54 protein-coding genes and 5 pseudogenes are annotated in these 56,399 nt (G+C 63.2%); 26 read left to right on the forward strand and 33 right to left on the reverse strand.

From position 1 onward, the window contains the following. Positions 1-314 precede the first annotated feature (314 nt). From PQQ53_RS31260 to PQQ53_RS31275, 4 genes are all read right to left on the reverse strand, one after another. On the reverse strand, positions 315-866 hold the full coding sequence (locus PQQ53_RS31260; RefSeq protein ID WP_408328429.1) for a hypothetical protein: 552 nt from the start codon (positions 864-866) through the stop codon (positions 315-317). A 658-nt stretch (positions 867-1,524) separates the two neighbouring features. Continuing rightward, positions 1,525-1,977, reverse strand: a complete 453-nt coding sequence (locus PQQ53_RS31265; RefSeq protein ID WP_408148722.1) for a MarR family winged helix-turn-helix transcriptional regulator — start codon at positions 1,975-1,977, stop codon at positions 1,525-1,527. Further along, complete coding sequence (locus tag PQQ53_RS31270) at positions 1,974-2,402, reverse strand: ester cyclase (protein ID WP_408148720.1); 429 nt, start codon at positions 2,400-2,402, stop codon at positions 1,974-1,976. Before PQQ53_RS31270 ends, PQQ53_RS31265 begins: the two co-directional genes overlap by 4 nt. Positions 2,403-2,563: 161 nt before the next feature. Continuing rightward, entirely contained in the window at positions 2,564-3,496 is a 933-nt protein-coding gene (locus PQQ53_RS31275) for a LysR family transcriptional regulator (RefSeq protein ID WP_408148718.1), read from the reverse strand. A gap of 155 nt (positions 3,497-3,651) precedes the next feature. Between PQQ53_RS31275 and PQQ53_RS31280 the strand changes: the two genes are divergently transcribed. From PQQ53_RS31280 to PQQ53_RS31300, 5 genes are all read left to right on the forward strand, one after another. Then, positions 3,652-4,254, forward strand: coding sequence for an NADPH-dependent F420 reductase (locus tag PQQ53_RS31280; protein ID WP_408328431.1), 603 nt, complete (start codon positions 3,652-3,654; stop codon positions 4,252-4,254). Between the two features lie 3 nt (positions 4,255-4,257). Continuing rightward, complete coding sequence (locus tag PQQ53_RS31285) at positions 4,258-4,761, forward strand: SRPBCC domain-containing protein (RefSeq protein ID WP_408328434.1); 504 nt, start codon at positions 4,258-4,260, stop codon at positions 4,759-4,761. 155 nt (positions 4,762-4,916) lie between these two features. Then, the gene (locus PQQ53_RS31290) at positions 4,917-5,711 is read left to right on the forward strand and encodes an SDR family NAD(P)-dependent oxidoreductase (RefSeq protein ID WP_408148712.1); all 795 of its coding nucleotides are present in this window, start codon (positions 4,917-4,919) and stop codon (positions 5,709-5,711) included. Between the two features lie 96 nt (positions 5,712-5,807). After that, positions 5,808-6,326 carry an SRPBCC domain-containing protein gene (locus PQQ53_RS31295; RefSeq protein ID WP_408148710.1) on the forward strand — a complete coding sequence of 173 codons (519 nt, stop codon included), beginning with the start codon at positions 5,808-5,810 and terminating at the stop codon, positions 6,324-6,326. A gap of 451 nt (positions 6,327-6,777) precedes the next feature. Further along, the gene (locus tag PQQ53_RS31300; protein WP_408148708.1) at positions 6,778-7,041 is read left to right on the forward strand and encodes a P-loop nucleotide/nucleoside kinase family protein; all 264 of its coding nucleotides are present in this window, start codon (positions 6,778-6,780) and stop codon (positions 7,039-7,041) included. 154 nt (positions 7,042-7,195) lie between these two features. Here the strand turns inward: PQQ53_RS31300 and PQQ53_RS31305 are convergent, their stop codons facing one another. After that, the gene (locus PQQ53_RS31305) at positions 7,196-7,771 is read right to left on the reverse strand and encodes a TetR/AcrR family transcriptional regulator (RefSeq protein WP_408148736.1); all 576 of its coding nucleotides are present in this window, start codon (positions 7,769-7,771) and stop codon (positions 7,196-7,198) included. Between the two features lie 192 nt (positions 7,772-7,963). On the opposite strand from PQQ53_RS31305, the gene PQQ53_RS31310 reads away from it, so the two are divergent. After that, positions 7,964-8,623: a glutathione S-transferase gene (locus PQQ53_RS31310; protein ID WP_408148734.1), complete on the forward strand. Its 660-nt coding sequence runs from the start codon at positions 7,964-7,966 to the stop codon at positions 8,621-8,623. A gap of 332 nt (positions 8,624-8,955) precedes the next feature. Here PQQ53_RS31310 and PQQ53_RS31315 read toward each other — a convergent pair whose 3' ends face one another. After that, positions 8,956-9,267, reverse strand: a complete 312-nt coding sequence (locus PQQ53_RS31315; RefSeq protein WP_408328437.1) for a type 2 periplasmic-binding domain-containing protein — start codon at positions 9,265-9,267, stop codon at positions 8,956-8,958. A gap of 116 nt (positions 9,268-9,383) precedes the next feature. On the opposite strand from PQQ53_RS31315, the pseudogene PQQ53_RS31320 reads away from it, so the two are divergent. From PQQ53_RS31320 to PQQ53_RS31330, 3 pseudogenes are all read left to right on the forward strand, one after another. Further along, positions 9,384-10,220 (forward strand): annotated as a pseudogene (locus PQQ53_RS31320) (IS3 family transposase); the annotation flags it as partial. 293 nt (positions 10,221-10,513) lie between these two features. Then, positions 10,514-11,600 (forward strand): annotated as a pseudogene (locus PQQ53_RS31325) (IS110 family RNA-guided transposase). Positions 11,601-11,616: 16 nt separating this feature from the next. Continuing rightward, positions 11,617-11,913 (forward strand): annotated as a pseudogene (locus PQQ53_RS31330) (transposase); the annotation flags it as partial. A 388-nt stretch (positions 11,914-12,301) separates the two neighbouring features. On the opposite strand, the gene PQQ53_RS31335 reads toward PQQ53_RS31330, so the two are convergent. Further along, positions 12,302-12,754 (reverse strand): GNAT family N-acetyltransferase, encoded by a 453-nt coding sequence (locus tag PQQ53_RS31335; protein WP_408328440.1) that lies wholly within the window; start codon positions 12,752-12,754, stop codon positions 12,302-12,304. Between the two features lie 59 nt (positions 12,755-12,813). Between PQQ53_RS31335 and PQQ53_RS31340 the strand changes: the two are divergent. Next, positions 12,814-13,911 (forward strand): annotated as a pseudogene (locus tag PQQ53_RS31340) (lyase family protein); the annotation flags it as partial. Between the two features lie 33 nt (positions 13,912-13,944). Here PQQ53_RS31340 and PQQ53_RS31345 read toward each other — a convergent pair. Beyond that, positions 13,945-14,256 (reverse strand): DUF4148 domain-containing protein, encoded by a 312-nt coding sequence (locus tag PQQ53_RS31345; RefSeq protein ID WP_408148704.1) that lies wholly within the window; start codon positions 14,254-14,256, stop codon positions 13,945-13,947. Between the two features lie 101 nt (positions 14,257-14,357). Beyond that, positions 14,358-15,356, reverse strand: coding sequence for a LysR substrate-binding domain-containing protein (locus tag PQQ53_RS31350; RefSeq protein WP_408148702.1), 999 nt, complete (start codon positions 15,354-15,356; stop codon positions 14,358-14,360). 139 nt (positions 15,357-15,495) lie between these two features. On the opposite strand from PQQ53_RS31350, the gene PQQ53_RS31355 reads away from it, so the two are divergent. Then, positions 15,496-16,710, forward strand: coding sequence for an MFS transporter (locus PQQ53_RS31355; RefSeq protein WP_408328442.1), 1,215 nt, complete (start codon positions 15,496-15,498; stop codon positions 16,708-16,710). A 47-nt stretch (positions 16,711-16,757) separates the two neighbouring features. Further along, positions 16,758-17,654 (forward strand): oxidoreductase, encoded by an 897-nt coding sequence (locus PQQ53_RS31360; RefSeq protein ID WP_408148698.1) that lies wholly within the window; start codon positions 16,758-16,760, stop codon positions 17,652-17,654. A 72-nt stretch (positions 17,655-17,726) separates the two neighbouring features. Here the strand turns inward: PQQ53_RS31360 and flgM are convergent. The 11 genes and pseudogenes from flgM to PQQ53_RS31415 form a co-directional block, all read right to left on the reverse strand. Next, positions 17,727-18,034: pseudogene (gene flgM, locus PQQ53_RS31365) on the reverse strand (flagellar biosynthesis anti-sigma factor FlgM). A 1,320-nt stretch (positions 18,035-19,354) separates the two neighbouring features. Then, the gene (locus tag PQQ53_RS31370) at positions 19,355-20,287 is read right to left on the reverse strand and encodes a LysR substrate-binding domain-containing protein (protein ID WP_408328445.1); all 933 of its coding nucleotides are present in this window, start codon (positions 20,285-20,287) and stop codon (positions 19,355-19,357) included. 85 nt (positions 20,288-20,372) lie between these two features. Next, positions 20,373-21,365 carry an alpha/beta hydrolase gene (locus PQQ53_RS31375; protein ID WP_408328447.1) on the reverse strand — a complete coding sequence of 331 codons (993 nt, stop codon included), beginning with the start codon at positions 21,363-21,365 and terminating at the stop codon, positions 20,373-20,375. Positions 21,366-21,401: 36 nt separating this feature from the next. Next, positions 21,402-22,211: a type III secretion system export apparatus subunit SctT gene (gene sctT / locus PQQ53_RS31380; protein WP_408148693.1), complete on the reverse strand. Its 810-nt coding sequence runs from the start codon at positions 22,209-22,211 to the stop codon at positions 21,402-21,404. Then, entirely contained in the window at positions 22,208-22,738 is a 531-nt protein-coding gene (locus tag PQQ53_RS31385; RefSeq protein ID WP_408148691.1) for a hypothetical protein, read from the reverse strand. Before PQQ53_RS31385 ends, sctT begins: the two co-directional genes overlap by 4 nt. Positions 22,739-22,786: 48 nt before the next feature. Next, positions 22,787-24,148 (reverse strand): type III secretion system ATPase SctN, encoded by a 1,362-nt coding sequence (gene sctN / locus PQQ53_RS31390; protein ID WP_408328451.1) that lies wholly within the window; start codon positions 24,146-24,148, stop codon positions 22,787-22,789. Beyond that, positions 24,145-25,038: a type III secretion system stator protein SctL gene (gene sctL, locus PQQ53_RS31395; protein WP_408328454.1), complete on the reverse strand. Its 894-nt coding sequence runs from the start codon at positions 25,036-25,038 to the stop codon at positions 24,145-24,147. The genes sctN and sctL overlap by 4 nt, the downstream gene beginning before the upstream one ends. Further along, entirely contained in the window at positions 25,035-25,739 is a 705-nt protein-coding gene (locus PQQ53_RS31400; RefSeq protein ID WP_408328457.1) for a type III secretion protein HrpB4, read from the reverse strand. The genes sctL and PQQ53_RS31400 overlap by 4 nt, the downstream gene beginning before the upstream one ends. A 34-nt stretch (positions 25,740-25,773) precedes the next feature. Next, positions 25,774-26,622, reverse strand: coding sequence for a type III secretion system inner membrane ring lipoprotein SctJ (gene sctJ, locus PQQ53_RS31405; RefSeq protein WP_408148683.1), 849 nt, complete (start codon positions 26,620-26,622; stop codon positions 25,774-25,776). 2 nt (positions 26,623-26,624) lie between these two features. Continuing rightward, positions 26,625-27,041: a hypothetical protein gene (locus PQQ53_RS31410; RefSeq protein WP_408328460.1), complete on the reverse strand. Its 417-nt coding sequence runs from the start codon at positions 27,039-27,041 to the stop codon at positions 26,625-26,627. Positions 27,042-27,065: 24 nt separating this feature from the next. Beyond that, positions 27,066-27,647: an HrpB1 family type III secretion system apparatus protein gene (locus tag PQQ53_RS31415; RefSeq protein ID WP_408148679.1), complete on the reverse strand. Its 582-nt coding sequence runs from the start codon at positions 27,645-27,647 to the stop codon at positions 27,066-27,068. Between the two features lie 336 nt (positions 27,648-27,983). Here PQQ53_RS31415 and sctU point away from each other — a divergent pair, with 336 nt between their 5' ends. The 11 genes from sctU (at position 27,984) to PQQ53_RS31470 (ending at position 37,432) form a co-directional block, all read left to right on the forward strand. Next, a complete protein-coding gene (gene sctU, locus PQQ53_RS31420; protein ID WP_408328463.1) occupies positions 27,984-29,108 on the forward strand; it encodes a type III secretion system export apparatus subunit SctU in 1,125 nt (374 codons plus the stop codon). Between the two features lie 34 nt (positions 29,109-29,142). Then, positions 29,143-31,200 (forward strand): type III secretion system export apparatus subunit SctV, encoded by a 2,058-nt coding sequence (gene sctV / locus PQQ53_RS31425; protein ID WP_408328466.1) that lies wholly within the window; start codon positions 29,143-29,145, stop codon positions 31,198-31,200. A 30-nt stretch (positions 31,201-31,230) separates the two neighbouring features. Continuing rightward, complete coding sequence (sctP, locus tag PQQ53_RS31430; protein ID WP_408328469.1) at positions 31,231-31,962, forward strand: type III secretion system protein SctP; 732 nt, start codon at positions 31,231-31,233, stop codon at positions 31,960-31,962. Further along, positions 31,959-33,137, forward strand: coding sequence for a type III secretion system cytoplasmic ring protein SctQ (gene sctQ, locus PQQ53_RS31435; RefSeq protein ID WP_408328472.1), 1,179 nt, complete (start codon positions 31,959-31,961; stop codon positions 33,135-33,137). Before sctP ends, sctQ begins: the two co-directional genes overlap by 4 nt. Further along, positions 33,124-33,774, forward strand: coding sequence for a type III secretion system export apparatus subunit SctR (sctR, locus tag PQQ53_RS31440; RefSeq protein ID WP_408148669.1), 651 nt, complete (start codon positions 33,124-33,126; stop codon positions 33,772-33,774). Before sctQ ends, sctR begins: the two co-directional genes overlap by 14 nt. A gap of 9 nt (positions 33,775-33,783) precedes the next feature. After that, a complete protein-coding gene (sctS, locus tag PQQ53_RS31445; protein WP_408148667.1) occupies positions 33,784-34,047 on the forward strand; it encodes a type III secretion system export apparatus subunit SctS in 264 nt (87 codons plus the stop codon). Then, positions 34,044-35,087 (forward strand): hypothetical protein, encoded by a 1,044-nt coding sequence (locus tag PQQ53_RS31450; RefSeq protein WP_408148665.1) that lies wholly within the window; start codon positions 34,044-34,046, stop codon positions 35,085-35,087. Before sctS ends, PQQ53_RS31450 begins: the two co-directional genes overlap by 4 nt. Positions 35,088-35,198: 111 nt before the next feature. Next, complete coding sequence (locus tag PQQ53_RS31455; RefSeq protein WP_408148663.1) at positions 35,199-36,257, forward strand: type III secretion system protein; 1,059 nt, start codon at positions 35,199-35,201, stop codon at positions 36,255-36,257. A 27-nt stretch (positions 36,258-36,284) separates the two neighbouring features. Continuing rightward, positions 36,285-36,548 carry a type III secretion system protein gene (locus tag PQQ53_RS31460; protein ID WP_408148661.1) on the forward strand — a complete coding sequence of 88 codons (264 nt, stop codon included), beginning with the start codon at positions 36,285-36,287 and terminating at the stop codon, positions 36,546-36,548. 178 nt (positions 36,549-36,726) lie between these two features. Then, the gene (locus tag PQQ53_RS31465; RefSeq protein WP_408148659.1) at positions 36,727-36,891 is read left to right on the forward strand and encodes a hypothetical protein; all 165 of its coding nucleotides are present in this window, start codon (positions 36,727-36,729) and stop codon (positions 36,889-36,891) included. Positions 36,892-36,976: 85 nt separating this feature from the next. Then, the gene (locus PQQ53_RS31470; protein WP_408148657.1) at positions 36,977-37,432 is read left to right on the forward strand and encodes a CesT family type III secretion system chaperone; all 456 of its coding nucleotides are present in this window, start codon (positions 36,977-36,979) and stop codon (positions 37,430-37,432) included. A gap of 35 nt (positions 37,433-37,467) precedes the next feature. Here PQQ53_RS31470 and PQQ53_RS31475 read toward each other — a convergent pair whose 3' ends face one another. Genes PQQ53_RS31475 through PQQ53_RS31485 form a run of 3 tightly spaced genes read right to left on the reverse strand, consistent with a single transcriptional unit; the run spans position 37,468 to position 40,950 of the window. After that, a complete protein-coding gene (locus PQQ53_RS31475; protein WP_408328474.1) occupies positions 37,468-38,991 on the reverse strand; it encodes a secretin N-terminal domain-containing protein in 1,524 nt (507 codons plus the stop codon). Beyond that, on the reverse strand, positions 38,988-39,743 hold the full coding sequence (locus tag PQQ53_RS31480; RefSeq protein WP_408148732.1) for a response regulator transcription factor: 756 nt from the start codon (positions 39,741-39,743) through the stop codon (positions 38,988-38,990). The genes PQQ53_RS31475 and PQQ53_RS31480 overlap by 4 nt, the downstream gene beginning before the upstream one ends. A gap of 49 nt (positions 39,744-39,792) precedes the next feature. Then, positions 39,793-40,950 (reverse strand): sensor histidine kinase, encoded by a 1,158-nt coding sequence (locus tag PQQ53_RS31485; RefSeq protein WP_408328477.1) that lies wholly within the window; start codon positions 40,948-40,950, stop codon positions 39,793-39,795. A gap of 298 nt (positions 40,951-41,248) precedes the next feature. Between PQQ53_RS31485 and PQQ53_RS31490 the strand changes: the two genes are divergently transcribed. Then, positions 41,249-41,419 (forward strand): hypothetical protein, encoded by a 171-nt coding sequence (locus PQQ53_RS31490; protein WP_408148651.1) that lies wholly within the window; start codon positions 41,249-41,251, stop codon positions 41,417-41,419. Positions 41,420-41,445: 26 nt separating this feature from the next. Continuing rightward, positions 41,446-42,339: a glutamate/aspartate ABC transporter substrate-binding protein gene (locus tag PQQ53_RS31495; RefSeq protein WP_408328479.1), complete on the forward strand. Its 894-nt coding sequence runs from the start codon at positions 41,446-41,448 to the stop codon at positions 42,337-42,339. A 105-nt stretch (positions 42,340-42,444) separates the two neighbouring features. Here the strand turns inward: PQQ53_RS31495 and sctC are convergent, their stop codons facing one another. From sctC to PQQ53_RS31545, 10 genes are all read right to left on the reverse strand, one after another. Continuing rightward, complete coding sequence (gene sctC, locus PQQ53_RS31500) at positions 42,445-44,217, reverse strand: type III secretion system outer membrane ring subunit SctC (protein WP_408148647.1); 1,773 nt, start codon at positions 44,215-44,217, stop codon at positions 42,445-42,447. A 172-nt stretch (positions 44,218-44,389) separates the two neighbouring features. Next, a complete protein-coding gene (gene pilV / locus PQQ53_RS31505) occupies positions 44,390-46,000 on the reverse strand; it encodes a shufflon system plasmid conjugative transfer pilus tip adhesin PilV (protein ID WP_408148645.1) in 1,611 nt (536 codons plus the stop codon). A 150-nt stretch (positions 46,001-46,150) separates the two neighbouring features. After that, positions 46,151-46,627, reverse strand: a complete 477-nt coding sequence (pilM, locus tag PQQ53_RS31510; protein WP_408148643.1) for a type IV pilus biogenesis protein PilM — start codon at positions 46,625-46,627, stop codon at positions 46,151-46,153. A 79-nt stretch (positions 46,628-46,706) separates the two neighbouring features. Next, on the reverse strand, positions 46,707-47,273 hold the full coding sequence (locus PQQ53_RS31515) for a type 4 pilus major pilin (RefSeq protein ID WP_408148641.1): 567 nt from the start codon (positions 47,271-47,273) through the stop codon (positions 46,707-46,709). A 28-nt stretch (positions 47,274-47,301) separates the two neighbouring features. Further along, complete coding sequence (locus PQQ53_RS31520) at positions 47,302-48,378, reverse strand: type II secretion system F family protein (protein WP_408148639.1); 1,077 nt, start codon at positions 48,376-48,378, stop codon at positions 47,302-47,304. Next, the gene (locus PQQ53_RS31525; RefSeq protein WP_408328512.1) at positions 48,368-49,981 is read right to left on the reverse strand and encodes a GspE/PulE family protein; all 1,614 of its coding nucleotides are present in this window, start codon (positions 49,979-49,981) and stop codon (positions 48,368-48,370) included. The genes PQQ53_RS31520 and PQQ53_RS31525 overlap by 11 nt, the downstream gene beginning before the upstream one ends. A 38-nt stretch (positions 49,982-50,019) precedes the next feature. Then, positions 50,020-50,652 carry a type IV pilus biogenesis protein PilP gene (gene pilP, locus PQQ53_RS31530; protein WP_408148637.1) on the reverse strand — a complete coding sequence of 211 codons (633 nt, stop codon included), beginning with the start codon at positions 50,650-50,652 and terminating at the stop codon, positions 50,020-50,022. Beyond that, positions 50,642-51,919 carry a type 4b pilus protein PilO2 gene (gene pilO2, locus PQQ53_RS31535; protein ID WP_408148635.1) on the reverse strand — a complete coding sequence of 426 codons (1,278 nt, stop codon included), beginning with the start codon at positions 51,917-51,919 and terminating at the stop codon, positions 50,642-50,644. Before pilO2 ends, pilP begins: the two co-directional genes overlap by 11 nt. 36 nt (positions 51,920-51,955) lie before the next feature. Beyond that, complete coding sequence (gene pilN, locus PQQ53_RS31540) at positions 51,956-53,638, reverse strand: PilN family type IVB pilus formation outer membrane protein (protein ID WP_408148633.1); 1,683 nt, start codon at positions 53,636-53,638, stop codon at positions 51,956-51,958. Then, positions 53,638-54,810 carry a toxin co-regulated pilus biosynthesis Q family protein gene (locus PQQ53_RS31545; protein ID WP_408328483.1) on the reverse strand — a complete coding sequence of 391 codons (1,173 nt, stop codon included), beginning with the start codon at positions 54,808-54,810 and terminating at the stop codon, positions 53,638-53,640. Before PQQ53_RS31545 ends, pilN begins: the two co-directional genes overlap by 1 nt. Before the next feature lie 248 nt (positions 54,811-55,058). On the opposite strand from PQQ53_RS31545, the gene PQQ53_RS31550 reads away from it, so the two are divergent. After that, complete coding sequence (locus PQQ53_RS31550) at positions 55,059-56,159, forward strand: type IV pilus twitching motility protein PilT (RefSeq protein ID WP_408148728.1); 1,101 nt, start codon at positions 55,059-55,061, stop codon at positions 56,157-56,159. Positions 56,160-56,399: the final 240 nt, after the last annotated feature.

Raw genomic sequence — 56,399 nt, forward strand, 5'->3', positions numbered from 1 at the left:
AGAGAGTGCTGCGAATCCTGGGGTTCAAGAAAACAATGAAAGCGATGCGGCTGGTGGGTGCGTGAGCACCCCGTAGGCCCTAACGCAAACCCAAAATGGCCATTAATAAGGCATTAGAGCCGTTCAACGGCTCGTTGTCGCTGCATCGGTCGGAGAGGCAATTAAACACGCCAGGCAGTGTCACAGTCGCGCCCGCACTGCGATTCTGTGGACGTTTCCACACAGCCTGGGTCGACTACAGGCGATGGCCTACCCAGAGATACTCTCGCTCGGTTGACGAAGTGGCGAAGCTCTTTCAGACATGCGCTAACCCATCAGAATCGAATCGCCAGCGGTTCCGGATAGTGCTGCGTAAGTGAGTATCCCGAAGGCTCGACTACGAACCCGGGGATGTCGTACGCGTTCGCGGTGCACTGGTCAATATTCGGGTTTTGCCGCACTGACGACGCGTGAACGGTAGTGCTCGATCCGCCGGAAGCGACATACAACACCACGTCCGCTCCTTGTCTGACCGCCATCGAAGGTTGAACTCCGGAGTAGTAGAAGATCAAGGGCGGCCCGCTGCAGTCAGACGAGGGGTAGGAAATGAATCCTGCACTAGCCCATTGCCACTGCGTCGCTGATGCTTGTGCACCGTTGGTTTGACGTGCAATCGCCGCAAATACGACTGCGCCGTTGACTTCAAGATACACACCGTCGCCGCCAGAACTGCCTTCCAGGCGGCCGACGAACTTGCCCTGAGCGTCGAAGACCTTTGGTATGTGCCGCTCTTCGCCTTCTGAACCTCGCCGACGGTCTTGTAAGTTGTCAGCACCAGCCGCGGCTGCATTGAGCATTAGAAGAGCCAAAACAATAAAGTAACGCATAGCGACCTCCGTGCACCTCTAGAGGACAAACTCGGACAGCTATTAGACGTGCTATCAGCGGAACCAGAACCGTTGCATATCGGTCCGGACGGAGCAGTCAGGGACGCATATGAAGGTTACTTCGCTCAAAGGATAGTTGAGTCCCTAAGCGATTTCAAAAATATGACCACGGTGCCTGTTTTTCAGCTTGCAAGCAGGTTGTCGTGAACTAGCGTGACCAGGACGCGTGGTGCCCGTTGGTTAGGACTAACCCCGCAAGGCGTCACTGGACGAACGCGCAACCAGCGCGCGACCAACTGGCTGAGCGACCGCCCGCTGTGCACATGGCCGTCAGACTCGTCGCCGGCAACCTGCCGCCGCAACGCGGTTTCGCGACAGGTCGCTGTGGGCAATGATTGCGATCCCGGCTAGGCCGGTCCTGCCGCTGCCTTCGGGTACGTGAGCAAGTGGCGGTTATAGCTCGACCGGAGTCGAATGCATCGGGCACAAGTCGGCCAATTTGGGACGTTTGATGTTGGTACAAAGATCGTCGACGATTGAGGGTCGACGACTGAAAATTTGCTACACGTCCTCGCGATCAGCAAACTCCCGCCTTCTCCGTTTGCGACCTTACGCAGCCCTTGGCCGTTAGCTGCAATAGGGATGCAGCGAGGTTGAATCAGTCAATCAGCTTGTTAAGTGTTCGAACCGCAACTTCCAACACTGCGCGCTCTTTGTGGCTCGTCTTCCTGAGCAGTTGATCGGTAAGCCATTGCGAACGTGCGGATCGTTCACGCGCAGTCTGTGCTCGCCCTCTATCGGTCAGATCCACGACGTAAGCGCGGCGATCTTCAGTGTCCGTCGTCAAGGTCACTAGCCCTTGTTCGACCAGTTTCATTACGATCAGCCGCATAGTCTGATGAGTCACCGCCCTGCGCATGGCGAGTGTCGAAATACTGACCGGGCCGGAGCGTTCCAGCAGCGAAAGTGTCTCGTTCTGCGCGTTCGAGTGCGTACCACTTTGCTCACGGACGACCTTGACGAGACGGCTCACGACATCGCGAATCGATTCACCTAAAAACGCGGCTTCAGTGGCGCGGATGGTAGGAGGGTTCCGGTCAGCCTGACTCATTTCGCGCGCACTGACTGTCTGTGAAGTCGCGCAACGACGGCGGCAAGCGTATTGACGCCCCAATGCTCGACGTACCGTCCGTCCTGAATGCGAACGATATCGATTACATCGATCGAAATATTCTCGCCGGTCGCCTCGACGCCCAACAGTGGCCCGACATGTTTGCCGGAGATCGATTTCCGCGTAGTGACCTTGTCACCGTCGCATAGTTGCTCGTGAATGTGGACCTCCATGCCTGCAATAGCCGGGCGCAACACGGAAGCAAACGTCGCCCACATCGCTTCGGCGCCTCGCGTCGCCTCATTCGGCGCTGACCAGTTGACGAAGTCGGGCGCCATGAGAGCTTCGAAGCATTCTCGACTGCCGCCCCGGATCACTTCGTAATTGAACCGCTCGACGACAGCTTTGGGATCGTTGCTGTTCATGCCTGTCCTTAACTTTTCAGAAATTCGTTCAACCCCTCAGGAGGGTACGGAGGAATAATATACAGCAACACTGTATATTTCAAGAGGATGGGCGCCCCGGTTGATCTGTGCACGGCCCATGCGCTCGACTGTTCGATATGAACGAGGACTTGCAAAACCTGCTAAGGCGCGTGGACGCCGTCAGATTGCTCCCATAGGGTCTTCAAGTGGTCGACGAACCATTTGCCAGCGGGTCCAGGGGGCTGCGAGGGTCGGTGATATACCGACATGGTCAACATCCAGCCGCTGGGCGGCATGTCGTCCACGTCCAGAACGACCAACGTACCTGCCGCGATGTCCTTCTCGACCATGTGCAAGGGCATCCCTCCCCATCCCACGCAGTCTTTGAGAAACGCATATTTCGTCGACAAGTCCGCCAGACGCCATGTCGAGGCTGACGCAACCCCGAAATCACGACCTGCGGTGAGATCCGACCTGTCTGTCAGGACCAGTTGGACGTGTTTCGCAAGTTCGCGCCGTGGTATGCGATGACCCACGCCTGCGAGAGGATGGCGTGCAGAAGCCACTGCGACGAGCGGCAGGTCACCGAGCCGCTCGCTCACCAATGATGGAAATGCCTGCGGTAGCGGGGGCAGTACGCCCAAACTGCATCGCCCGTCCAGAACGGGTTGATAGGCCGCTCCCAGCCCCTCGACGAAAAGCCGCAGCGGCGTCAGCGGGAAATGCTCTGCGAATGCTTTGGCGACGGCGCTGACCACAGTCGTTGGGAAAAAAACGTCGACCACCACCGAGAGTTCCGCCTCCACTCCCGAAGTCATGAGCCTGGCTCGCGCTTTCAGCGTGTCTACCCCGGAGACGACGTTACGAGCGTCAGCGAGCAATAGCATGCCCTGCGGGGTGAGCTTCGGGAACCGGCCCGAGCGGTCGAACAGCACGACGCCTAATTGATCTTCCAGTCCACCGACCCAGCCGCTCACCGCGGACTGCACACGATTGAGCTTTCGGGCCGCAGCCGAGAAGCTGCCCTCGTCCACGGCGGCAATGAAGGTTCTGAGTTGATCCAGCGAGATCCCATCCAGCATGAGCTGCGCCATCCATCTCCAAGATAGATGGATTGTATCTCAATATACCGGCTTCTCAGATGCATGCAGCACAGCCATCATTGTTTTCAACGCAGCGACGTTTTCGTAAAACCATCTGCAGTGCTTGACGCCAGGCGCAGTGAAGCCCATCCAGTCCAGGAGTTTTTATGACCTTTTCCATTATCGGCAGCGGCAGCGTCGGTGCCGCCATCGCCCGTCAGTTCGCCCGGAGCGGCATCACGGTCGGCATCGCTAACACGCGCGGGCCGGAGTCCATTGCGTCTATGGCCCGTGAACTGGGTGACAAGGTGGTTCCCCTCACGCTACAGGCGGCGCTCGAGGCCGACGTGATCATCCTGGCGGTCCCGTTCCGGGCCCACCGCGACGTCGCCAGAGCTGCGGCGAGCTGGAACGGCAAAGTCGTCATCGACGCCACCAATGCCTATGGCGTGCCGCTCTCCGAACTGGACAGCCTGCCATCCTCTGCGATCGTGGCGAAAGCGTTTCCGGGCGCATCCCTTGTCAAGGCGTTCAATCATTTGCCCGCCAAGGTACTCGCCGAGGATCCCGTCAGTGCCGGCGGCCGTCGAGTGATCTTTCTGTCTAGCGACGACGAGGCTGCAAGCGCGACGGTGGCCACTCTGGTCGAGCGGCTCGGCTACGCGGCGGTCAGTCTCGGCAGGATCGCCGAGGGCGGTCAGCTCGTGCAGGCCCGGGACAAGAGCTGGGCGCCCCTGATTTTCCAGGACCTGTTCAAGAAGGAGCAATAAACCATGTACGACCGTGTCATCTGGCCAGAGCGCTACGATCCGAAAACGTCCGCCATCTACGCTCTCAACGACATCGACGTGAAAGCGCCTCCCGAAGTGGTGTGGAAGCTGCTCGTCGACGCGAAAAACTGGTCAAGCTATTTCCCGCCCGAGGACCAGGTCGAGATTCTGTCGGGCGAGTCGGAACTGACCTTGGGAAGCCGCTACAGCCGCGTGACGGTTGGTTTCCCGATGAGCCTTGTGGTGACCGAATGCGTGCCGAACCAAAGACTCGCCTGGGCGACCACGGTGGACGGGGACGAGACAGCTTCTAGTGCTTATCACGGTTGGGTAATCACGCCGACAGACGAAGGTTGCCACGTGCTGACGGAGGAGACGCAACAAGGTCCCTGGTTTCTCGATGTACTCGGACGGCAACATCCCGGTGGACTCTATCGTTATCACCAGGATTGGGTCGAGCGCCTTGCGCGCGCCGCAGAGGCGGAAGTCGCGAAGATCCCCGGGTGATGCATCGGTTTCAACGCGCACATGCGTTGCGCGTTGGATTGTTTGCGTGCGAAGGCGAACCGGCTTGCTCTCAAACGAAGTCTGGCCTCGCGCACGCCCCTCTCGATGAATCGTATCGGCAGATCCAGCTGCCATCCATGTCCGGAGAAAAAACTATGAAGATCGAACTCAAAGGCCGCAAGGCCATCGTTACCGGCTCGACGGCGGGCATCGGCCGCGCGATCGCCGAGGGCCTCGCCCGCGCAGGCGCGTCGGTCGTGATCAACGGGCGCGGAGAGCAGCGAGTAGCCGCCGCACTAGATGCGATCCGGGCTCTCGTGCCCGACGCGGAATTGACCGGCATTGCCGCCGATCTTTCCACGGCTGAGGGATCGGCTGCCCTCGTGGCGCAGGTGGCGGATGCCGACATCCTCGTCAATAACCTCGGTACCGCCCATCCGAATGGTTTCTTCGAGCAGAGCGATAGCGAATGGCTCGACCTCTTCCAGATCAATGTCATGAGCGGCGTGCGCGCTGCACGGCACTATCTGCCGGCCATGGCCAGGCGCGGTTGGGGACGGGTCGTGTTCATCAGCAGCGAGTCCGCGATCATGATCCCCAAGGAGATGATCGACTACGGTATGACCAAGACGGCGCAACTCGCCGTATCGAGGGGACTCGCTGAGTTGGTGAGTGGCACAGGGGTAACCGTCAACGCGGTGCTGCCGGGGCCCACCCGCTCCGAGATTCTGGGCAACTGGATGAAAGCCACCGCTCAGGAGCAGGGCATCACGCAGGAGGAAGCGGAGCAGAACTTCCTGAAAACGATGCGACCGACCACGCTACTCAACCGGTTCACGACGACCGAAGAAATTGCGAACATGGTGGTCTATGTCTGCTCCGAGCAGGCCTCCGGTACGAGCGGCGCCGCATTACGCGTTGATGGCGGTGTCATTCGCGCGATCTCCTGAGCCAACGCCTGACAGACCTGCGCTGCGCCGTGCGCCCTGACGGCAACCGAGATTTCTGCAGTCTCCGCAAACTTAGATCAGAGCTGAATCCCAACCATGAATAATATGTTCGAAGCGATCCATTGGCCTGTGGACATGGCACCCAGCCGCTCGCCCATCCATTTCACTAATGAGCTTGAGGTTGCCGTTTCGCCCGAAACTATCTGGTCTCTTCTCGTTGATCCCAAGGCCTGGCCCCGTTTCTATCCGGGTGTCAAGGATGTCGAGCTGTTAGACGGACATGAGCTGTTGCAAGCCGACACTCGCTTTGAAACTAATCTCGCTGGCCAGGACGTCTTCGCGTCGGTACAGGAGTTCGACCCCATCGCCCGTATCGCTTGGGGTGGCGGTCCGAAGGCTTCGAGAGAATCCAGGGCCTATCACGCCTGGATCATCACCCCGACACCCCGCGGCTGTCACCTCTGGACTGAAGAGACGATGCAAGGGCCGCTCTGGATCGAGATGGAGAAGGAAGCGCCAGATATCTTCTGGCGCACCCATGAAAAGCTTCTGGAAGACCTCGCGAAGGTCGCACTCAAGCTCGAAGCACAGGGCGACGCTGGAAGCCGTGAATAGGCGACGGCTGCGGCATATCTGAAAAGGAGCGTGTAGGTCTGCCGGGGTATCGCTGCTTTACGACGCTCGCGATGACTGATGTTTAACGGACCGATCGGTGCGTGAGAGCGTCCGCTTACGGCTGCACACTCGCGCTGTCACCGTATTTCGTGACACGCTTCACCGAAGGCTTCAACCGCTTCGTTACCTCCACGATTGCTCCGGTCGCTCTGGCTGGAGCGGTTGCCGGGCGGGGCTTACACCCGCTGTGAAAGCGCCGCCTTTGCGCGGCGCACTCCAAAAGGAGACAGTCGACGTTGCGAGGTAGATCGTTGACAGGGTGCGGAGTGGATGTCGGACCTGCGGGTTACTTGCCCGCATATGCAGTTGCGGGCGACAACTTACGCCTGGGTTGACCGTCGTCGCGGACTCGGTCAATTCGTTGAACATTACGCGTAGCGCCTGGAGAAACGTGGCGTTCGATGCAGGGGTGCAGAATTTCGAGATCGAGCTGGTTTGCTCGGACCTCGCGACGCACCGTGAACGGGTCGAAGCGCGAAAGGTCGATATTCCCGGCTTTCAGTTGGCGAGATGGAAGAGTGCGCTTGAACGTCAACACGAACCGTGGGAATCAGTGGACCTCGTGGTTGACAACGCAAAGGTTCCAGTCGAGCAGGCATTCGAAGAAATTTTGCAGCATCTGTCCTCAGCAGAGCCAGAGAATCAATTGGCTTAGCGTAAGGCACGCTTAGCAGGCTAACTGTATCAGCCAGCGTGCGGCCAGGAAGCGACAGTCAGCAGGTCGCCCGACCCGACATTCGTCGGTCCGCCCCTCCGAAAAGCAGCCCTGTAGACGCCGACTTACGAAGTCCGAATAGGCCGATGCATCGCTATGCCGGCAGGAGGCCAGTCACGCGATAGGTCTCTATTAACGCGTCATACAGCGAGATATCCGAGCGGCTCCTGGCAATGAGCTGAGCGCCGGCGACGGCGGCGAAGATGGCGCGAGCACGCCGTCCGCTTTCTGCGGAACTGACCACGGCCGCAGCGGAAAGAACCTTACCCAGCCACGCAACATTGACATCAGCAAACGTGTGGACCTCTTTCATCACCGCTTCCTGCAGGTCATCACTTTCGGCGGCCATGAAGCTGCACAGGCATATGCGATTATCACTCTCAAGCGCCTTGCGAAATGTATCTGGATATTGGCGCAGGCAGCTGGCCGGATCCGGGGATTCGGCCAACAGGGTATCCAGCGCGGCCGATGAATCCTCCCAATAGCGCCTGGCTACCGCCGCGCCGAGATCGGCCTTGCTCGTGAAGTGATGGTAGATGCTTGCGGCCTTGATGCCGACATCTTCAGCCAGATCACGGAAATTCAACCCGCTGTAGCCATGCGCCTGCGCAATCCTTGTGGCGGCCGCCAAGATTCGCTCCCTGGAGTTTGAACTCGCTTCGTTCCTCACCGCTGCCGCCCTCGTAATCAAGAAATGGATGTTGACAGAGGACATTATAGCGCTTATGTTTACCCTAACGACCGTTAGGTAGAGTGATGAACGACGAGTTCCCATCTACGTCTTTTTCGATGCAATCAACCTATAGAGAGGCAAGCAGTGAGTTCCGACATCATCAATTTCGACGAAACCAAACTTCCTGGGATGAAGATATACGATTTTCCGAGCGGCCCCTATCCGACACGCGTGCGCATCGCTCTGGCCGAGAAGAACCTGCAATCGCGCGTCCAGTTCGTTATGGTCGATCTTTATAAAGGGGAACATAAAAAGCCTGAATTCATCGCCCAGAAGAACTACTCGGGCACGCTGCCGGTGCTCGAACTCGGCGACGGGACCTTCGTTGCCGAATGCACGGCCATTACCGAATACCTCGATGCGCTTGATGGCGCGCCCACGCTCACCGGCAGGACACCGCTCGAAAAGGGCTTGATCCACATGATGAACAAGCGCGCCGAGTTGGAGCTGCTCGATGCCATCAGTGTCTATTTCCACCACAGCACGCCGGGGCTGGGGCCGGACGTCGAAATCTATCAGAACGCCGAGTGGGGATTCCGTCAACGCGACAAAGCCCTGAGGGGCATGCACTACTTCGATGACGTTCTGAAAAGACAACCGTTTGTCGCCGGGGAGGCCTTCTCGATGGCCGACATCGCCGTCATCGGCGGTTTGATCTTTGCGTCGATTGTGAAGCTACCGGTGCCTTCGAAGTACGAGGCGCTTCAGGCGTGGTACGCGCGGATGCAGGAGCGCCCCAGCGTAAAGAACCAGCCGGCGTTCTCAGTCCTGACCGCGACGTCCGATTGAATTCGAAGTCCGTGAACGACTGCTTTCGCGATTAAGCGCGGGTACCCCGCGCTGTGGTTATCTACCCGCCACGTAGCAGCCTCTCTTCACCGATCCGAAGACCGTGTTGATCCGGAAGTAAATTCGAACGACGCTGATGCGGGGCACGGTCTGCGCAATGTAATCCACGGGCAATCACGGAAGGACCGGAGCGTGTCCGGTGCGAGGAGAGATAGCCCGCATCCCCCGCACGCTCTTGAATCTCAACCCGCTACGGCCGCGGCGCCCGTGGGCTCGGTGACATTTGAAATCGGTTTAGCTGGAGCACTTATCCGAGAAGCGTCTTTCGCGCTTCACATACCGAAACCAGTTTCCGTAAATGAAACGGGCCGCCGAAATCGAGTCAATCCGACTCTCACGTGGCGGGCAAGTTCGGTTACTGCTGGCGAGTTCTGGCTCGGCGACAAGTGAAGGTTGATTGCGAAGCCCGGGAGCTCGGGAAGACCGCTTTCGGGCGGTAGGATATCGAGCTCGGGCGGCACAGTGGATGCAAGCCACGCCGTAATGGCGAGATCGGAGCGCACCGTTGCAGCCGTTGCATCGACGCTCCCGTTTTCGAACACAGTACGCCACAACAACTCGCGCTTGCGCAGCTCATCGAGCACGGTTGTCCGAAATGCGCACGTCTCGGACACAGAGATGGCCGCGCAAATTCGGACAGTCGGATCAGTGGAACGCTCGGGGCCTGAGCCGGCGATAATGCCGACAAAGGAACAGGAAGATGACGAAGAGAACCCGACGGACGCACTCAGCCGCGTTCAAAGCGAAAGTGGCGATGGCGGCGGTCAAGGGTGAGCGGACGCTAGCCGAACTGGCGCAGCAGTTCGATGTGCACCCGAACCAGATCACCGAATGGAAGCGGCAGTTGCAGGAACGTGCCGCCGACGTGTTTGGCGCAGGCGGCACGGCGGCGAGCGAGCCGCAAGTCGATTTGAAGGAGCTACATGCGAAGATCGGCCAGCTCACGCTGGAGAACGATTTTTTAAGCGGCGCGCTCAACAAGGCGGGATTGCTGAGCGCAAAGCGATGATCGATCGTACGCACGCATTGCCGGTCTCGCAGCAGGCGCGACTCGTTGGTATCAAGATCGAGCGTGTATTACCGGGCGCAACCGGTGAGCGAGGCAGACCAGTTGCTGATGCGCCGGATCGACGAACTGCACATGGAGTTTCCGTTTGCCGGAGCGCGGATGCTGGCGCGCCTGCTGCGTCGCGAGGGACACGAGATTGGCCGTAGACGCGTGCGCACGCTGATGAAGCGCATGGGTATCGAGGCGCTGTACTGCAAGCCGAACACGAGCCGACGCAATGCGCAGCACAAGGTCTGGCCGTATCTGCTGCGGGGCATGACGATCAATCGGGCAAACCAGGTCTGGGCACTGGATACTAGTTATATCCCGATGGCGCGCGGCTTCGTGTATCTGACCGCCGTGGTGGACTGGGCCAGCCGGAAGGTACTGGCCCACCGCGTAGCGATCACGATGGAGGCGATGCACGCTGTCGAGGCGTTGGAAGAAGCGTTCGCGAAGTACGGGCGACCTGAGATCGTCAATACCGATAGTAAGAATGTCGGTACCAATTATTCCCGGCCGGTCTGTGTTTTACAGGCATCGACTATTCGCGGAAGATCTGGTGCCGTAGAGCGTTCCGGGCAACCTGACCCAAACACCGATCGACTGATTGTCTTTCCCTGGACCTGTCGGTCGTCCGGAACTGCCGAACGGCGAGGTTTCGCCTCGTCGATACATGTGACTCAAGAAGGGCCTGACGCTCTGTCACTTTACTGTCTTGTCCAGGTACTCGATGTCGGTGGAATCGCCCAATCCAAGATCGAGAACTGGAGCAAGGCTGCATGAAAGAAGAACAGGCTACTGCTGGCCGTCGCACCGTGGTGGGCGGGGTCGATACGCACAAGGATCTGCACGTGGCGGCCGTCGTTGACGAACATGATCGCGTGCTGGGAAGCGAATGTTTTCCCAACCACACGACACGGCTATAAGCAGATGATGATATGGATGCGCTCATTTGGCGAACTCGCCCGAGTCGGCATCGAGTGCACCGGGACCTACGGCGCGGGCCTGCTTCGCTATCTGCAGCGGGCTGGTGTAACGGTGCTGGAGGTGACCACCCCGGATAAAAGCGACCGGCGCAAACGCGGTAAGGACGATACGCTGGATGCCCAGAACGCAGCACATGCTGCCTTCGCCGGCGTACGCACGGTTACACCGAAGACCCGTGATGGCATGATCGAGTCTTTGCGCGTGTTGAAAGTCTGTCGCAAGACGGCCATCGCCGCCCGGCGTGTTGCCCTGCAATTGATCCACAACACCATTGTCTGCGCACCTGATGAGCTGCGTGAGCCACTACGTGCGATGACCCGCATGCAGCTTATCCGCACGTTGGCCGCGTGGCGTCCGGATCTCTCTGACTTCCGGAATCTGGCCTCTGCTTACCGGATCACGCTAAAGTCGCTCGGACGTCGCTATCTCGAACTGCACGATGAGATCGCCGACCTCGACGTCATGATAGCGGCCCTCGTTGACGAGCTTGCACCCGATCAGGTCTCGCGCAATTCAATCGGCTACGAGTCCGCGTCGCAGCTGCTGTTGACAGCTGGCGACAACAGCAGCCGACTTAAGTCGGAGGCGAGCTTCGCCGCCCTGTGTGGCGTAAGCCCCGTCCCAGCGTCTTCAGGAAAGGTAACCCGACATCGGCTAAATCGAGGCGGGGACCGCGCTGCCAATAGTGCACTGCACATCATTGCCATCGGTCGATTAAGAACCGACGCCCGCACGAGGGCCTATGTCGACAAACGCGTCAGCGAGGGGCACTCCAAGCTTGAAGCGATCCGCTGTCTCAAGCGCTATATCGCCCGGGAGGTCTACTACGTAATTCGGCAGCGTAACAGCCAGATCGGACAGACTCAAATTGCTACTTGACCTTTAGAAGGGCGTCCAGGGCAGCCAGTTCACCGCGACAGCGTTCACCGAGGCCGTGCTCAGCCGGGGCATCCGCTTGTCCATGGACGGCAAAGGTGCCTGGCGAGACAACGTGTTCGTCGAGCGCGTGTGGCGAAGCGTGAAATATGAAGAGGTGTATCTGAAAGCCTATGAATCGGTCAGCCACGCCCGGCGCTCAATCGGCGATTACATCAATCTGTACAATCAGAGACGACCTCATTCGAGTCTGGAAGACCGCACGCCGGATGAGGCATACTTCGCGACGCTGCCTGCGATCAAATTGGCAGCATGACTGCTCCGGACGTTCCACTTAAAAATCTCAGAAGACTGTCCGAACAGGTGAGGCCACCTCTGTGTTGCCGGTGATGATCCACGCCAGCGCCGATTCGGTAAGCAGGCCGCGCGGAATGATCCAAATGACGCCTCGCCCGGTGCGAGCGTCGCGCCTGCCTCTACTGGCGAGCAGTCAGCGTGGCCTTTCCCGACCGCTGACAGCATAGGCACTGTGAGCACCGCGATGCTGCTCGTGCATTGCGAGAAGAACAGGAGGCATTACGCGGTGCCTTGCGGCCACGATCCTGCCTCAGATAGTCCAAATATCGGCGATAAATGTGCGCGATCGCGGACTGGCCGCCCAACGTCGGCGAACACACAATGGCTTCCGCGCGCAGATTGGCCAGCTAGCGCGAAAATCGAAGTTCCATACGGATGAATTGATCTTCCGCGACGTCGGCTCGCGAGAAAGGATCCCCGACCTCCAGGAAGCCAAGCCGCTTATAAAAGGTCAACGCGCTCAACCGGGCTGTACTCCACACAAGCTCGGCGCCTGAGCGTTGAGCATAGGCGATGCAGTAACTGGCCAGTGCTGTACCGACGCCGCAATTTCGCCATTGGGGTCTGACGGCCATGCCGCGAAGCCGCCACGCCTGAACATTTTGGCAGCTCGGATCTCGACAGATCGTACTGACCGCGACGACTTCTGCATGACTGAATGCGCCGACATGGAGTGTATCGGGACGTTCATCTCCCTCATATACGGTTTCCCCCCTGGGAAGACCAACGCGAAGGATCTCATCGCGAAGTGTCCAGACCGCGTCGGTCCCGACCAGATCAAGCTGCAATTTTTCGTTCATGATTCGTTCGTAGGACACTGACGCGCCGGGTGTCAGGTGGCGTCGCCGCCCTCGGGGAGCAGACCGGCTCGGGAACGCAGACCAACATGAACGCGAACGAAGTCATCGCCAACCGCGCCAATGAACTGCTCGGTCAGCCGCTCGGAACCCGCTCGCCGGTACATCCGAACGACCACGTCAACGCGTCACAGTCGTCGAACGACAGCTTCCCGACCGTCATGCACGTGAGCGCCGCGCTTGAATTGACCGGACGTCTCAGGCCCGCGCTGGAATCGTTGCAGGCATCTTTCGACGACCGCGCACGCGCATTCGCCGATGTGGTGAAGGTAGCGCGCACGCATCTGATGGACGCCGTGCCGACCACGATGGGCAGCACTTTCGCGGCGTATGCGCATCAGCTGGCGGCTGCGATTTCGCGCATCGATGCGGCATTGTCCCAGCTCGTGCTGCTCGCGCAGGGCGGCACGGGACTGAACGCGCCGGCACAGTTCGCCGAGCGCTTCTGCGCGGAACTTGCTGCCTGCACCGGCCTGCCCTTTCGCTCGCATCCGCACAAGCTGGAAAGCATGGCGTCGCACGACGCGCTGGTGGATATCTCGGGGGTGCTCAATACGATTGCGACATCGCTGCTGAAGATAGCCAACGACATTCGTCTGCTCGGTTCGGGACCACGGTGCGGGCTTGGCGAGCTGATCATTCCCGATGACGGCCTCACTTCCTCCATCATGCCTGGCAAACGCAACCCGACCATCGCCGAAGTGCTGGTGCAGGCCTGCTTCCAGACGACGGGCCATCACCAGACGGTGACGCTTGCGGGTGCTTCGGGACTGTTCGAGTTGAACGTCGCAAAACCAGTACTGACCTATAACGTGCTGCAGTCGACTCGCGTGCTGAGCGACGCGTGCCGGAACTTCGACGAGCGCGTCGTGAAGGGACTTCGGGTCGATGCCGGGCGACTTGCAATGAACGTTGAAAACGCACTGTTGTCGATCACGGCACTTAATCCCGTGCTTGGCTACGACGCCGTCGCGCGGATAAGCGCGCTTGCGCTGCGCGAAGGCATCACGCCGCGAGCGGCGGCGTTGTCGCTCGGCCTGATCGATGCGGAGCAGTACGACAGGATCGTCGATCCTGCGCGGCTGGCGGGCGCGAAGTAGCGCTGCAGGATATCGCGCAAGCGGTCTTTCGCCTCAACCTGGCCGCCGCTGCTGGCATTCAGTCTGAAACCAGTAGTCGACGAGACGCTGTGCCGCCTGAAGATCGTCCGGGTAGTAAGGATCGTACCAGGGCGAAGGGTTGTAGCCGGCTTTCCTGAGCGCCGCCAGTTCGCTCTGGTGTTGCGCCATGGTGGGGGGCGCGTTCGATTTCAGGGCAGCAAGGTCGCGGCACTCGGTCGGGCTGAGGTGCGTTCCCGAGTACGGCATTCCGCCACCGGTCGCGCAACCGGCGAGCAGAAACGCCAGACTAAAAACTATTGACCATCTTGCCTGCGGTCGTTTCATGGTTGGTATCCTTCACTGCAGATGGACTCGGGATACGTCGCGCACGTCGCAACGCACCGCCCGGATTGCGTTGCTCTGCCATACCCTACCCACTCACGATATCACTCGCGGTTCTTTTTGCGCGGCGCAGCCCGCCGTCCCTTCTGAACCGGTTCGGCCGGACTTAACACCTCCGCACTGCGCGCCGCCGCGGCGACTATCCAATCCCTGAAGGCGACAACCGCATCCTCGTCCGCCCGATCCGTATTGACGACGAGCGTGTAATCGGGGCCGCGCCACACAGGTCCGGATATCGGACACACGAGGCGCCCGGTTGCGACCTCGCGCTCGATTAGCGGCAGCGACGCCAGCGTCACGCCGAGGCTTTCCGCGGCTGCGCCCAGCTGGAGAAAAACGTGATCGAAGCTCAGGTGGCGTGCCGCCTGCATGCCCGGCGCACCGGCCTCCCTTAACCATTCGGACCAGGCTGTCCGAGTGCTCGTTGAGTGAAGCAGCGTGTGGTTTCGCAGATCCGCGACCGTGCTGATCGGGTGGCTCAGCAGCACCTCGGGATTGCAGGCGGGCAGCCGCAGGTCCGGCATCAGCGTTGTCGATACGAGGCCTGCCGCGTCCTCGGGTCCGGAACGCACGCCCACGTCGAACGCATCGCCCACGTAGCGCAGCTTGCGCGACGTTGTGGAGACTCGCACATCGATGTCCGGGTAGCGGGCCCGAAAGTCCGCAAGACGCGGTATCAGCCAGCACAACGCGAAGCTCGCCAGCGCATTCACCCGCACGACGCCCGTTATGCGGCGCGTCAGGGACTCGTGGCGCAGACGGTTGACCGAACTGCTCAAACGCACGAACGCGCCTTTGACGTCGCTCAGCAGAGCAGCGCCTTCGTCGGTTGGCACGACGCCGCGCGGGCGGCGCTCGAAGAGCGGAACGCCGAACCAGTCTTCCAGCAACCGGATCTGTTTGCCGACCGCCCAGTGCGTGACGTGCAGATCGCTCGCCGCAGCCGCGAAGCTCCCGAGGCGCGCGACCGCCTCGAAGTGCCTCAATGCATTCAACGGGGGCAACCTTTCCGTGTTGCTTGCAGTGCGTTCGTCTTCGGCCATAAGGTGAATTTTTCTCCCGTCTGACTCAATTTTACGTCAGTTGTCGCGTCGCCTGCCCGAACCTAGACTGGGGGTCTTCCTTAGCACACGGCCGCCCTGCCGCCATCATGGCCTGCGCTTGCCGCGATCCGGTTGATCCATGAAATTGTTCTCCTTCTCCTCTGCAACCACGGGCGTAGCCGACGAACCCGGCCGGCCAGCCTCGGCGTCACGCACGCGCGTCTTGTGGCTCGCGTGCACGGCGCATGCGCTGCACGACGGGTACACCGACATGGTCTACGCCTTGCTTCCCGTCTGGCAGGCCGATTTTGGACTGACGTACGGTGCGCTCGCCATTGTGCGCGGCGTCTACGCGGGCACGACGGCAACGCTGCAATTGCCGGCTGGGCGCGTCGCCGACATCTTCGGCGCGCGTGCGACGCTTGCGTTCGGCACGTTTCTGGCCGCGCTGCGCTATGCCGTTGCAGGCATGTCTGGAACTCTGGTGGGCTTATGCGTCGCGCTGGCCATCTCGGGGTGCGGCTCCAGCACGCAGCATCCGCTGGCTTCGGGAGCGGTCTCGCGCGTGTATGGGCGCAACGCTCGAGGCCCGCTCAGCATTTACAACTTTTCCGGCGATCTCGGCAAATCCGCGCTCCCCGCCGCGATCTCTCTTCTGATCACCGTCATGCCGTGGCGCCACGCGCTCTGGGCGGTGTCGTCGGTCGGCTTCCTCCTGGCGGCGGCGCTTGCACTTTTTCTCCCATCGGTGCCAAGACAGGCGTCTTCCGTGGAAGACGCGTCAAGTCACAGCGGCAACGCTTCGCGAACCGGCTTTTCATTGCTGTTCACAATCGGTGTGCTCGATACGGCCGTGCGCATGGGGCTACTGACCTTCTTGCCGTTTCTCCTGAAAGCGAAAGGCATCTCGCAGCCGGTGATGGGCACGGCGCTCGCGCTCGTTTTCATCGGCGGCGCCGCCGGCAAGTTCGTTTGTGGCTGGCTCGGGGCGCGCATGGGTGCAATCGGAACTGTGCTGGCAACGGAGAGCGGTACGGCCGCGTTGATTCTCGCCGTGATCTGGTTGCCGCTGGGGCCCGCCTTAGTCGTCTTGCCGCTGCTCGGCGCAATGCTCAACGGCACTTCGTCCGTGCTTTATGGAACGGTGCCCGAACTGACTTCGGTCGACGGTACCGAGAGAGCGTTCGCGCTTTTCTATACCGGTACCATTGCTTCGGGCGCACTTGCTCCGGTTGCTTACGGTCTTCTCGGCGACCGGATCGGCGTGAATGCCGCCACCATTGCGACCGCGGTCACGGCCCTGGCCGTTGTGCCTTTGGCGCTGGGTCTGCGGCGGTATTTGCGCAGGGCGTGAGCGTATCCGGCATGCTTGCTGTCCATATCTGATTTGAAAGGATGCTAATGACGATGTCCGAAACTCCAACTGTCGCTCTCATTGGCCCGGGGGCAATCGGCACGACTGTGGCTGCGGCGCTTCACGAGGCGGGACGAACGCCGACGATCTGCGGCCGCTCCGCGCGCGAGAACCTGGAACTGCGCTTCGACGGCGGACATATCGTTGTGCCGGGACCGGTGCGGGCTGATCCGAAGGAAATGAAGAACACGTTCGACCTGGTTTTTCTGGCGGTGAAGTCGACTCAGATTGAGGCGTCAGCGCCGTGGCTGTCCGCGTTATGCGGTGAAAAGACTGTTGTCTGCGTCTTGCAAAATGGCGTGGAGCAGAAAGAGCTTGTCGCGCGGTACGTGCCCGGCAGCCCAGTGCTGCCTTCGGTGGTATGGTTTCCCGCCCAGCGCGAACCGGACGCTTCCGTATGGCTGCGAGCCAAGGCCCGTCTGACGTTGCCCGACACACCGCAAACCGAGGTTGTGCTCGCTGCTTTGCGCGATACCAGGTGTTCGGTCGACGTAGCGGCGGATTTTAGGTCCGTCGCGTGGCGAAAGCTTCTACAGAACGCCGTGGCGGGCCTCATGGTGCTGGCAGGCCGCCGCGCCGGCATGTTTTCGCGGGCCGACGTCACCGCGCTGGCTCTGGCCTATCTACGGGAATGCCTCGGTGTGGCTCGTGCAGAAGACGCGACACTGGGCGACGAAGTACCGCAAGAGATCGTCGATGCGTTTCACCGCGCCCCCGCCGACCTGGGCACATCCATTCTCGCCGACCGGCAGGCCGGCCACCCTCTGGAATGGGACAGCCGGAATGCAGTGGTACAGCGATGCGGACGCGCCCGCGGCATCCCTACTCCGATTAGCGATCTGGTCGTGCCGCTCCTCGCGGCCGCCAGCGACGGACCCGGTTAGAGCCGTTGCTCTAAATCTTCCTCTGCCCCGGGGCACGTCCACGGTGAGTGTCACTACCCCTTGGCCGTCGCCTCAGCGAGTGACCTTTTGCAGCAGTTCCCGAGCGGTGTCCAGCATGCCGTCGGCGATCTTTCCCGAATCGATCTTGTAGGTTCCGTCGCGCAACGCCTGCTTGATCGATTCCACCTTCGCGGTGTCGATATCCTCATGGCTCGATGTGCGCAGCGCGGACAGGACGAGAGGTCCACTGTGGAATTCTGCGCGCCCCCGGCGCCGACTGGTTGCCCAGACTCCACGCCGCCCTTGATATCGCCCCCGTTCGCGCGATCCGCTCCGTTCTTCGGAGCCGCGAGAGGGTAATTGCCGGATTCAATCTTCATGATGTCGCTCCCTCACTTGTTGAATCCTTTAACGGTACGAGGTTTCAAATCTTCACCCTCCGCCGGCGCATGGAGCTGTCACCGTCTATCGCCACGAGCTTCCAAGCCTTAGTGGACGGGGCTCCAGGCGGGTTGCAACAAATTGAAACAAAGTGTGAGGAATACCACACAGAGGCTATCCGCTCACAAACTTCGACTTGAACACGTAGCGGTGGAGGGCGATCGGCGGCATCATTGCCGGTTTGGCGGTGTCCTCCATATCGTCTGACGCGATCCTGTCGAAGGATGGCCGCCCGCGGAGGCTCCGTTAGCGCGCGGTCGCACCGCTGTGATGACCGGGCGCAGTCAGGCTTGATAGAAGGACGCCGCCCCCCATTTACCTCTCGTGAACAAACGCACCCACCGCCCTTCGCAGCCTCGATGGCCTTTTCCGCCGGATCGCGACGTCACCGGCCGGGCCTTTGGCCATCTCGTCGCGGTTCAATATTGCGGCGCTGACGCGTGGCGCTGGCTATGCCGGTGCGGCGGCCATATCACTGCCACGCTGAAGATGGTCGAAGGTGGGGCAGTGCGCGACTGCGGCTGCCGCGAGCAGCGCCGCGTGTGGCGGTCGCGGCCAGGCTCCCCCGCGCTCAGAAGCGGCGAGATTTTCGGCCAGTTGACAACAGAGCGGTACGTGGGCGACGGATTGTGGGTCTGCCGGTGCGAATGCGGCGGCGAGGCCACGGTGAGCGCCGGACGTCTGCGCTTGGGCAAGGCGCGCTCATGCGGTAACTGCCTCGCCGCTCCCACCGACCGGGCGGCATAGTCCGCCCAACCAGATTAGTGGCAGGCTCGGGTCGTTTCTATATCGACACCACCGATGCTGCCAGCAGCGCACCCATTGCAAGATTGACGACGCGCCAATGACGCGGCGTGCGGAGCACTCGGGCAAGCAGCGCGCCAAACGCGGCCCCCGCAACATTGCCGACCGATCTGGAAACGCTCGCGCCTCCTGGGGCCGGCTTGCCTGTTCTCCCGGCATTCGCCATTTGTCTGCGATTTGCCCAAGTCGGTCCAACCCGCTGCACTGGAGTTCGCGCGCTGCGTGCGGGAAACGATGTCGAACGACGCTGCTTTGACTGGGGGGTTTGCAAGAATCGCGTGACGCGGGGGGCTGACATGGATGGCTGGCTATCGTGGCGCGGGATCGGCGCGCCGCTCACACGGTTGTCGCGTTGGTCGAACACGGTGCCCCGGGTTTTACAAGGTGCCTGTTCGCTGTTATCGCAGTCATGCACGAACCCCGCCTGCGATCGACTCGCCAGCGCTTGCACGTGCTCACTCCAGCATCGCCGCTCCGTCGGAATCGGCCGTATCGGCACGCAGGTGCCGCCATAAGGTGTCGACGAAATCGTTGCGCACAGTCGCATCGCGATATGCGCGCAATTCCACATCAAGGCTCCACGCGCTGCCGCCGGCCACCACCAGCGTGCCGGCCTCGAGTTCGGTGCGAATCGAGCTTTTCGGCAGCCACGCAATGCCGTCCCCCTCCAATGCCAGCTTCTTCAGCACCTCGGCCATATCCGATTCGTAGTGGAACCGCAGTGCCGGTGCCGCGCCGGCTTTACTAAACAGCAGCGCCACGCATCGCCCAAAATAGCTCGTGTCGGTATAGGAAATGTGAGGTAGCGGCCGTTCCTGAGTGCCCGGCAAGCGGAACAGCGGCCCTGACTTCGCGTTCGGCCGGCTCACCGGCAACAGCGTATCGACACCGACCGTCAGATGCTGATAACGGGTCGGGTCCAGGTGCAATGGCAGTTCGGGGTGGTGATAAGAAAGCATCAACTCGCAGTTGCCGTTCACCAGCATCAGAATGGAATCGTGAACATTGGTCGGCACGACGCGGGCACGGACTTCGCCGAACCGCCCCGAAAGCGTCCTGAGCCAGCCTGACAGGAAACTCAGCGCGATCGTGTGGCCCGCCGCGATCTGCAACGCCTTGTCCGGCATGCGTTTTTCACTGCGGATAATCGCGCGCGTGTCAAACAGCTTGCCGACGATTTCCTCGGCCGTTTCGCGAAACAGCTGCCCAGAAGCGGTCAGGGTGGGAGGGAAACTGCTACGGTCGATCAGGTCGGCGCCAACCCACTGCTCGAGCGACTGAATGCGCCTGCTAAAACCCGACTGAGTCACGTTACGGAACTCCGCGGCGCGCGAAAAGCTCTTGTACTGTGCGAGTGCAATGAAATCCTCGATCCACTTGATTTCCATGTCTGGTCCGTCGGTCGCGACAACGCGCGCTTTGCCCCTTGTGCGCCGATTGTACGACGACGCTCCACGCGGCAGGCGCGGCGAGTCAAAAATCGCGGGCCGTGTCCGAAGCACCGTCCATCAGCCCGAGAGCCGCGCGCAATGCGAGCACGATGTCGCGATGCGCAATCGACGCCTCGGGTATCACGCGGCCCATCGAAAAGAAACCGTGGATCATGCCGCGATAAAAGCGCGCCTCGGCACGGTTACCCGCCTCGCGCAACCTGGCTGTGTACGCTGCATGCTCGTGCCGCAACGGGTCGTATTGCGCCGAGACGATCCACGCGGGGGCAAGGCTTGCGAGGCTTGCGGGCGCATGCCGGCTGCCGTCGAGCGGCGCGAAGCGCCAGTCGTGCCGGTCGTTGACATCGCGCAGATACGTGCGGTGAATCCAGCGAATCACATCGAGCGTGAGGAAATACCCTTCTCCATAGAGCCGATGGGTCACACTGTCGGTCAACGCAGATAGCGCCGGATAGATCAGCAACTGCAACGCGAGCGCAATGCCCGCGTCGCGCGCATGAACCGCAGTGACCGCAGCTAGCGTCGCACCCGAGCTTTCGCCGCCGACCGCGAGCCGCCCGGCGTCCAATGCGAACGCGCCGGCGTCGCGATGCAGCCAGTGCAATGCGTCGAAGGCGTCGTACACCGCGCACGGAAACCGGTGCTCAGGCGCAAGCCTGTAGTCGACGGAAACCACCGCACAGCCGCTCGCGGCTGCGAGCATCCGGCAAACGGCGTCCGCGGTTTCGAGCGTGCCGACCACATAGCCGCCCGAATGGAAATAGAGCAGCGCCGGAAGCGGATTCGTCCAATCGGGCGTGCGCGGATAGTAAACGCGCGCCGCCAGCGCTGTCCCATCGCGGGCGTCGAACGTAACGTCCTCGACCGTATGCACTGGCCGCGCCGCCACATCGGCGAGCGGAGCGAAGCGCGCGAAGTAATCACGCGCCTGATGCAACGGCAACTGGTCGATGCGCACGGCGCCTGCCCCAGCGCGCCGCGCAAGAAACTGTTCGACGCTCGCTGTCAGCGGCATGAGCAACCCTCCTCGACTGAACCGGCCGAAGCCGTGTTATTTGACACCGGCGAGCGCGCGCAGCTGATCGCCGATATGCAGCAGGGCAACCTGGTCCTTCACCTGGCCGATGAACACACCCATCATCAACGCGAGCAGCAGAACCGCTAGGGCGCCCTTGACGGGCTGTGCGAGCGAGATCAGGTCGAGCCGCTGCGCCACGCGCGACAGCAGGCCAATGCCGATGTCGACCAGCAGCAAAAGCAGCACGGCCGGCGCCGCCAGCTTGGCGACCGAGACCATCAGCGAATCGGTCTGCGCCATCACGAACGTTTCGATGAACGCGGCCGGCACTGGCGTGACGCTTGCGAGCGGCCACCAGCGATATGTGTCGAACACCGCGCCAAGCAGGAACGTCATGCCGCCGAGCGTCCAGAACGCGACGATCGCGCATTGGATCAGCAGCGTGGAGGTCAGCGTGGTCTGCTGGCCGAGACTCGGGTTCGAGATCTGCACGTTGTTGTAGCCGGTCAGGTCGTCGATGTATGTGCCTACGGCTTCCGCAACCCAAAATACCGGCGATGCGACAAACGCGATCACGAGGCCGATCAGCACCTCCTTGACCGCGACCACCGCGAGGAATGTGCCGTGCATTTGCGGCATCAGCGCCTGCTGGCCCCATGCGATATAGGTTGCCCACAGGATCACCAGCGAGTTGCGGATCTGCGTGTTCAACACGTTGCCGCCGGTCGGAGGGAAGATCGTCAGCAGAACCAGAAGGCGTACGCCGCAGAGCGCAATCAGCGTCAGAAACTCGAGCAGCGTACCGCCCAGAAACGGGATGCCGCTCTGAAACACGTTAGTCATCGCGACGCCTCCCGCACCGGCTTGCCCGCCGCGGCCTCGCGCGCGAGCTTGCGGCCGACGAACGCTTCTTCGGCCTCCTCGTCCTGCAGGTCGTCGGCGCGCATCTCCGCCTCCCGGCGCAGGCCGTCGATGCGCGCGTCGCATAACTCCACGCGGGTGTCGTGACGCACGATGTCGAGCCTCGTCGCGGCGAGCTTCGCCTCGATTGCCGCGACCGCCTCCTGCAACCGTTGCAGCATCCCGAGGGCGGCCGTGCGTTGGGCGAGCGACTGTGCGAGCGTCTCCTGCCAGCTCAGCATCTCGTCGATGCGCACCGCGCACCGGCCGTCGAGGAGGCTGTCGATGCGCGCCTCGATCCGCTCGACGTCGCCCGTCGCGCGTGCCACTTCCTGCCGCTGCGTCGCGACCTGCGCGTTCGCCTCGTCGCGCTCGATCTGCTGGTGCGCCAGCGTGTCGCGCAGTTTGTCGCGCGCCCGCTCGAGGCGGCGTTTGACCATCGAGAACGCCTTCAGCTGCGGCGACGTCATTGCCCTTCTCCGTCCATTTTCATTGCGTGGTCCGCCTTATCCGCGTCGCTAGACGAGCAACCGGTGCAGGGCCGCGAGCGTCTCCGCGCGCGTGCTGAATTCGTCGGTCCGCTGGCACAGGAACTGTTTGATTGCGTCGATCTTGCGCACGGCTTCGTCGGCGACCGGATCGCCACCAGGCCGGTACTCGCCGAGTTGCAGCAGCGTCTCGATCTCCCGATGCCTGGCCAGCAGGCGGCGCACGTGGCCGGCGGCGTCCATGTGCGCGCGATCCGTCACCTGCGGCATCACCCGCGACAGGCTTGCCATTACGTCTATCGCCGGATACTGATTACGCGCCGCGATCTCGCGCGACAGGATCATGTGGCCGTCCAGAATGCCGCGCACTTCCTCCGCGATTGGATCGCTGCCCGACTCGTCTTCCGCGAGCACGGTGTAGAGCGCGGTGATCGAGCCGCGTTCCGACAGGCCTGCGCGTTCGAGCAGACGCGGCAACTCGGCAAAGATCGACGGCGGAAAGCCGCGGCGCGCGGGCGGCTCGCCCGCCGCGAGGCCAATCTCGCGTTGCGCGCGCGCGAAGCGCGTGAGCGAGTCCATCATCAGCAGGACGCGCTTGCCGGCGTCGCGGAAGTGTTCTGCGATTGCCGTCGCTGCATACGCGGCCTTCACGCGTTCGATCGACGAGCGGTCCGATGTGGCGCACACCACGATAGAGCGCGCCATGCCTTCCGGCCCGAGAATCTGCTCGACGAACTCACGGACCTCCCGGCCGCGCTCACCGATCAGCGCGATCACGTTGAGATCGCAACGGGTACCGCGCGCGAACATACCCATCAACGTACTTTTACCGACGCCGGCCGGCGCGAAGATGCCCACGCGCTGCCCCTCGCCGAGCGTCATCATGCCGTCCACCACGCGCACGCCCGTATCCAGCGGATGCTCGAGCAGCGGGCGGCTCATCGCACCCGGCGGAGCCGCATACAGCGGTGCTGAAGCGACCGTGCCGAGCGGGCCGCCGCCGTCGATCGGCTGTCCCATGCTGTCGACCACACGGCCGAACAGCGCGTCGCCGACCGGGACCGACATGGGGCGCCGCAAGCCGACGACCTGGGTGTCGCGCGACAGATTGTCGAAGCGGCCGAACGGCGACAGCAGCGCGGTATCGCGCGAGAAACCCACCACCTCGGCGTACTGCATCAGCTCGTCCTCGCCGGTGCGCAACTCGCACAATTCACCGTAACGCAGGTCGACACCGCTGACGCGAATCAAGGTGCCGATCGCTTCCATCACCTTGCCGCGCGTCGCGAGCGGCTGTGCGGAGCCGATCTCCTGGCCGATTGTTTCGGTAAGCTGGATGAGCTGGTCGAGTTCCTGATCGGCGACTGCGCCGTCTTGCCGCGCCGAGCTCATGCCCACTCCTCCTGCGGCTTCCCGGTATAGGCTTCGTTGCTGGCTTCGACTTCCGCGGCGGGGGTCGCCGAGGTCGCCGAGGTTGCTGGCATCGCTGGCACGGCTGACACCTCCTCGCCAGTTGCCGCGATCTCCGCAGCATTGGCAGCGCCTGCAAGCTCCGCCGCCTCCCCCACTACCCGGCGCAATGCGGCCTCCACCGCAGTGCGGACGGCGTCGACCTGCACCTTCAGACTGGCATCGACAGAACCGATGTCGGATTCGCACACGCAGGCGCCGGGCTCGAGCGTACGGTCCGCCAGCACCGTTAATTGCACCGGCTGGCCCCGCTCGCGCCATTGCGCGACGGCATGCGAAAACCCTTCGACGGCCGCGTCGCGCTCATCGGGATGAACGCGCACCTGCAAACAACGGCTCCCCTCGATGATCCGCTCGACGACATCCGAAGCGCGCGCGAACAGCGCCGCAGGCTCTTCGTTGACGACGATCTTTTCGACCGCGCGCACGACCAGATCCGCGACCCGCTGACGCAACGACATCTGCAGTTCGTAGCGTTGTGCCAGCAATTGCGCGGTGCGCGTGTACCACTGCGAGAGCGCCTCACGGCGTCCCGCGTCGTAGCCGCGTTCATGAGCCGTGTCGAACTCGCGGCGGGCTTCTGCGCGCAGCGCGTCGGCGTCGGCACGCGCGGCGTCGCGCATTGCGTCGCCCTGGGCGGCGGCCTGCGCGAGCACGTCGGCGTGTTGCTGTTGCAGCGCCAGATAGCCTTCGTCCAGTTCCACGAGCGACGCGAGCGCCTCGCGCGGCACCACGTCGCGGTCGACACCCACGCCAATGCTCGCGCCGTCGGGCTTGCGTTCGCTATTCGGTTCCCTGAGCCAGATGATCATGTCGTGCTCCATTGCGCATTCACATTTGCATAAAAGTCGCCAAGCCGCCGTACGACGTTCAGACTCTCGTCGCTGTAGCAGCCCGTACTGCTCGCGGTGAGCCAGCGCGGCGGCAGCGCGTCGCGAGGCCATGCATAGCGCAGCAGACCGCCCGGCGTCGACGGCGCGCACAGCCCGCTCGCGCTGAAAAGACAGAACCCCTCCCAACTGAGCGCGTAATCGTCGAGGCTGTCGAGCGGCTCCATGCCATGCTCGCGGATCAGCCGGTCGGCCGCCGGCGCATGCGGTATCTCAATGAGCCAGCGCAGCGCCGCGGCGCCGGCGCGTCCGAGCCACTGCGTGACTTTCTCGCGGCTCTCCCGATCCACCCAGTAGCGCAATTCCGCTCGCCGGAAGTGCAACGCGCGCAGACACAACGCGGCAAACGCGTCGTCGAGCGGCAGCGCGCCTAGCAGTGCGGCATCGGAGCGAAACGCGTTGAAGGGCGGCACCGGCGAGCCTGCCTCACTGAGCCACGCGTCCAGCGCGCGTGCCCGTTGACGCAAGCGCGCAGCCGTGGCCCCCTCACCCGCCTGCTGGACGCCGCCGAGCCACCCAGGGTCCATCCAGTCGAACAGCGTGCTGCGGTTCGCCTGGTATTGCGCGAGCCGGCGCGCGAGTTCGAGCGCCAGACTGCCGTGCCTGTCGATGTCCGTCGTCATGTGCTCATTTCCGCGTTGCCCGTGCAGTCGTTCATCAACCGTGCGCGCCGTCGGCCGGCTTGGACTGTTTGAAGAGCCCGGCCGACAGTCCCGCGCCGATCCGCTCCTCCGTCCTGAGCGTGGGCTCCGCGGCCGCGCTGCCGGCGTCGGCGCCAGCTCTGGCGCCGCCCGTCTTTCTGCGCAACCAGTTGAACAGCAGCGACAGCGCCGCGAGCACGAACACGACGATAGCGACCGTTCGCATGACCGGACTGCCTGCATCGGTCCTTGCGACGGCGTCGAGCGGATTGCCGGCGACCGCCGTCAGGCTTACCTGGTCATACGACAGACCCTCGACGCTGTGCACCACCAGGTTCTTGATCTGCGGCTCGAGCGTGGTGAGGTTGGCGGTCGGCAGATACTTGATGAACACCGACGCCGACGACGGTTTCACTGTCGTCGCGAGCGGATCGTTGTCCGGCAGCACGATATGCACGCGCGCCACCACCACGCCGTCGATCTGCGAGAGCGTGTCCGACAGTTCCTGCGACACGCCGTAGATGAAGCGCACGCGTTCTTCGGTCGGCGTCGAGACGAGGCCGTCCTTTCTGAACAGCGCGCCAAGGTCGTCGTACTTCTGCTCGGGCAGACCGTGCTCACGCAACACGTTCATCGCCTGCACGATCTGGCCTTCGTCGACCTGCGCACTCCAGGTCTTGCCGCCGTCGCCGGTCACCTTCTTCGCGTCGATACCGGCCTGCAGCAGCGCGGCCACGATCTGATTGCAGGCATGCTCGCTCAGATTGCCGTACAACTCCTGCTTGCAGCCGGCGAGCGTCAGGCAAAGCGCCGCCACGAGGCAAAGCGACGCGCCGCGCCGGCCAATACGGTTAGCGAGGTTCATGGTCACTGGTTCTTTATGAGAGTTTCGAGCGCGCCCTTGGACGACTCCACGACGCTGATCTTCATCGACATGTCCACCTGCAAGCTCGTCGTCTCGATCTGCATCTGCATCGACGACGCCGCGATCTCGTTCAACGTCATCTGATTGGCGTTGTTGAGCATATAAAGCGCGTCGTTCGAGACTGTCTGGAGCGCCTCGTCCTCGCTCAGCACCAGCTGCGAAGCGAGCGAGCCGGCGTGGCTGCCGTGCGGCTGCGGCGGCGCCAGCACGCCGCGCTGCATCATCTGTTCGAAGCTGGCGACCTCGTGCGGCGCGGCATGGATTGGCGGCAGCGCCGCGCCAGACGCACCGGCGCCAGCGCCGGCCGCGCCTTGCATGAGCATCTGCGGCAGTTCGAGCATGGGTAGGCTGAGATTCATTTTCTACTCCGGATCGGATCGCGCTCAAAGACGCAGGTACTGACCTTCTTCAGCGTTGGCGAAAGAAGCGTGCGCCGACTCACCTTCGACCGCCTCGTTCGGGTGACGGATGCCAAGCCGCTCACGCAAGCGGCCGAGCGATTCGGGCACCTGGAACGTGCCGGACGCTTGCGCATCGAGCTGCGCCTGCTGCAGATCCGCGCGCAATTCGATCGAGTCGAGCAGCAGGCGCGCGTCCTCGGTGAGACTGCCGTCGTCGTCACGCATTTGCCCGGCGACGATGCGCCAGTCGGAATTGCCACTCGCGTTCAGGCAATACGCGAGCATCGCCTTGCTGCCCGGCATGCACTTGCCTTGCGACGCAAGGCCTTCGAACACCGCTATCGCGTCGATCCAGTTCCGATGCACGATATGCACGAAGCCGTCGTAAAGCGTCAGTTCGGGGCGGCCGAGCCGCAGCACATGCAGCGCGTCGAGCAGATGCTCGGCCTCGTCGCTACCCATGCGCGGATTGGGAAACTGGTCGAGCAGCGCAAGCCGAACGACTTCGCGCAACGCGCTCACCAGCTTGTTGCTGCACTTCGCGTATTCAGGTTTGCCGTCCATGTCTGTTTCGCCTTTGAAGAAGTGAACAAATGAATATCGTCGACGTGCTCAAGGTAGCAAACCCGCAGCGGCCCACCCATGCGTCGGGGCGAAGCGACCCTCAGGATTGCGAAGCCTACAGAGCCGCGAAGTGTGCCTCGGCGTATTCCGTTCATTCGCCATGAAGCGGCCCGCGCCATGTGTCGCGCCGCCTTGTCGCTGATCGCTGAACCCGCTTCGGACTGATCAGCCGGTCTTCGCGCGCCGCCCGTCTTGCTAGACGCTGTTCACCTATCGTCGAGCCATGCGTGAGAAACGCAGCGTGCCCCCGGGACCGGGCGGCCTAACGGAAAGCTCATGAGCGACGAAAAAACCGAACAGCCCACCCGGCGCAAGCTGAAGGACGCGCGCAAGAAAGGCACCGTGACGAAAAGCGGCGACCTCGTCGCGGCCCTGCTCGTGCTGGTGGTGATCGCGATCTGCAAGTTTGCCGCGCGCCCGCTCCTCGACGGGCTGCATCAAACGATAAATCTCGCGCTCGATTTCTGCTCGACCGACCGCTCCACGCAGGCGCTTGCCTCCGCTCTGATGCATATGCTCGCGACCGGCGCGATTGCGTGCTGCGCGGTGAGCATTGTGGCGATGCTGACCGCCGCGCTCGCGATCGGCGCGCAAGTAGGCGTTCAGGTCGCCTTCGATCCGGTAATGCCTAAGTTCGATCGACTGTCGCCCGCGACAGGCTTCAAGAAGATCTTTTCGAAGCGCTCGATGATCGATCTGCTGAAGATGACGATCAAGGCGCTGGTGGTCGGCGTTGCCTTATGGAAGACGATGGTGTCGATGTTTCCGCTCATCACCACCGCCATGTACGAGCCTCTTGCGCTGCTTTCCTCGATCCTGTGGAGCGCGCTGCTCAAGGTGCTGTTCGTCACCGCCGTGCTGTTTCTGGCGATCGGCGCCGTCGACTGGAAGATCCAGCACTGGCTGATGCTGCGCTCGCAACGCATGTCGAAGGACGAGGTGAAGCGCGAGATGAAAGAGCGGGAAGGCGAACCCAAGCTCAAGCGTGAGCGGCGCAAGCGCGCGAAGGAAATGGTCAACGGCGGCGGCGACCGCCAGGCGGCTGTCGCACGTTCGAACGTGGTGGTGGTCAACCCGACTCACTATGCCGTCGCGCTGCGCTATGCGCCCGACGAATCGCCGTTGCCGGTGGTGCTGGCTAAGGGCGTCGATGCCGACGCACTCGAGATTCGCCGGCTCGCCGCGCAGTTCGACGTGCCCATTGTTGCCAATCCGCCCGTTGCACGCGCGCTCCACAAGGTCGACGAACACGCGTCGATCCCGCCGGAACTGTTCCAGGTGGTAGCGGCAATCCTGCGCTGGGTGCAGTCGATGCGGCCGCCGCCCGTGCCTGAGTCCGTGCGCGCGGCGTCCGCTGACGACACCGCGGGCGGGGAGGCACCTCTTCACGACCCGCGATGAATCACGAGTCCCCTCGAAGCCCCTGGAGCCAAGCATGCTCAAGACCCTGAAGTTCCCCGCCGGCGGCGAAATCGGCATCGCGCTGGTGGTCGTCGCGATCATCTCGCTGATGATCCTGCCACTGCCTCCGGAAATAATCGACGGCTTGCTGTCGGTCAACATCTGCATCAGCGTCGTGCTGCTGATGGTCACCATGTACGTGCCGTCGATCACCCAGATTTCGTCGTTCCCGTCCGTGCTTCTGTTCACGACGCTCTACAGGTTGTCGCTGAACATCGCGTCTACCAAGTCGATCCTGCTGCACGCCGACGCGGGTCACATCATCGAGAGCTTCGGCGAACTGGTGGTCGGGGGCAATCTGGTGGTCGGTCTGGTGGTGTTCCTCATCATCACGACCGTGCAGTTCATCGTGATCGCCAAGGGCTCGGAACGGGTCGCCGAGGTCGGCGCGCGCTTCACGCTCGACGCGCTGCCGGGCAAGCAGATGAGCATCGACGCCGACTTGCGCGCGAACCTGCTGACGCCCGACGAAGCGCGCCGCAAACGCGCGCGGCTAGCGGTCGAAAGCCAGCTATACGGCGGCATGGACGGCGCAATGAAATTCGTGAAAGGCGATGCGATCGCGGGCCTCATCATCACGCTCGTCAACATGGTCGCGGGCATCGCGGTGGGCATGGCTTATCACGACATGAGCGCGGCCGACGCGGCAAACCGCTTCTCGATTCTGTCGATAGGCGACGCGATGGTCTCGCAGATTCCATCGTTGCTGATCTCAGTGGCGGCCGGCGTGATGATCACGCGCGTGTCCGACGAGACATCGGAAAAAAGCGGCCGCTCGCTCGGCGACGAAATTTTGCGCCAGGTAGGCGGCAACTCCCGCGCGATGTACTTCGCCGCTCTGCTGCTGCTCGGCTTCGCGGCGGTGCCCGGTTTTCCGTGGGAACTCTTTCTGCTGCTGTCGGCGGCTCTCGCGTTCGCCGGTTACAAACTGGCGCGGCGCCCGGACGGCAGCGCCGCGCAGCAATCAGGCAAGGCAGTCATGGCGCTGCAACGCGCGGGCTCGAAGGGCGACGCGCCGACCATACTCAAGCACGCGCCGCAGTTCACCAGCGCGCTCGGCGTACGGCTCGCGCACGACCTGGCCGAGCGTCTGTCGCCCGCTGCGCTCGACGCGGCCTTCGAATCACAACGCACCGCCTTGCAGGAGGAGATCGGCCTGCCGTTCCCCGGCATCACGATGTGGACCGCCACCGATCTGGAAACCGGCGAATTCGAGGTCCTCGTGCAGGACGTGCCGAGCGCGCGTCTGCGCATTCCGCAGGGCAAGGTGATGGTGCCGGGCGCCGCGTCCGACCCCGCGCTCGCCGCGCTATGCGAGAAGGCGGGTCCGGCGGGCGGCATGCCGGACAGCTACTGGGCGCCCGAACGCCAGGCGCCGGGCGGCGCGGTGCTGTGGCGCGCCGAACAGGTGATCGCAAACGACACCATCGGCCTGTTGCGGGCTCGCGCGAAACTGTTCCTCGGCATTCAGGAAACGCAGTGGGTGCTCGACCAGTTGGGCGCGGAATATCCGGGTCTCATCGCCGAAGTGCAAAAGGCGTTGCCGCTGCAACGGATCGCCGACGTGCTGCGCCGCCTGCTGGAAGAGAACGTGCCGATCCGCAACGCACGAAGCATCATGGAAAGCCTCGTGAACTGGGGGCCGAAGGAAAAGGACATGCTGATGCTCACGGAGTACGTGCGCGGCGACCTGTCACGTTTCATCGCCTACCGGGCGAGCGGCGGCGCGCCGACTCTCGAAGCAGTGCTGTTCACCAACGAACTGGAACAGCACATCCGTCAATCGATCAAGCAGACACCCACCGGCAACTTTCTCGCCCTGCCGCCCGACCAGGTTCGCGCGCTCGCCGAGCGCATCGCCACCTATGCCGGCGACACGGCGCGCAGCGACGTCGCGCTCGTCACGTCGATGGATATACGCCGCTATGTGCGGCGCATGATCGAGGCACACATCCCTTGGCTGCGCGTCTACTCGTATCAGGAACTCGGCGAACATGTCGAACTGCGTCCGCTCGGACGTGTCGCGCTGTAAGGAGCGGCCATGGACGGCTCCCCGATTACATTGCGCATTCTCGCGCCCGACGACGATTCCGACGGAAGCAGCCGCCACGCACCGCGCGCGCGTATGCGGCGCGGTATCGACTATCGCGAACTCGTTCGAGAGGCACGCTTGCGCAGCGAACGGGCCGCGCTACGCGAGGCGCTGCGCGCGCATGGAGAACGGCCGCCGCCGGCCGGCGCTGCCCCCGAACGCGACGGCCGCGACATCGGGCCGTACTGCACGGCCTCAAGCGCCGCCGGTGGAGTCGCCGCCTGCGTGGACGAGCGCGATGAACCTGAAGGCGAAGATGAAGACGAGGACGACCTTCTCATGAGCGGCGCCGACGGCACTAATCCACACGCGGCTCTGGCGCGCGCGCAGGCGCGGCATGAGGCCCGGGAACGCCGCATCGAGGCACACGCCGCGCCGTTCGTCGCCGCGCTTGGGATCGAGCAGTTACGGCTCACCCAACTGATGAGTTTCGTCGCCGCGCACGTCGCCGATTTCTGCAGCGACGACGCAGTGGTGGAGAACGGCAACTGGAGCTTGACGCTGAAGCTCGACGACGCATTGCTGCCCGGCTGCATGCTGCATCTCGATCTTTCGCGTTTCTGCCTGACGCTTCGCTTCGACGCGGCTTCGAACAGCACCCGGCAACTAGTATCCCGACATGCACACGTACTGAAGGAACAGTTGACCAACCTGCTCCTTCAACTCGATACACCCCGGGACGTGTCGATCGAAACCGCGTGAGCGCCTTCCGATTGCCCGGCGAAGAAAACTCCCTTCAACCGATTAACGAGTATCTGGCTCGTCTCTACATGGACCGCACAGCGACTTCCGCACGTCACCTCGTCAGCTCGTTGCATGATTCCGCGATCGCACTTCCCTCGATCGATCCCGCCATCGCCCGCCTGACGCGGCTTTTCTGCGACGGGCGCCTCGAGGAGCGCTTTCGCCAGGCGCTCGACATCGCCGATTGGCATGTCGGTCACGGCATCGGGGACGGCGCCCCGCAGAACGCCTGCTGGATCGATCTGCAATACGAAGGCGGTCTCGCCTCGATCGGCCTCGATCCAGCGCAATATCCCGCTCTGACCGCGGCGGCAACCAGCGTCGCCCACGATGACGCGTCCGCGACGGCTCCGCTGCGCTGCGCGGTGGCCGCGCTACTGCTTGCGCCGCTGATCGATGCACTCGACACACTCGGCGCGCCCGGTGTAGGCGTCGCCGCCTTGGGCCGGCGAGCCCCGGACGGCCCGACGCTCGACGTGCGCTTCACCCGTCACGCGCAGCGTTTCGAATGCCGACTCGGCAACGTCGATACCGCCTGGCTCGATCTGCTCGAACGCCAACTGCGCGCGCACCGGCTGCCCTTCACCCAGCGCGTGAGCGGCATCCGCGTACCCGGCTATCTGATCGTCGGCGACAAGAAGCTGCGCATCGGCACGCTGAACCGGCTACGCTCCGGCGACGTGATATTGCGCGCGCTCGCCCCCTCGCTGCGCGGCCTGGACGGCGCGAGCGGGCCGGTGGCGGACCTCGAGCTTCGCTGGGGGCCGCCAGGAATGCATCAGTTCGTCGCACGCGCGACGCTCGACGGCAAACAGCTTGTCATCAACAGGGACCCCGACATGACCTACCGCAACGATCGCAGCGACCTGCCCGCCATGGAACCGGACGTGGGCACTTCCATCGACGAACTCGACTTGCCGGTGAGATTCGAAATCGAAACCGTGACGCTGCCGCTGGTTCAGCTGTCGGCGTTACGTGCCGGCTACGTACTCGAATTGCCAGGCACGCTGCGCGATGCACGTGTGCGGCTCGTGTCCTACGGCCAGCTGATCGGCGTGGGAGAACTCGTCAGCGTCGGCGAACAACTGGGCGTGCGCGTCATCGAGATGTTCGGCAGCCATGACGCAGATTAACGACCTCACCGCGCTACTCGTCGCGGTCATTGCGATCGGCCTGATTCCGTTCGTCGCGATGGTCGTGACCTCGTACGCGAAGATCGTCGTCGTGCTCGGGCTGTTGCGCAACGCGCTCGGCGTGCAGCAGGTGCCGCCGAACATGGTGCTCAACGGCATCGCAATCCTGGTCACGCTGTACGTGATGGCGCCGATCGGCATGAGCGCGGGTGAAACGATGCGCCACGAGACACTGGCGTCCTCGCCCGCGCAGGTGATGATCCAGGCGTTCGGCGCTTCACAGGAGCCGTTCCGGCAGTTTCTGAAGAAGCACTCGCGCGAACGTGAGCGGCTGTTCTTCCTGCGCTCAGCGCATGTGATCTGGCCGCAGGCTCTCGCGAACGAATTGCGGGAAGACGACCTGATCGTGCTGGCCCCCGCCTTCACGCTCACCGAGCTCGCCGACGCGTTCAAGATCGGCTTCCTCCTGTACATCGCGTTCATCGTGGTGGACCTGATCATTGCCAACGTACTGCTGGCGATGGGGCTCAACCAGATCCAGCCCACCAACGTCGCCATTCCGTTCAAGCTGCTGCTGTTCGTCGCCATGGACGGCTGGTCAACCTTGATTCACGGCCTCATTCTCACCTACAAATAGGCGCGCCTCATGAAAACGGAAGATCTGATCGGCCTCACCACCCAGGGGCTGCTGCTGTGTCTGTATATCTCACTTCCGGTGATCGTGGTGTCGGCGCTGTCCGGGTTGATTGTCGCGTTCGTCCAGGCGGTGACGTCGCTACAGGACCAGACCATCTCGCATTGCGTCAAGCTGTGCGCGGTCACCGGAACAATCGTGCTGACTGCCGCGTGGAGCGGCTCGACCATCCTGCGTTTCGCGATGCGCCTGCTCAGCGTGGCCGTGCCGACATGAGCACGGCCGATCGCTACACGCCTGCGGGCGCGGCAGTTCAGGAAACCTCCGCAGCGGAGCACGAGGGCGCCATTCATAGCCGCAGGCATGTTAGCCGTATACCGCGGTCCTACCGCAACAGTCTGTTCCGGCACGCCAGTGGCCCCGCGCCGCATCATCGAGCGACCAATGCGGTTCAACTGGAACATCTTCTGCATGGTGCGAAGTCGCCGACGCATGCGCCGGGCAAACACGACGAGCGCGGACAACCCCAGCATCAGCAGAAGCACAAGCAACAGCAGCCGCAGGACCAGAATCAGCATCAACGCCGCCGGCAGAAGCAGAGGCCGTCACCCGAGCATCCGCAGCGCGGCCCGCATCGTCCGGTGCGCACGTTGCGGTGGCACGTGGCTCACGCCGCACGCGATCTGCCGACCGCACAAACAGGCGCGCTTAGCCGATGGCCGGACCAGCGCGAAGGCAACCACGGCGACAGTCGTGATCAAAACCGCGACGAGCAACGTCCCGGTGCGATGAGGAAACGCGTTCTTGCGCTCGGGCGCATCAACACGGCCGGGCGTACCGAACTGCAGACAGTTGCGGCACGCACGCACGACCAGCCGCTCGTGTATGTCGACGCAATGCGCGAGGCCCTCATCCGGCAACGTTGCGCCGGCCATGACCCGCACGCCGTTACCGAGGATGTGCTGAAAGCGCGCACCCTCGCGCTCGACTACACAAAGACGGGCTACGACGACCTGCAAGGTTTCCTGCGCGATTTCCTGCGCTTTAGCGCCGGCAGTGGGGCAACTGGCGCGCTGACGCCGCTTTGCGCGTTTCACGATCTGCGGACCTCGAGCCCGACTCTGCGGCAACGCTCGCTGAGTCAGCACAACGCGCTCGGCATGTCGCGCTGGCGTGTCGCAGACGGCAGCGCGACCGGCGCGATCGCGCCGGAGAACGAATCGAGGCGCGGCACCAGCCATGCACAGGCATTTGACAACGATAGCAGCGCGGCAGCCGGCGTTCCGCGCGGAAGCGGTTCGGGGCCTGCGTCATAGCTTCGCAATCCGGATTGAATACGACCGCCGCTCGCGTAATGTTAAGCCTGCAACGCCGCGATGCACCACGGCCCGGCGAACGTGAAGACTGCCTACTGAACGAGAGTTCCAATGAAGATCCTGCGCATCCTGACCGGCACCCATGCGGGTATTCAGGCGCGCCTGACGCCGGGTCGCTACCGGATCGGCAAGGCGGACGACACCGACATCTGCATCACCGACTGGGACGACGACGAAGTCGTCATCGAACTCGACGAATCCGGCGTGATCAACGCGCGGCGTTCGAACGCGTCCGACGCCGATCAGTCGGTGGTGATGATTCCGGATTTCGTACCGTTTCCGTTCGGCACCACGGTGCTGTGCTTTGGCGGCGAAGACGCGACATGGCCGCCCGATATCCAGTTGCTCGCCAGCATGTACAACGGCACCGGCGTGCCAGGGGCGCCGCCCCACGGCGCGGGCGCGCCGGATGCAGAGACCGGCGCAAGGCAGCGTGCCTTCGGGAGCCGCCGGCTACGCGTGGCGGGAACCGTCGCGCTGGTTGGCGCGCTCTTCATCGCGGGCGGCTCCGTGCTCGCGAGCGTCCTGTTCGGCCAGCCGTCCGTAGCGGTTTCGCACTCCGCGCCCGAGGTCGCCGCCACGTTGCGGCGGCAGTTGCACGAAGCCGGCCTCGACGGGCTGCGGGCACGCCCGCAAGGCGGCACTGTCGTGGTCGACGGCATGGTAGACGACGCATCGCAAGACATCGCCGCGCGCTCGATCCTGACGCGAAGCGGCTTTCATGCGATTGCCCGTCAGTACGACGTCGCGCATGCGGACGTCGCGAGCATCGACGAACTGCTCGCCACCGACGGCATTCACGTGAGCTATGGCGGCAACGGCGTATTCCAGGTGGCCGGCGTCGTGCCCTCGCTCACGCGTTTCGAGGATGCGCTCAATCGCTTGCGCGCGGACCTGGACGGCAACGTCAGGCGGCTCGACATCGACGTGACGGAAGCGCCCGCTGCGTCGACGGTGGTCTACACGGCCATGCTCGAGGTAGGGAACACGCGCTACATGGAGACCCAGGACGGCGTGAAGCACGTCTTCGTAGCGGGCACAGCCAATGCCGCGAGCGGCCCGCGCACGTTGCGCGAATCGATCACGCCGAGCCACGGCGATGTTCATTGAAACCAGTCTCACTCAGGAGAAAAAACCATGTACGAAGCACTGGAAGCCCTCATTGACGACATGAACCGGCTAGAAACCACGCTTGCGCGGGGTCACGCCGGCGCAAGCGTGGCCTCGATCGCCGCCGCATTCGAGGACTGTGCGCAACGCGTGAGCGATGCCACCTCGGCCGCGACAGGCGAAACCGAACGCGCGGCGCTGCAAAAAATCTATCGCGGACTGATCGCGGGCCGGCGGATCGTGCATCAGTTGAACGAACTCGCTTTGACGGACATGGCAGTCAGTCATTGAGCCGGTGTCAGCAAGGAAGTGGCAGCAAGCGGGCCGGCGCCCGCCGCAGTTTCTGTAGTCCGTAGTCCGTAGTCCGTAGTCCGTAGTCCGCAGTGCGCAGTTTTTGTTGTTGAACCCCGGTCGTTTCAGGTAGGTCTTTGAAGCTGGTCTTTTTAACCTTTACCCGTTGGAGGCAGTGATGTCTTTTGGAGCCGCAGCAGGCATGGAAGCAATGATGTCCACCATGGTGCCCTTGATGATCGAAAGCACGATGATGCAATTGATGATGTCGCAAATCCAGATGGTCAGCAACATCGCCAAGACCGGCGCGCAGGACGCCGAAGAGGATTCGAAGAAGGGTTGATGTCCTCGCGGATTGTGCAAACGCGGTCTGCGCCGCGTTTGCACTCCGGACAGTCATGAAAGCGCTGCGCCTCGGGTGAGTCGACATGAGCATCGAACGATTTGCGGAAGTGCTGCGCGACGCGTGTGGCGTCGTCGGACTGCCCGACGCGGATTACGTACTGGAAACGCGCATGATCGAAGTGGAAGGCTTCGATGTGCGGCTTGATCATTTCGAAAACGACCCGGAAGCGATGTACGTGAACTTCCATTACGGCACGGTCACCGCTGGCCGCACATTGGTCATATTCCGGCTGATGCTGGAAGCGAACCTTCTGATCTACGCACAGGACCAGGCGCAGCTGGGACTCGACTCGCGGACGGGCGGCATTATCCTGATTCTGCGTCTGCCGCTCACGCCCGACGTCGACGGCACCGTAGTCGCCGATCTGGTGACCCACTATATCGAACACGGCCGCTACTGGCGCAGCAACATTATCGAATCGAGCGACGAGATGTTCGCGGGCATCGTCAATGGCGACTATCACTGGCTGCGAGCCTGAGCGAGGCAGACGTGCCCAAACCGTCGCCGCGCCTTCTAGTCCGGCAAGAGCCGCGGCACCAGTACGGCGACCCAGGCCAACGGCGCTTTGACTGCCTGTTGCGCCACGCCTGCCTGAGCGATGGGCGGCCTTTCGATCATCAGCAGGCCGTCGCCCGGATCGAGCGCCATGCGCACCACGTCGATATCCGCCCCGTGCCATTCGACCGCGAGCACCACCGGACCGTGCCCGGACATGGAGGCTAGCGAAGGCAGGATGCGCACCGCGACGTCGGCGTCATGCCGCGCGTTGCCCGCCAGCTTGTCGCGGCCGCCGGGTGCCTCCGGGCCGGACGGCGATGCTTCCGGGAGTTCGCTTGCACCCGCATCGACGGCAACCGCGCCGGTGGAAGCAACGGGCCGCTGTGCCTTGCTTTCGTAGCCTACCGCGACGCCGTCGACACTGAGCAATTCACTATCCGCGAGGACGCGCGCGCCGCTCGCATGACGTATCGCATCGGCTGCGGTTTTCACCGACGCTCCCTCCAAAAGCACATGGCTTGCGTCCGACATGCCGAGCGCGCTCAACGTCTCAGGACGCACCGCGGCGATCAGCAACCGGATCCCGACAAGTTGCTCGGGCCGGTCGAGCGCCGCCACGGCGTGCGCGTCGTCGTCGAGTCGCGGCGGACGGTCGCGAATGAGCACGGCGTTCGTGCGCGGATCCGCGGTGATGACCGGTAATGGCGCTTCATAGTCGATAACGTCTGCCCGGATGTCGCCGTGCGGATCGAGCACGCTCGCGGCGCGGCTTGCGATCCCGAGCACCACGTTGCTCCTGTCGTTGGTGAGCGCGGTGCGATCGGTAGCGGTCCCATACCGGAGCGGCACGATTCGAACCGAGGTTTTCACCCGCCTGCGCGCCGCCGTTTCCAACTGTTGCGCGGCACGCTCGACCAGCGACAGATACGCCGCGGGTGCACGCAGGGTAACGAGTCCATGCGCGGGGGCGTCGACGCGCAGCGGGAAACGCGGGTCATCGTTGCCGGTCCGCGCGAGAAGCGCGCGCAAATCCGCGCTGCTTGCATAGTTGAGGCGAAACACGCGCGTCGGCTGGGCGCGCGCTGAGTCGACATGCAAAACAGTGCCGTCGTAAAACCAGGCGAGATCGAACGAGCGGGCAAGCACTTCAAGAAAGCGCTGCGGCGGCATGTCGAAGCGGCCTTCGACACGGCCGGTCAGTTGCGCGCCGCACGCCACCGGCACTTGCGTTTGCTGAGACAGATCGTGCAATACGTCCACCAGCGGTGTGCCGCTCGTCGAGTAATGCAATTGCGCGGCATGCCATGCGGGGAGCGCAATGCGACCGCAAGACTCGCGTTCGCATAACCGCGATGCATGGGCTGCATGGGCCGAGCGTTTAAGGCGCGCTGCGGGAAGCGGCTCGGCCGCCTTGGCCGTGTTCGCAGTCACGGCCTCGCGCCGCGCGCCGTCCGGATGAGCGGAGCCGGCCGCAACGCCGGCACTCCACAGCCAGGCGAGCGCCAGCGCAATGCACGGGCGCGCCACGATGCGCGTCAACGCTTCAATGCCAGGATTTCATCGCCGCCGATGTCGACCATCTCGGACGGCGCCGGCGCTTCGCTCAAATTGAGCCGATAGCCCTTACCGTAGACGGACTGGATCACCCAGTCGATCTGCATGCTCTTCAGGCTCGCGCGCAGGCGGCTCACGTACATGTCCACCGAGCGGCTCTGCGAACTGCCGTCCCAGCCCCAGACGACCGAATGCAGGTCTTGCCGCTGCACGACGATGCCGCGATGCGACGCGAGATGCCACAGCAGATCGAACTCCTTGGCACCAAGCGTATGCACGATGTCGCCCCGGCTGATAGTCAGATTTGCCCGGTCGAGCAGATACTGACCGACGATCATCCGGCGGCGTTCACTGCCCGCGGTCTGAAATCGCCGTAACAACGCGCGAATACGCGCGAGGAACACGAGTCTGTCGACCGGCTTGACGAGGAAATCGTCGGCGCCCGTGTCGAGAATCCGGACGATCTCCTCTTCGTCGGAATGGACTGTCTGGAAGATCACGGGCACGGTGGAACGAGAGCGTCCACGCACCCAGCTCAGCAGCTTTTCTCCGGACATGCCGGGCACGTCCCAATCGAAAATCATCAGGTCGGCCCAGTGGTCCGACAGATGGTTGCGTGCATCCAGCCCGTCGTTGAACGCCTCGACCTGATACCCCTCGGCCTTCAGCCACGAGACCAGCACCGCTTGCTGGATCAGATCGTCCTCCAACAATACGATTCGAGTCTGATTACGCATCATAATTGCACTCCGACGGGGTGCCTCCCTATACCATCGGCGCCCTCTATCAATCGGAACGGCCACGCGGCGGGCGCTCGAACGCCGCATGGCCCAAGCCGCCGGTACGCGTGCCGACCGGCGAGCGTGGCCCGGTTCGGTGCAATGACAGACGCGGCAAGCGCACCACAAAATCCGTTCCCGCATCGCGATTTGCTTCGGCATGCAAAGTACCGCCGTGCAATCCGACGATGCGCGCGGACAGCTTCAAACCAATCCCGAAGCCGCCAATGGACTTGGGGCCGAGCCCATCGAAATCGGTCATTGCGCCGCCCGCGGATAAGCCCGGCAAACCACCGGCTTCATCGCTCACAACGATAACGGCATGCTCGGCGGTGATCTTTAGCGACACCGTTACACGACCGCCGGCTCGCGATGCCTGGATCGCGTTGTCGATCAGGTTCTGCAATGCGCGCATCACGAACACCTGCACGCCGCTCATCCACACTGCGGGTTCATCGGCAATCCATAGACGCAGTGCGACATTGCGATACACAGCCGCGACTTCGAGCTTGGGAATCACGCTGCGCACCGCGGCGCGCAGATCGAAGCGGCAGAAGTCGCGGTGGCGCAGTGCGCCCGCCACGGACGTGAAGATGAACTGGTCGCCCAGCGAAAGCGCATACCGCGCGAGTTCGGCAATGCGTTGCATGCCGCCGCAGTCCTCGAAGGCCTGCGGGTCCTGTTCGTGCAACTGCGTGAGCGCCACGATCGAATTTTGCGGCGAGCGCAAATCGTGGGACAGGAAGCGCAACGATTCCGCGCGATTGGTCAGCGCCCGGCGCATATCGGTCATGTCGGACACTCGCAGCAATGCCGCGACCCTTCCAGCATTTTTTGCCGGTTCCAGCCGCAGCCATAGCCAGCGATCGGTAAGCGCGACTTCTACGCCCTCAGCGAGAGCAAGCGTTGGCGACTGGTCTTTCTGTCCTTCGTCCGACGGTTCATGCGCGGGCTCAAGTTCTGGAATCAGCGCGCCGAGCGCTGTCCCTGTTTCGATATGGCGCCCTAACAGTCGCGCTGCGCCGCTCGTCGCAAAGAGAACCTGATAGCGGGCGTCAAGGGCGATCGTGCCCCACGGCTCGCTGTCGAACAGCGTTTGCTCTTCGCCTTGAGCCACGTTCCCGATGATGGCTGCCGGCACAGCGTACTGGCCAGAACGAAGCAAGACTGACATCTCCTCTTCCTCGATCATTTAGCAGATCATAAGTGAACAATTGTCAGATCATATAGCGAAACATTCCGTAATGAGCCATGGCTCGACAGGCGACCCGGCTCTCTTACAAACGCATTTCAACACCGCGAAATGCGTGGCTTGTTCACGATCATGGCATTGTTGCCGCCAGCGCCGAGTCGATAACGCGAAGCAGCAGGCCTCCATGCGAACGCCGCATACTCCGATGCGGATGCCGCATCGCGTCCGATTTTTGGCGCCGCTACAGTGCGGCGAGGCATGACGCGAACGGATGTCGACGTCCCTCACGCGCCGCTCGATGGGTACCGTGGCCCGCGTCGGCAACACGCGCGCGATGCCGCGTTCCGAGCAAATGCTGGTTCGCGCCGGCTGCCGCAGGCGCGAACCGTTCGGTCCGATCCGGCTCGATGCCGCACAATGCGGCGCACGCCGCTTCGAATAATCTGCTGAAGTCAAACGGGGATATACATGAAACAAAAAGCTCTGCTGTCCGCACTGACCGCTGCATGGCTGCTGATTGGGGGCACCACGCACGCCGCCGAACAGGCGACGCTCGACAAGATCAGGAGTTCGGCGGTGATCAACCTGGGCGTGCGCGAATCGTCCATTCCGTTCTCGTACTACGACAACAACCAGAAGACAATTGGCTACTCGCAGGACATCGCGATGAAGATCGTCGACGCGATCAAGGCGAAATACAACCTGCCGAATCTCACGGTTCGCCTGATCCCGATCACGTCGCAGAACCGGATTCCGCTCGTGCAGAACGGCACGATCGATCTCGAATGCGGATCGACGACTCACACCTTTGCACGCGACAACCAGGCGGCGTTCTCGACCAACATCTTCCTGTACGGCATTCGTTTCATCACGAAAAGCAACTCGGGCATCAAGGATTTCGGGGATCTCGCGGGCAAGGTCGTCGCGACCACGGCGGGCACGTCGGACGAACGGATGCTGCGCATGATGAATGAGAAGGACCATATGAACATGGAGATCATCAGCGCGAAAGACCACGCGGAATCGTTCCTCAATGTGCAAACCGGACGTGCGGTGGCTTTCGTGATGGACGAGCCGTTGCTCTATGGAGAACGCGCCAAGGTCAAGAATCCCGAGGACTATGCCGTGCGCGGCACCCCGCCCGTCACTGAGAACTATGCGTGCATGATGCGTAAAGACCCGGAGTTCAAGGCCTTCGTCGACAACGTGATCACCACAATGGAAACCTCGGGCGAGGCCTTGAAACTCTACGACAAGTGGTTCACGCAACCGATCCCGCCCAACAACATGAATCTGCGCTATCCGCTCAGCCAGGAACTGAAGGAACTGTTCGCTCATCCCAACGACAAGGCATACGATTAACTCGCGTGTAGTCGTCCGCGCATAAAAAAACCGCCGCAAGCGACTCGCGTCGCAGGCGGCGGAAAGGGCAACCCGGGCAAGCCCGGGCGGCCAAGAGGCCGGTTCTTATAGGTCGATAATCCGCGGAGTCAGCAGGAACAGCCGTTCCATGTGGCTGTCCTCCTTGTCCGTGTACTTGAACAGATTGCCCAGTACAGGAATCTTCGAAAGCAGCGGCACGCCGGTCGAGTCGCGGGTATGGTTGTTGGCCTTGTAGCCCGCCACGAGCAGCGACTCACCCTCGTTGATGAACGCGGAAGTGTTGATGTTCGTGCTCGATATCACCGGAATGTTGTCCACGGTCTGGCCGGTAAGTTGGCCGTCCTGAATCGCGACATCGAGCTTGATCTGCGTGCGCCCGTTTTCGTCGACCACCATCGGCAATACGCGCAGTGAGACGCCGGTCGAGACACTGTACAGGTCGGCCGACGTGTACCCCGTTACGCGGACGAAGAACTGCGTCTGGTTCGCCATGTCAGCTTCAATGTCGTCGAGCGTGGTGACCTTCGGGCTCGCCTCGATCTTCGCGAGGTTGCGCTCCTCCAGCGCCGAGACGCTTGTCATCAGGTAGCGCCCGGCGTTGCCGATCACCGTCGTGAGCACGCCGCCGACCGGCGTCGCCGCGGCCACCACGTTGCCGGCCAGCGTGGTCTGCCCGAAGTTCTGCGAAAGCGTTCCGGTATAGGTGTTTTGCGCCGTGAGGCCGTTGCCGGTCTGGAAATCCACATGGCTGTTGTGCGCGGTCCAACTCACGCCGAGCTGGCCGATCGCCGAGTCGTCGACCTCGAAAATGTGCGCCTCGATCTCGATCAAACGCGGCTTGACGTCGAGGCGCTGGATCAGTTCGGGGTATTGATACATGCGATCCGGCGTGTCGCGGATCAGCACCGAGTTCGTCCGCTGATCCGCTTCGATCACTGGCAGCTTGTCATCTTCCGCGGCGCCGTCGCCGCTCGCCTCGCCCTGGTTCGACGCGTTCGACACCGCCGACGACAATTGCGGCGACGCGTGGCCGCTCAGTCCCGCCAGCACGCCGAGCGACGATTCGCCGTTCGCGAGCGTCGTGCCTTGCGGCAACGGCGCGCCCGAGCTGGAGCCGCTGGCGCCGCCAAGACTTGTCATCGGCTGCGAACGCTGCACGTTCGACGCCCGCGTGTTTTTTCCGCCTCCGCCGCCCGTTCCAGAATCTTTCTTCTGCTGGGGATGGTAGATGTTGTTGAGCACCGTCGAGACGCCAGGCAGCGTGACCGTCTGACCATCGGCATTTACCGCGCGGTCCATCGACCATGCATGATGCAGCGGGAACACCTGGACCACCGTGCCGGCCCGATGCTGCGTGGTGTTGTCGAGCCGCTGCGCGATGTCGCCGACGAGTTTCACATAGTTCGGCGGACCGTTGACGATGGCCGCGCCCTGCGCCTCGTCGTAGGTGATGTTGAAACGCGGGTCGGTGACATGCATCGACGCGAGGGTCGCGCGCAGTTGACCCGTGCTGCCATGATCCAGCTTGATGAGCGTGCTTTTCATTTCATCCGGGGTCACGATGTCGAGCACCTGGCCGTCGTAGTACCAGACAAACCCGAACGACGATGCAAGCGTATCCAGAAAGCGTTGCGGCGGCATATGGAATTTTCCCGTCACCGTGCCTTGCACCTGTTTGGAGACATTGGCCGGAATACCCTGGCTCGCAGAGAAGTCTCGCAGCACGTCCTTGATGTCCTTGGAATCGGCCGCGTAATCGATCACCTTCACATTCCAGTGAACGGGCGCCGCATGCAAAGCGGCCACGCAACACGTCATAAGGATGATCGACACAATTGTGCAGGCTAGTTTTCGCATGATCTTCACGTTGAAAGAAAAGGGCGGTTCCGGATACTGATGATTCGCTCCGCCCGGCCCTTCGTCAACGACCGTCATGCAAAGGCCTGCCGACTACTTCCGATTGCCGCACCTGGGTTCGCGAGACTGCGCGCCAGACACGTCCCGCCACAGGTCCGCGCTCCCTGTTCGATCAGTAATACGTATTAACTGCCCAGCCTTCGACAAGCGGCGTGTTCGGGATGGATTGCCCCTGCTGACCCAGTAGACTGCTCGTCCACGGCGTCGTGATCACCGAATAAGTGGCCCAGTTCGTCACGATACGAACGCGGTACGTACCCGCGCTGACGGCTTGCGTCAACGCGGTTGCAATCCCGCCCGAGTCGTCTGTCAGAGTCGGACCCTGCGCCTCGGTATGAGCGAGCGATGCGCCCGTGCTGTCGAGCACGTCAACGTCCTGCGACATCTGCGCCCGCGCGCCGGTCGCGCCAGTACTTGAGCCGTCGTTCATATGCCCCCACGTCGATGCCGCGATGATGCCGGGCTTGGTCATGGTCACAGGCAGATAGCTGGTGTACGAGTATGTGCCGTTCGCCGCGTTGTACGAAAACGGACCGCTCGTCCACGCGCCGCCGGGCACACCGCCACAGCCCTGATAGTCGGTCGCGTTCGGCGACGCCATCAGGATCGTGCAGCCAGTGTAGTTGTTGGCGGGTTCGATCTCTGTCTGGGTCTGCCAGGTGCCGTTGCGGCACGACAGCACCCGGCCCGTCGAATCGGTCGCCACCGGCGTCGTGTTCGAGAGGTCGGACGCGCACGCGGCGCCTACTGTGAACTGGTTGCCCAGATCCAGATAGCCCTGCTCGTTGACCGCGATTGCGTGCCAGGCCGTGCCGTTGAACGTATAGGCGCGGCCCGTGTTGGTCGTCATCGCAACGTCGCCGAGACGGGGATTCGGCATCAGCGTGAGATTGCCCAGATCCGCAGCCGAGGCCACCGGATCTCGCCAGTGCATCGACGCGACCGGTGTCCATAGACCGTTGCGGCACGTCACCACGTTGCTGCTGGCATCCGCCGCCACGGCACCGGCGCTTGCCGTGCACGCGCTGTAGTCGGTCTCCTGCGCGAGCACGATCGGCACCTGCATGGTGTTAGCGGTGGCATTGCCCGGCACGCTGACGCGATACAGGAAGTCGCCGTTCTGAGCCTGATCGTTGTCGGGAAACACCTCACTGACCAGGTGCCCCACGCCGGTCTTCGTGCCGGAGCACGACTTGCCTGCCGGATTCGGCGACGCCACGCTCCAGCCGCCAAATGCGCCGAACGCTGCCGCTGCCGCGTTGTTGGTCTTCGGTATCGATCCGCCGCCCTGCCCCGCGTTCGCCGCGATGTAACCAAGCGGAGCATCGGCTATCGTCGTGCCGCCCTCGGTCACCAGCAGTCCTTGCAACCAGCCCGTTCCAGTTGCATAAATCAGCAGGCACGGTGTCTGGCCATACGCGTTGGTATTGCGTACACCGTTCGGCAGGTAAGTGGCGAGCTGATACGGCGAGCCGCTTAACGGCACGACTACCGGCACCGTCGTCGTGGCGGTGCCGAGCAGCGCGTTGGCGTTCTGCGTGATGAGCTGCGCCGCCGCTCGCGTCAGTTGGGACTGATATAGCGCCGCTTGCTGGCCTTTCACGTCTTCCAGCGAAGTGGCGATCATCGCGCTTACGCCGGCGATCATCAGCGATGCGATCGCCAGCGCGGCCAGCAGCTCGACGACCGTGAAGCCACGTTGCCGGGACCGTGTGTTGTTCATGTCTTGCCTCGGTACGCTGCGGTAATGTTCCAGTTCGTCATGACCGGCCTCGCACCGATGCCCCTAGCGCGGCAGCGCACCCGCTTACGACGCGAGACGCTTCGCCCCGAAGGTAGCGGGTAGGTGCTGACGCGACGCGAGCGCGGCCCGTCAATATGCCTGCGCGATCCATACCGGAGTTCCGTTCGGCACGGTCGCCGCGATTCCAGCCGGCAAAGCGACCGCAGCATTGCCGGGCGAAACAACGCTGCCATTGCTGGCGACGCCCGCGAACGCCGAATGAAACGCGAGTTGCTCGATTCCGGTAATCGCCGGTGCCGCGCTCGCCGATGTCGTGTAGACGACCACCGTGCTGCCGGCGACCTCCGCGTTCGGCGTCACATAAACCCGCCAGAGCGGGCTGGCCGTGCCCGCCGCCAGATAGGGAATGAGCGCATCCGCCGATACGGCGCCGCTTGTTTGCGGATTTGCAAGCGCGAACCGGATCGCCGCCTGGCGGTATGCCGCCATGCTTTGCGCGAGCGAGGCGCTCGCAAGCGTCGGCGTGGCTTGCACATAATGCACATCGACGAGCGAATAGACACCGGCTAGCGCAGCCATGGCTAACGCGATCCAGAGCGCGTACATTCAGACGTCTTCCTGTAAAGCGGCCCGAACGTCGGTGCGAACGGGGGTCATTGTCCGTGGCGGCATTGCGCGGCTCAGTTCAGGTCGAAGTCCACACGATCGTGTTGGCGTCCGTGCTGCTGCAGGCAGTCGACGCGTCTGCCGGCGAAATGGGCATCGACGTGTAGCTGGTGCCGGAGTTGACCTGGATGCCGATCCAGCTGCCGCCTGCGCTGATGGAATTCACGCACACGCTCTGAGGCACGTTCGTATAGGTGATCGTGAACTCGTTGTTTGCGGCCGCTACCGCCACTGTGACGTTGCCATTCCAGGTGTTGGTGATCGTGCCGTCAGAGGCCGGCGTCAACGCCGCTGGAAACACCCCTGCGGTGGCGAGCACCGAATTGGTCAAGCCCGTGTAACTCGCGGCCTGTCCCATATAAAGTTTCTTTACACCGCTCTGAATGGCGCTGACCTGCTCGTTGACCGAGTTCGTACTGGCGCTGCTGAATGCGCTCGACAGCAGCGCGACCGCGCCGATCACCACGATCGCGGCAATGCCCAGATACGAAATGGCTTCCAGCAGCGACGCGCCGTGCTGACGCCTCAGCACACGTCCACGGCGCATGCCCGCGACGACGACAAACCGTTGTTTTGCAGCACTCATGTCAAATCCCCTGGTTAAAGCTTCACGCTTAATGCATCGCCCTGCTCATCGCAGCAATTTCCTGCTGGATACCAAAGAAGCCGATAATCAGCAGCCCCAACATCAATGCCATGACGACGATCGCGAACCCGTTGAGGATGCGCATCTGCGCCGTCACTTTCTCGACACCTGTCTCGACCCACTCGTCCGCGAGCGTCTTCAGCGATTCCGCGAATCCCTTGTACTGCGCGTAGACGCATAGGTCCTCCACGATTTCCTTCGATGGAAACCGGTGGCCGCTAACCCGCATGGCCTCACCGACATTCAACCCCGATTTCACGCCGAACAGCATGTCGTCGATTCGCTCCCGCAGCCACGGCTTCGCGCGATCGGCAAGACGGGTCAGAGACTGCTCGACCGTGAAACCGGCGGCCTGCATCGACGCAAACGCCGTGAGGAAACTCGATCCGACCATGAGCCGATAGATCGACCACGGCGCAAACTCGTCGAAGCGGCTGCGCAGCCGGCCGGCCCAACGCGGCATCGAGTACACGAGCAACGCCGTCGACACGAGCACGGCAATCACGCACTCGGGCAGCCACGACTGGACGAATATTGACAGCACGTAGAGCATGCGGGCCGAACCATGCCAGCGCCCGGGATCTTCGATCGCCGCGAACTGCGGCACCAGCTTCGCGCCGAACAGATAGAGGTACGCGAGCATCATCGCGAACAGCGCGAGCGGATAGGCCAGTCCGCCGACGACTGCATTACGGATGCGCCGCCCCGACATCACGATGCCGGTCACCGAGCGCAGCGCCGCTTCGAGCCGGCCCGACTGCTCCCCAGCCATCACGATCATCTGTTCGGCTTGCGGCACCCAGCCGTCCATGCCTTCGGCGAGGCCGCCGCCGTTTTGCACGACGCGCCGCCACTCCCCGATCAGGACCGCTTCGGGCAGCGTCGGCTTGCGGCCGTCGTGCGACGCGCGCATTTCGAGGTCCTGCAGCACCTTGAGCAGCGGCAGACCGTTCGACAGCATCTTTTCGATCTTCCGGTAGAGCCGCAAGCGCGCCTGCGCGGTTGCCTGCAGCTTCGCCCACTGCCGGTGCGGATCAAACGTCATAGTCCGCTCCGACTGCCGCGCTTCCCGGCGCGGCCGGACGCCCGCCCTCGACCGTCTCCACCGAACGCAGCCGCACCGGCTCGCTGCGCGGCATCAGCGGCCCGACGATGCGCTCCGCCGAGCGCGGGTCGACGAGCCCCGCCGACACCTTTTCAATGGTGTGCTCGACGATGGTCCGGCCTCCCAGGTTGTCGAGCCAATAGGCCAGCGCTGCGCGCTTGTCGCCTTCGCGCATGTACGCGAAGAACTGTGCGTCGGTGCGGATGACCTCGGCGACCACGGTGCGCCCGGTCGTGCCGCGCCCCGCGCAATGCGCGCAGCCCGGACCCTGCTCGAAAACCCGGTCGAATGCGGCGCCGACCGCCCGGCGCACGCGCGCGGCAAGCGCCTGGTCCTGATCTTCCTGCGGCGCACCGGCGAGGCGCCGTTTGCAGTGCGGACACAGCAGCTTGACGAGGCGCTGGCTAATGAGACCCGTGATGACCGACTCGTCGGTCACCATGCCGAGCGGCAACCCAAGGTCGACCAGCCGGTCGACGATCGCGAGCGCGCTGTTCGCGTGCACGGTCGTCCACACCTGATGGCCTGTCATCGACGCGCGCAGCGCACTCTGCGCCGAGGCGCGGTCGCGGATTTCGCCGATCATGATCGTGTCCGGATCGAGCCGCATCGCGTTCGCGATGGCGCTCGCGAACGCCTGGGAGCGCGCTTCTTCCGTCGGCGCGTTGACAACGGGCGTCTGCACCGCTCCCGCAATCGGATACTCGACCGGGTCCTCGACGGTAATCACATGGATAGAGCCCGCGCATTCGGAAATCTTGCCCACCAGCACGCGCTGCAAGGTCGTCGACTTACCCGACCCGGTCGGCCCGCTGATGATGTTCATGCCGTGCGGCAAGCGCTTCAGATCGTCGACGGAGCCCGACTGGGTATCGGAGTAACCGAGCAGGCGCAGGTCGGTGGATTCGCCGGCGTCGTTGTAGAGCAGACGCATGACCATCACGCTGCCCGTGCTGGTGGGAGCCGTGGCGATCCGAACCCCGAACAGTTCCTCCGGCAACTTGTCACGGTCTCCGATCGCCGCATCCTGCCGCTCGTTCGGCTTATATGTGTTGTCCGACACGCTTGCCATTGCCGCATAGAGGGTAGCGAGCAGGCGAGCACCCTGCTCGCGGGTCTGCTCGCTCACGCGCACCAGTTCGTTGTGAATGCGAAACAGGATCTCAGTGCTGAACCGCTTGACGCGGATATGAATGTCAGACGCGCGCTCGCGGCAGGCCTGCGCAATCAGTTCCTTCGCCAGTACCTGCATTGCGGTGTGATCTACCCGCTCGCCCGTGCCGTCGCGGCGCATGCCTTCATATGCGCGCCGCACGTCGTCGAGACTTACCGCCTGCAAGCGGTACGGGTGCTGCAGCCGGTCGAGCCGGGCGCGGTAAGACAGCACGTAAGGGCTCAGTTCGTGGCCCTCGGCCACCAGCAGGCGGCCGTCGTCGAGCAGGCACAGCAGCTTGCGCTCCTCTGCGCTCGCGGCCCACGGTCCGTCGCCCGAAAGCGGATGAGCGGTGCCCATGCGGTGCGTTTCGGTCCGTTGCGCGGACATGTCGAACTTGATGCTGGTCGCGGAGTTCATCTCGTCACCTATTGCGCTGATGGATAACCGGGCGGCAAGCCCGGCACCGCGTTGCGATCGGCGGGCGCGAGCGCGCCTGCCGCGCCTGTGCCTGGGTTGAGCACCGCGCCGCTGCGCGAGGCCATCACCGGAATCATTCGCGCGGTCTGTCCGCCGCCCCAGCGGCCAATCACCTCGTTCGCGCCGATAGAGACGATGCGCAACCCGTTCGGCAATACGTCGCCCGCAGCGACATCGAAGCGCTGACCGTCGCCGGTCTGGATAACCGCCGAATATCGGCGGCCGAATCCCTCGATTGAAACGACGCGCAACGACTGACCCGCGGGATCGAGCGCCGCGCCGCTGCCGAGACGCGACAGCGCCGCTGTGCGCTGGGCGACTTCGGCCTGGGCGTCGAGCTTCTTGATCTGCGCCTTGAGCAGCATCGTCTCTTCCTCCAGATGCGTAAGCTGCGCCGCCGCGTCCGAAGTCCAGCCGCTGTCGGCAGGCAGGGCGGCCGCCGGCGGCGGCGCGGGCGGCTGCACAGCTTGCGCGGCGAGGGCCGGCGCTGCCGCGCAAGCCGTGGCCGACCAACTGAACGTGCCGCCGGCGAGCGCGCTCAACAGCAGGAAACGCAGGCGATAAAAAGCGCTAATTTGCATAGATCACTCCTTCCGCGGACCACTCGCCCGCCTGGTAGGTCAGTTTCACGAGGCGAACGCCGGGGGCGCTCAACATCGGCATGAAGTGTTCGGGCGCGAGGCCGCCGAATTTCACCTGCATCCGCCATTGACTCCAGAGCGGCGCGACGGGAGCGGAACTGCCGACCGGCGCGAGCGCTCCCTGGGCGGCTGGCGTCGCGATCGGAGCGAGCGTCAGCGGCAGATTGAGCATCTGCGAGCGGGTGAACAGCAAGGTTTTCACACCACGGCCGGGCAGGAGTGGTTCATCGCGCGTTGCGCCCATGTCGAACGCTTCGCTTAACGAAGCATGTTCGCCACTCGAATCGAACTGCGCCATTGGCGCGCGCGCGAGCAGCAACGCCGCCGTGGAACCATTGCGCGACCAGGTGTAATCGACGCCTTTCGCCCCGCATACGTAGCGTTCGAGCGACCATCCGCCCGGTGCGATGAAGCGCAAATGACGCTGGCATTCGCGGGCGAATTCGGTAGGCACCGCGAGGCTCGCCCACGGATGCGCGATCGACGGTTGCGCAGCGAGCTTGAGTTGAGCGCGCGCGAGCGACAGCGCGCGTTCACGCGCGGCTTCCTGTTGCGCGCGGTAATGCGAAAACCAGACCGAGCCGCCTATCGCCGCCACGACGAGTCCCGCTGCGAGTCCCATGACCGGCCACGAGACTGTGGTTCTGACCGGTCTGAGCCGCGTCCAGCGCGGCACGCTGATGCGGCCGTGGCGACTCTCGATCAGATCGCCGATGCGGCGCGGATAGAAGTTGTGAAACCCCATCGATTCGATTTCGGGGTCGCCGATCACGGTATTCCAGCCGCCCAACCCATAGTCTGAATTGAGGCGTTCGAACACTTCCTCGCCGCTGCCGACCCAGTCGCCATTCGGCAGAAAGGAGCCGTCACGCACTGCGAAATACGCCCAACGGCCATCCGACAGCTTGAATGCGCCAAGCCAGTTCGGCGCGGATTGCTGACGGCCTTCATAGAATGCGCCCTGTTGCGCGATCGTCTTCGCGACGATTACGCCGAGCGAGGGCAGCCCGGACTGCGCGCCCTCGCGCAGATTCGCGAAGCCGACCGCGGCCACGCCGCGCTCGATACGCAGCACCATCAGGTCGAAGTTCAGTTTCTTCGCGAGCTCGATCGCCTCCTTGCGCAACTCGTGCCGGCGCGAAAGCGATTGCCAGAACAGTCCGCAGACGAAGCGCTGACGCCCTATCTGGATGACGTGGGTAGCCATGACGTGATTTCCGGGTACGTGCCGCTCGGGTAACGTTCAGGCGCCGTTCATCATGATCGGCGTGATCAGGATCACGATCTCCTGACGGTCATGGGTGCCCTGATAGCCGCCGCCGAACGCGTAGTTGTCCGGCGTGCCGACGCCCGACTTCGTCAGGTTGTCGTTCGTGCCTTCATAACCGCTGAGCACGAGCGTCTGGCCCGACTTCATCGAAACGCGCTGCAGGAAGTTGCGCGTATCGACCTCTGGCGTCTGGATCTGCTGGCCGCCGCTTTGCACCGTCTGCAATTGCAGCAGCGAGGAGATGTTCGTATAGAACTGCAACAGCACCGTACCGTTGTCGAGCACGTGGGGCAGCAACGTCATGTTGAAGCCGGTGGTGATGGTGCCAGGTGTAAGCGCCGTCTGTGAGCCGACATTGGCGGTGTTCGTGATCGACACGGAGGCGAGATAGCCCTGCTGTGTCGCGACCTGAACCGGCACCGGCTGATCGTTGAGCGTGGTGATCGATGCGGACGTCTTGCGCCGCACCTTGCCTTGCCCCGACAGCGCGCTGATCATGGCCTGCGTGCCCGCCGCGCGGCTCGACGGCGTGATGACCTGCGCGGTGAACGTGACCGGATTGGTCGCGGTCGTGGAAAACGTGTTGGCGAGCGTGAACGACGTGCCGAGCGCCTGATAGACAGCGCCCCAGTTGATGCCATAGCTGTCGTCCGCGGACAGATCGACCGAGAGCACCGTCACGTTGATCAGCACCTGCTTGGACAGCGAGCGGTTCTGCATCTCCATGAACTGTGCAACCGCCTCCAGCACGTCGGGGGTATCGGTGACAGTGATCGAGCCCGTTGCTGGCGACGACACCACGGTGCCGTAGCGCGACAGCATGGAGCGGATCGACGCGCTGAGGCTCGTGAACACCGAGAGCTGGGAATTGACGACCGTGTTAGCGGTGTTGTTAACCGATACGTTCGGCACATTCGAGTTCGCGCCCGATCCGGACGACGCGGAGCCGCCGCTGCCGCTCGAGTTGTCGCTCGTCGCGCCGCTCATCACGTTCGCGTTCACCGACGCGTCGCCGGGAATCGCGCTCACCTGAAAAGTGCGCGTGTCGGTGAAATAGAACAGGATCGTCCCGTTCGCAAGCTTCCACGATACGCCGAAGCGTGCGGCGGCGGCGTCGAGCAGGCCGCGCAGATCGCCGTGACGGTAAGAGATATGGGTCGGCGTCGCAAGACTGGCGACGGCCGCCGCCGCGGACGAACCGCCGCGAGACTGACCGTCGAGACCCGGCAGGGTCGGCAACGGCGGCACACTCCCGACCACCGGCACGCTCGCGGTGCCAGTACCGCGCGACGACTGCGCGTCGCCGTTGGCGCTCGGCGACACGCGCGTGGGGATATGCGTGAGACGCGCAATATGCTCCGCAAATTCGGATAGCGAATTGACGTCGCTGTCGAACGTCGCTGGTTGCAGGAATACCGGCGGCAGCGTGCCGCTGCGGTCGAGCTTGATCGTGGTGCCCGAAAGCCACAGATCGTTCTTCACGATGACGCTGTCCGCGCCGCTGCGCGGATGCGCGTCGCCTGCATGCGCGGCGTCCATCATCTGCTTCGACTCCGCGTGATCGTGATCCACCGCGTTCGAAATGTGCTGCGACAGCCCGGTACAGCCGGCGAGAATCGCCGCGGCCAACGCGAGGGTGGTGACGGTATTGCGCATTAGCCTGCTCCCTTCTCAACGATACGAAGCACTTTGTTGCCGCGATACAGGATGGCCTGCACCGGGGATTCGGTTCCCGCCAGGGCGCCTACGACAGATTGCAGCGCCTCGTCGAACGTGCCGGTCAATGTGGCGGGAGCGTCTACCGCGAAATCGACGGGCGCTTCCCAGATCAGCCGCCAGCCCGCCTGCTGGGTCCAGCGTGTGAGCGCGCCGCGCACCGTGCGGTCGGATAGCGCAATGCTCCAGACCTGAAGAGGCGCGGGTTCCTGCGCGATGACGGGCTGCCGGGCGCTGCCTGGTTCCTGTGCTGTAGAGGACTGGCTGGCCTGCACCGCATTCGGTGCGGGAGCCGTGGCCGCAACCGCATGCGGCGCGTTGGCCGCTCCGCCACGCGGACTGCCCGACGCCACCGCGGGCGCTGCAACGGCGCCATCGTTGACGCGCTCCGCCTGGGTGGGCGGATGAACGGCTTGCATGGCCGGCACCATCGAAGACGCAAACGGTTGCGACGTCAGCCGCGGCGCCATGCCGATAGGACTCGCGCCGCTGTCCGCCGCCTGCACGTCGCGTGACGATGCAGGCATCTGCGGGGAGCGCGGTGCGGCCATGCTCGATGATGCCGGGGCAGGCTGTCCGGCTTCGAGCGGCCGCGCGTTCGCCGCGGCACCGCCGATTGGAGCGCCCACCTCGACGGCCGCCGCGCTTGCCGTTGCCCGCAAGGAAGGCACAGCCAACGATGCAGGTGGCGCCGCCAACGCAGCAGGCGCAGCGGAAGCCACCCCCAATGTATCCGCGCCGAACGGCGGCCGATAGCGAACAGTCACGAGCTGGAAATCGGTATCGACTTGCGCAGCAAGTTCGGGATGGCTCGCCAACATATCGCGCAGCGTCTGCGAAAGCGAGTGACCCGCGCTCCACGTCACCGGTGTAGCGGCCCACGCGCCGGCGTTCGGAAGGTTGATGCTGTATGCGGGGGGCACGATCTGGCGCAGCGCGGCGCGCAGCGGCACGCCATTGCCGCTGACCGTCACGCGCGGCGTGTCGCGCGCCTCGCCGGCGATGCTTACCTGGTCGTCGAGCGCGGCGGCGCCTGAAGCCGCGTTCGCGGACGCGGCAAAGCCACTGCCGAGCGCCGACAACGCCGCCATCCATACAATGAACGTACGCATCCAGAATTGTCCTCTTAGCCGAAGGCATCTTGAGATGCCGTTTATTTTTTCGGCCGCCACGTACCACGTGGCTGACCGACAGACTGCTTCACAGGCGGCCTCGCCCGCCGCCGCGCTCATGGCCGGTGTGCGTCCTGGACACGTTGACGTCTCTCACATCGCTGCCCGCGCACTGCACGATCACGCTGGACAATCGCGTCGTTGCCTGACAGGATCACGCCACCACCATGCCCTCACCGACGCACGATATGCCGAGCCATCCCACTGAACTTCGCGACATCACCCAGGAAATTCTCAACCTGGTCGATCAACGCCGCTCTTTCACGGACCTGCACATCGAGCAGGACCGACCAATGATGATCAAAACCCCGCGCGGCTGGATCGAAGCCGAGGGCGGTCCGGTCGTCCTCGAGGAAATGGAGCCGCTGCTCAACTCCATTGACGAGGCATGGGACAACCGTCTGCGCGAAGGCGCGCTGGACCGCCAGTTCGTGCTCACCAGTTGCCGCCTGCGCACACACGTGTATCGCGCATCGGGTGGGCGCAAGACCGTGATCTCGATCCGGCGGCTCCCGCTCGCGCCGCTGCCGCTCGACAAGCTCGGCTTGCCCGCTTACGTTCGAACGATGGCCGAGAGCAGCAAGGGGCTCGTGCTCGTTACCGGCGTGACGGGTTCGGGCAAGACCACCACGATCGCCTCGCTGCTCGATCACATTAATCGCACTCGCAACTGCCACATCGTCACCATCGAACAGCCGATCGAATACGCGATAGACAGTCAGCAATCCATCATCTCGCAGCGCGAGGTGCCCACCGATACGCGCAGCTTCTCGGCCGGCATGCGTGAAGTGCTGCGTGAACGCGCCGACGTCATCATGGTCGGCGAGATACGCGACTTCGAAACGGCCGAGGCGGTACTGCAGGCAAGCGAATCCGGCCACCTGGTGTTCGCGACCATGCATACCGGCAGCGCGCTCAATACGGTGACCCGCCTGCTGTCCTTCTTTCCCTTCGAACAGCGCGAACGTCATGCCGCATCGCTCGCCAATGCGCTCATCGGCATCATCTGTCAAAGCCTCGTGCCGAGCGAAAGCGGCGAACAACTGGTGCTCGCGAGCGAGCTGGTGTTCAACCACAATCAACAGATCAGCGCGCTGCTGACCGACCCCTCGAAAACGCACCTGCTGACGGATTTCGTCCGGCGCAAGGAGGACAACATGTCGCGCCCGCTCAACGAAAATCTGCTGCAACTCGTCAGCAGGAACGTGATCACCGCGCGCGATGCACTACGCGCCACCTATAACCGTGTCGAACTTCACGAGATGCTGCAGCAACTGGGAGTCCGGTAAGCGCATTGTGACCAGACGTTTTCCAGGTGTCTGGAAACTGTGACAATCTGTTACGATTCGCGCCGCGCGGCACCGCATGTTGTGTTCAGCGCATGCGCGAGCGCCGTCCTTGCGTCGCGCACGTGGCACGACGCAAGGACGGCGTCTGCGGAAAGCGGAAAGCGCAAAGCGGCAGCGATGCAACGCCCTTGAGACCCGCCTGATAACGAGTCGACGAAGGCCTGCGAATACGGGCGGCTG

Source organism: Paraburkholderia strydomiana, from assembly GCF_046030495.1.
Classification (GTDB): Bacteria; Pseudomonadota; Gammaproteobacteria; order Burkholderiales; family Burkholderiaceae; genus Paraburkholderia; species Paraburkholderia strydomiana_A.

Excerpts from the sequence above, each read along its gene's own strand:
- PQQ53_RS31465 (WP_408148659.1), top strand. The coding sequence starts at position 36,727 with ATGTCTTTTGGAGCCGCAGCAGGCATGGAAGCAATGATGTCCACCATG.
- PQQ53_RS31285 (WP_408328434.1), top strand. The coding sequence starts at position 4,258 with ATGTACGACCGTGTCATCTGGCCAGAGCGCTACGATCCGAAAACGTCC.
- PQQ53_RS31370 (WP_408328445.1), bottom strand. The coding sequence starts at position 20,287 with ATGGAAATCAAGTGGATCGAGGATTTCATTGCACTCGCACAGTACAAG.
- PQQ53_RS31290 (WP_408148712.1), top strand. The coding sequence starts at position 4,917 with ATGAAGATCGAACTCAAAGGCCGCAAGGCCATCGTTACCGGCTCGACG.
- pilO2 (WP_408148635.1), bottom strand. The coding sequence starts at position 51,919 with ATGGCTACCCACGTCATCCAGATAGGGCGTCAGCGCTTCGTCTGCGGA.
- PQQ53_RS31355 (WP_408328442.1), top strand. The coding sequence starts at position 15,496 with ATGAAATTGTTCTCCTTCTCCTCTGCAACCACGGGCGTAGCCGACGAA.
- PQQ53_RS31460 (WP_408148661.1), top strand. The coding sequence starts at position 36,285 with ATGTACGAAGCACTGGAAGCCCTCATTGACGACATGAACCGGCTAGAA.
- PQQ53_RS31265 (WP_408148722.1), bottom strand. The coding sequence starts at position 1,977 with ATGAGTCAGGCTGACCGGAACCCTCCTACCATCCGCGCCACTGAAGCC.
- pilP (WP_408148637.1), bottom strand. The coding sequence starts at position 50,652 with ATGCAAATTAGCGCTTTTTATCGCCTGCGTTTCCTGCTGTTGAGCGCG.
- PQQ53_RS31515 (WP_408148641.1), bottom strand. The coding sequence starts at position 47,273 with ATGAGTGCTGCAAAACAACGGTTTGTCGTCGTCGCGGGCATGCGCCGT.
- PQQ53_RS31280 (WP_408328431.1), top strand. The coding sequence starts at position 3,652 with ATGACCTTTTCCATTATCGGCAGCGGCAGCGTCGGTGCCGCCATCGCC.
- PQQ53_RS31375 (WP_408328447.1), bottom strand. The coding sequence starts at position 21,365 with ATGCCGCTGACAGCGAGCGTCGAACAGTTTCTTGCGCGGCGCGCTGGG.
- PQQ53_RS31480 (WP_408148732.1), bottom strand. The coding sequence starts at position 39,743 with ATGCGTAATCAGACTCGAATCGTATTGTTGGAGGACGATCTGATCCAG.
- sctL (WP_408328454.1), bottom strand. The coding sequence starts at position 25,038 with ATGATCATCTGGCTCAGGGAACCGAATAGCGAACGCAAGCCCGACGGC.
- PQQ53_RS31400 (WP_408328457.1), bottom strand. The coding sequence starts at position 25,739 with ATGACGACGGACATCGACAGGCACGGCAGTCTGGCGCTCGAACTCGCG.
- sctN (WP_408328451.1), bottom strand. The coding sequence starts at position 24,148 with ATGAGCTCGGCGCGGCAAGACGGCGCAGTCGCCGATCAGGAACTCGAC.
- PQQ53_RS31490 (WP_408148651.1), top strand. The coding sequence starts at position 41,249 with ATGTCGACGTCCCTCACGCGCCGCTCGATGGGTACCGTGGCCCGCGTC.
- sctR (WP_408148669.1), top strand. The coding sequence starts at position 33,124 with ATGACGCAGATTAACGACCTCACCGCGCTACTCGTCGCGGTCATTGCG.
- pilM (WP_408148643.1), bottom strand. The coding sequence starts at position 46,627 with ATGTACGCGCTCTGGATCGCGTTAGCCATGGCTGCGCTAGCCGGTGTC.
- PQQ53_RS31385 (WP_408148691.1), bottom strand. The coding sequence starts at position 22,738 with ATGACGTCGCCGCAGCTGAAGGCGTTCTCGATGGTCAAACGCCGCCTC.
- PQQ53_RS31260 (WP_408328429.1), bottom strand. The coding sequence starts at position 866 with ATGCGTTACTTTATTGTTTTGGCTCTTCTAATGCTCAATGCAGCCGCG.
- sctS (WP_408148667.1), top strand. The coding sequence starts at position 33,784 with ATGAAAACGGAAGATCTGATCGGCCTCACCACCCAGGGGCTGCTGCTG.
- PQQ53_RS31335 (WP_408328440.1), bottom strand. The coding sequence starts at position 12,754 with ATGAACGAAAAATTGCAGCTTGATCTGGTCGGGACCGACGCGGTCTGG.
- PQQ53_RS31295 (WP_408148710.1), top strand. The coding sequence starts at position 5,808 with ATGAATAATATGTTCGAAGCGATCCATTGGCCTGTGGACATGGCACCC.
- PQQ53_RS31525 (WP_408328512.1), bottom strand. The coding sequence starts at position 49,981 with ATGTCCGCGCAACGGACCGAAACGCACCGCATGGGCACCGCTCATCCG.
- PQQ53_RS31415 (WP_408148679.1), bottom strand. The coding sequence starts at position 27,647 with ATGGACGGCAAACCTGAATACGCGAAGTGCAGCAACAAGCTGGTGAGC.
- pilN (WP_408148633.1), bottom strand. The coding sequence starts at position 53,638 with ATGCGCAATACCGTCACCACCCTCGCGTTGGCCGCGGCGATTCTCGCC.
- pilV (WP_408148645.1), bottom strand. The coding sequence starts at position 46,000 with ATGAACAACACACGGTCCCGGCAACGTGGCTTCACGGTCGTCGAGCTG.
- PQQ53_RS31470 (WP_408148657.1), top strand. The coding sequence starts at position 36,977 with ATGAGCATCGAACGATTTGCGGAAGTGCTGCGCGACGCGTGTGGCGTC.
- PQQ53_RS31275 (WP_408148718.1), bottom strand. The coding sequence starts at position 3,496 with ATGGCGCAGCTCATGCTGGATGGGATCTCGCTGGATCAACTCAGAACC.
- PQQ53_RS31550 (WP_408148728.1), top strand. The coding sequence starts at position 55,059 with ATGCCGAGCCATCCCACTGAACTTCGCGACATCACCCAGGAAATTCTC.
- PQQ53_RS31270 (WP_408148720.1), bottom strand. The coding sequence starts at position 2,402 with ATGAACAGCAACGATCCCAAAGCTGTCGTCGAGCGGTTCAATTACGAA.
- sctV (WP_408328466.1), top strand. The coding sequence starts at position 29,143 with ATGCTCAAGACCCTGAAGTTCCCCGCCGGCGGCGAAATCGGCATCGCG.
- sctT (WP_408148693.1), bottom strand. The coding sequence starts at position 22,211 with ATGACTAACGTGTTTCAGAGCGGCATCCCGTTTCTGGGCGGTACGCTG.
- PQQ53_RS31410 (WP_408328460.1), bottom strand. The coding sequence starts at position 27,041 with ATGAATCTCAGCCTACCCATGCTCGAACTGCCGCAGATGCTCATGCAA.
- sctJ (WP_408148683.1), bottom strand. The coding sequence starts at position 26,622 with ATGAACCTCGCTAACCGTATTGGCCGGCGCGGCGCGTCGCTTTGCCTC.
- PQQ53_RS31350 (WP_408148702.1), bottom strand. The coding sequence starts at position 15,356 with ATGGCCGAAGACGAACGCACTGCAAGCAACACGGAAAGGTTGCCCCCG.
- PQQ53_RS31345 (WP_408148704.1), bottom strand. The coding sequence starts at position 14,256 with ATGAAACGACCGCAGGCAAGATGGTCAATAGTTTTTAGTCTGGCGTTT.
- PQQ53_RS31545 (WP_408328483.1), bottom strand. The coding sequence starts at position 54,810 with ATGCGTACGTTCATTGTATGGATGGCGGCGTTGTCGGCGCTCGGCAGT.
- PQQ53_RS31455 (WP_408148663.1), top strand. The coding sequence starts at position 35,199 with ATGAAGATCCTGCGCATCCTGACCGGCACCCATGCGGGTATTCAGGCG.
- sctC (WP_408148647.1), bottom strand. The coding sequence starts at position 44,217 with ATGCGAAAACTAGCCTGCACAATTGTGTCGATCATCCTTATGACGTGT.
- PQQ53_RS31520 (WP_408148639.1), bottom strand. The coding sequence starts at position 48,378 with ATGACGTTTGATCCGCACCGGCAGTGGGCGAAGCTGCAGGCAACCGCG.
- PQQ53_RS31310 (WP_408148734.1), top strand. The coding sequence starts at position 7,964 with ATGAAGATATACGATTTTCCGAGCGGCCCCTATCCGACACGCGTGCGC.
- PQQ53_RS31360 (WP_408148698.1), top strand. The coding sequence starts at position 16,758 with ATGACGATGTCCGAAACTCCAACTGTCGCTCTCATTGGCCCGGGGGCA.
- PQQ53_RS31495 (WP_408328479.1), top strand. The coding sequence starts at position 41,446 with ATGAAACAAAAAGCTCTGCTGTCCGCACTGACCGCTGCATGGCTGCTG.
- PQQ53_RS31450 (WP_408148665.1), top strand. The coding sequence starts at position 34,044 with ATGAGCACGGCCGATCGCTACACGCCTGCGGGCGCGGCAGTTCAGGAA.
- sctU (WP_408328463.1), top strand. The coding sequence starts at position 27,984 with ATGAGCGACGAAAAAACCGAACAGCCCACCCGGCGCAAGCTGAAGGAC.